Here is a 55892-nt window from a genome sequence, read left to right as displayed (position 1 = left end):
GGCGACCGGGCACGTTGCGCTGGACGAGCCGTTCGCAGGCATGTTCACGCAAGGCATGGTGGTGCACGAGACCTACCAGAAGGCCGACGGGTCCTATGTGCAGCCGGCCGAGGTCAAGATCGAACTCGGCGGCAACGGGCGCCGCGCGACCCTGCTGACGACGGGCGAAGACATCCAGATCGGCGCGATCGAGAAGATGTCGAAGTCGAAAAAGAACACCGTCGACCCCGACGACATCATCGAGACCTACGGCGCCGACGTCGCGCGCTGGTTCATGCTGTCGGACTCCCCGCCCGACCGCGACGTGATCTGGAGCGACGAGCGCGTCCAGGGCGCCTCGCGCTTCGTGCAGCGGCTGTGGCGGCTGGTGAACGATTCCGTCGAACTCGGCAAGGCGGCGCCGGCGGCCCGGCCGGCCTCGTTCGGGGCGGACGCGACCGCCTTGCGCAAGGCCGCCCATGGCGCGCTGGACAAGGTCACCACCGGGATCGAGCGGCTACACTTCAACGTCTGCCTCGCCCATATCCGCGAATTCACCAATGCGTTCTCCGAGGTCCTCCAGCGCCCCGGCCAGCCGGCCGCGGACTTGGCTTGGGCGATCCGGGAGGCCAGCCAGATCCTGGTCCAGCTGTTCTCCCCGATGATGCCGCATCTGGCCGAGGAGTGCTGGCAGGTGCTGGGCCAGAAGGGGCTGGTTTCGGAGGCCAATTGGCCCCAAATCGAACGCGATTTGCTGGTTGAAGACAGCGTGACCCTGGTGGTCCAGGTCAACGGCAAGAAGCGGGGTGAGGTCACAGTTGCAACAGCGGCCCAGAATCCGGAAATCGAGGCTGCCGTTTTGGCCCTCGATGCGGTAAAGCTGGCGCTGGACGGCAAGCCCGTCCGCAAGGTGATCATCGTCCCCAAGAGGATCGTGAATGTTGTCGGCTAGGATCCGCATCGCAGCCCGTTTGCTGGCAGTCGTCGCTCTGGCGGCGCTGACGGCCGGCTGCTTCCGGCCGATGTATGCCGAGCATACTGACGGCACCCCCGGCTTGCGTGAGAAGCTGATGGGCGTCGAGCTGCCCCCGATCCCCAAGCCCAACGCCTCCCGCGAGGCCCGCGTCGGCGTCGAGGTCCGCAATGCTCTCGCCTTCAAGCTGTACGGCACGGCCACGGGCATGCCGCCGACTCACCGCCTGGAGATCCGCTTCACCTCCAGCCGGTCGTCCCTGATCATCAGCCAGGCAACGGGACTGCCGACCAGCGAGAATTACGGCATCGACGCCCAGTACAACCTGATCGAGGTCGCGAGCGGCAAGTCGGTGATGACCGGCACGACGTTCTCGCGCGTGTCCTATGACAATCCCGGCTCCTACCAGCGCTTCTCCCGCAACCGCGCGGTGCGCGATGCGGAGGATCGTGCCGCCAACGAGATCGCCGAGAACATCAATACCCGGCTCGCCTCGTTCTTCACCGCGGGCAGCTAGTTCACATTCCCGTTGTTCCGGGGCGCGCGTGGCGCGAACCCGGAATCTCGATTCCCAACCACTGGATTCCGGGTTCGCGCTACGCGCCCCGGAATGACGATCTAGGCCCGATGGTCGCGCTGCGTGGAAAAGAGATCGACGCCTTCCTCGCCCGCCCCGACGCGGGCCGGCCGATCGTCCTGCTCTACGGTCCCGACGCCGGGCTGGTGCGTGAACGCGCCGACGCGCTGATCGCCTCCGCCGTGGACGACCCCAACGATCCGTTCTCGCTGGTCAGGCTCGATGGCGACGAGCTGTCCGCCGAGCCGTCGCGTCTCGTCGACGAAGCCATGACGGTGCCGCTGTTCGGCGGCCGACGCGCCATCCGCGTGCGCGCAGGCTCGCGCAGCTTCGCCAGCGGCATCGACACGCTGGCCGAGATGGGCGTGAAGGATTGCCGCATCGTGATCGAGGCCGGCGAGCTGCGCCCGGAATCGCCGCTGCGCAAAGCCTGCGAGCGCGCCAAGACGGCCGTGGCGATCGGCTGCTATCCCGACACCGAGCGCGACTTGGCCAAGCTGATGGACGACGAGCTTCGCATCGCAAACTTGCGCATCGCGCAGGATGCCCGCGCGGCGCTGATGTCGTTTCTCGGCGGCGACCGCCAGGCCTCGCGCAACGAGCTGCGCAAGCTGACGCTCTATGCACATGGCAAAGGCGAGATCACGCTGGAAGACGTGATGGCGGTGGTCGCCGATGCTTCCGAACTGAAGCTCGATCCGATCGTCGACGGCGCCTTCGCCGGCCGGCCCGACATCGTCGAGACCGAGTTCGCCAAAGCCATGATCGCCGGCACCTATCCCGGCGTGATCATCTCGGCCGCGCAGCGCCAGGCCGCGTGGCTGCACAAATCCGCGCTTGCGATCGCCGACGGCCAGCCTGCCTCCGCCGTGCTCGACGGCGGCTTTCCGCGGCTGCACTTTTCGCGAAAGCCGGCGGTGGAGACGGCGCTGCGCAATTTCAGCGTGGCGCGGCTCGCCGCCATCATCGAGCAGCTAGCAACCGCCGCGCTCGACACCCGCAAGCAATCCACCCTCGCCGCCGCCATAGCCCAGCGCACGCTGATGGCGATCGCCGCGAATGCCAAGCGGCGGGGCTAAGTCCAGCTCTCTCCGCGCGTGATCGCGAGCCCGGAATAACGGCGAAGACTACAGCGCGCCCTTCGCCAGCCGCTTCATGACTTCGTCGAGCTGGTCGAGGTTGCGGTAGTTGATCTGCACGGAGCCGCCGGGGTCGCGGTGATTGACGGTGACCTTGAGACCGAGCGCGTCGCTGACGCGCTTTTCGAGATCGATCGTGTCGGGGTCCTTTTCCTTCCCCCCGGTGCTGCGCGCCTTCTGCGGCTTGCGCTCCGGCACGCCCTCTTCATGCGCGAGCGCCTCGGCCTGGCGGACGTTGAGACCTTCCTCGACGATGCGCCTGGCGGCAGCGAGCGGATCGGGCACGCCGATCAGCGCGCGGGCGTGACCGGCGGTCAGCTGACCGGTCGCGATGAAGGCCTGCACCTCGGCCGGCAGCTTCGTCAGCCGCATCATGTTGGCGACGTGGCTGCGGCTCTTGCCGACGACTTTCGCGATGTCGTCCTGGCTGCGTTTGAACTCATTGGCGAGCGCGTGATAGCCCTGCGCCTCCTCCATCGGATTGAGGTCTTCGCGCTGCACGTTCTCGATGATCGCGAACTCCAGCGCATCGCTGTCGCTGATGTCGACCGGCACGATCGGCACTTCATGCAGGCCTGCCATTTGCGAAGCGCGCCAGCGCCGTTCGCCGGCGATGATCTCGTAGCGGTCCTGCGCGCCCTTCACCGGACGCACCACGATCGGCTGGATCACGCCGTGCTGCCGGATCGAATCGCTGAGCTCCTTGAGCTCGGTTTCCGAAAAGGTGCGGCGCGGGTTGCGCGGGTTGGGCTTGATGAATTCGATCGGCACCTTGCGCTGCGCGCGCGGACGATCGACGTGCTGAGCCTCGCCGCCGACGTCACCGATCAGACTTGCAAGACCCCGGCCCAGTCGCGAACGCGCTTCGTCGGCCATCGCCAGCTCCCTTGGATTCACGGTGCAGCACTCCAGAACTGAATTATCGTAGGGTGGGCAAAGCGAAGCGTGCCCACCGATTGTGTGCGGAAGACGGTGGGCACGGCGAAGACGCCTTTGCCCACCCTACGGCATCGTCAATGCGTCGTGCGCAGCTCGCGCTCGCGCTGGATCACTTCGGTGGCAAGCCGCAGATAGGCTTCGCTGCCGACGCATTTGAGATCGTAGACCAGCACCGGCTTGCCGTAGGACGGCGCTTCCGAGATGCGCACGTTGCGCGGGATCATGGTCTTGTAGACCTTCTCGCCCATGAACTGGCGGACGTCGGCGACGACCTGGTTCGAGAGGTTGTTGCGCGAGTCGAACATGGTCAGCACGATGCCGTGGATCGACAGGTTCGGGTTGAGCGTCGAGCGGACCTGCTCCACCGTCTGCAGCAATTGCGACAGACCTTCGAGCGCGAAGAACTCGCACTGGAGCGGCACCAGGATCGCATCGGACGCCGCCATCGCGTTCACCGTCAGAAGGTTGAGCGAGGGCGGGCAGTCGATCAGCACATAGGTGTAATCGGCGTCCGGAGAGACGTTGTTGTTGAGCGCGCCGATCGCGTCGCGCAGCTTGAAGGCGCGGCCGGGCGTGGTGCCGAGCTCGAGCTCGAGGCCGGAGAGGTCCATGGTCGAGGGCGCGATGTGCAGCCGCGGCACCGCCGTCGACACCACCGCCTCGCGCAAGGCCGCTTCGCCGACCAGCACGTCGTAGGTCGAACAGGAACGGTTGCGGCGATCGATGCCGAGGCCGGTCGAGGCGTTGCCCTGCGGATCGAGATCGACGATCAGAACGCGCTCGCCAATCGCGGCGAGCGCCGTGCCAAGGTTGATCGCTGTGGTTGTTTTTCCCACGCCGCCTTTTTGATTCGCCAGCGCGAGGATGCGCGGGTGTCCCTGTGGGACCACGTCGGTCTGCTCTTGCTGCGGCTCGTCAATCACGCTCATCGCAAATTCCCCACTCGCCCCTGAACGCCTCAGCCGCGCCGTTCGGCGGCATTGAGCTCCACGATCCAGCCGTCACCGGTGCGGCTTTGGTGGAGCTGCGGCTGAATATTCCAATATTTAGCGGCTTCGGTCAATTCAGCCTCTACATCTTGACCCTTTGGAAACAACGCTTTTGCGCCCTGGCGCATCAGCGGCTCCGCAAAGCCGATGAGTTGATGTAGCGGAGCCAGTGCACGCGCGGTGACGCAATCGACCGGGCCGGTGATTCTATCCACATTATCCCCGATCTCAGCGAGATGTACGACTCCCGGAGATGTGGTGATTCGAATTGCTTCGCGCAGGAACGCCGCCTTCTTGGCGATTCGCTCGACGAGGTGAACGCTCGCACCGGGTGTTTCCGCCATGGCACAGGCTAGGACGATGCCCGGAAATCCGCCGCCGCTACCGAGATCGGCCCAGCGCTTGGCCTTTGGGGCGAGATCGACGAGCTGAAGCGAGTCGGCGATGTGCCGGGTCCAGAGGTGCGGCAGCGTCGAGGGCGCGACGAGATTGGTCTTGGCCTGCCACTCCCGCAGCAGCGCGATGTAGCGATCGAGCCGGGCCTCGGTTTCACGTGAAACGGGCGCAAGCTTCAGCGCTGCGATCTTATCCGCCGCTATGACCGAGTCCAACGATCGATCGTTGGCGCTGGCCTTGTTGATCTTCTGACTGGCCGGTGCAGATCGACCGTCGGGTCCCTCGCCCGCTCCAGATCCTGGTGCTGAAGATTTCGGCGATGAAGGTCTCGGCGATGACGATCGACCGTCGGCCGGTCCGCGCTGTTTCACGTGAAACGCCTATGCAATTGCCTTTGAGGTCTTCCTTGCCTCGCGCCGGAGATAGGCCGCGAGGATGCCGAGCGCCGCTGGCGTCATGCCATCGATCCGGCCGGCCTGGCCGACCGTGAACGGCCGCGCCTTCTCCAGCTTGGCCCTCACCTCATTGGAGAGACCTGGCACCAGCTGATAATCGACCTCTGACAGCACCAGCCCCTCGTCGCGCCGGAAGGCTTCGACGTCGGCGCTCTGGCGCTCCAGATAGACGTCGTACTTGGCGTCGATCTCGAGATGGGTGGCGATCACAGGGTCGATCGCCGACAGCTCCGGCCAGATGGCGCGGACCTGGCTCCAGCCGATGTCCGGATAGGCCATCAGCTCGAAGGCCGAGCGGCGTTGACCATCCCGGTTCAAGGACAGTCCGTGCTTGATCGCCTCATTCGGGGTGATGGTCAGAGACTTCGACAGTGCTCGGGCGGCGTTCAGGGCCTCCATCTTGCTCCGGTGATGGAGGGTCCGGGCGTTCCCAACGCACCCCAGAGCGATGCCCTTCCCGGTCAGACGCTGATCGGCATTGTCGGCCCGCAGCGTCAGCCGGTACTCGGCCCGCGAGGTGAACATCCGATAGGGCTCGCTGATCCCCCGGGTGACAAGGTCGTCGATCATCACGCCGAGATAGCCATCGGCACGGTCGAACACCGTCAGTGCGGCCCCGCTCGCGGCCAAAGCCGCGTTCAGCCCGGCCACGATGCCCTGGCCGGCGGCCTCCTCGTATCCAGTGGTGCCATTGATCTGCCCGGCCAGAAACAGGCCGCGCAGACGCTTGGTCTGGAGGGTCGGATCGAGCTCGCGGGGATCGATGTGGTCGTATTCGATGGCGTAGCCTGGGCGCACCATCTTGACCCGTTCAAGACCGGGAATGCTGGCGAGGATCGCGAGCTGGACCTCCTCCGGCAGCGAGGTCGAGATGCCGTTGGGATAGACGGTGCTGTCGTCGAACCCTTCCGGCTCCAGGAAGATCTGGTGGCCGTCGCGGTCACCGAACCGGACGATCTTGTCCTCGATCGAGGGGCAATAGCGCGGTCCGGAGCTCTTGATCTGGCCAGAGTACATCGGGGAGCGATGGACATTGGCCCGGATCACCTCATGGGTCGCGGCCGTGGTCCGGGTGATCCCGCACTGGATCTGCGGGGTCGTGATCCGGTCGGTCATGACCGAGAACGGCTCCGGCGGCTCGTCTCCCGGCTGCATTTCCACCGCCGACCAGTCGATCGTGGTGCCATCCAGACGCGGTGGAGTGCCGGTCTTCAGCCGTCCAAGGGTGAAGCCGGCGCGCTCGAAGGAGCCTGAAAGGCCCATCGCGGGCGCCTCGCCGACGCGGCCGGCGGGCCAGCTCTTCTCACCGAGATGGATCAGGCCACGCAGAAAGGTGCCGGTGGTAACGACAATGGCCCCCGCGCCGAGCTCCCGGCCGTCGGCCAAGCGAAGTCCGGTCACCCGACCCTCGACCACGATCAGCTCGTCGGCCTCGCCCTCGATGACGGAAAGACCCTCGGTCTCCCGGATCGCGGCCTGCATCGCGGCGGCATAGAGCTTCCGGTCGGCCTGGGCCCGGGGGCCGCGGACCGCGGGACCCTTGCGGCGATTGAGGACACGAAACTGGATGCCGCCGGCATCGCCGACTCGGCCCATCAGACCATCCAGCGCATCGACCTCGCGGACCAGATGGCCCTTGCCGAGACCGCCGATGGCGGGATTGCAGGACATCGCGCCGACAGTGGAGAAACGATGCGTCACCAGAGCGGTCGCGGCGCCCATCCGGGCAGACGCAGCCGCAGCTTCACAGCCGGCGTGGCCGCCGCCAATCACGATGACGTCGAAACTCTCTCGCTTTGGTCGCATGGGCGGACTTCTAGCTCAGAGGCGGAGAAGCCGGAAGTGGAAACTGGGTAGCCGGTTGTTTCACGTGAAACGAGGCGGTCGGGAGGACGAAGTGCGGTTTCGCGAAAACAACCCCATGCACAGTAGGCTGGGGTTTGAAATCACTATGTTTCACGTGAAACGAAATGGACCCGACGATGCAGGAAGGGGCGACGACGGGACAATCATCCGTCGACGCGAAGCAATCCAGACTGTCTCCGCGGAGGCGGTCTGGATTGCTTCGTCGCAAGAGCTCCTGGCAATGACGAGACTGAGGCACGCACCCTGCTCCAAATCGCCACCGTTTCGCAGCGAGGTCAGATCGAGTGCACCAAGGCCGGTTTCACGTGAAACAGGCCCACTCGCCTTCCCCGTGAATGGAACCGCTCCTGTTTCACGTGAAACACCAAGCAATGGAACAAGCGCTAGTTCTACAATGAAGAACTAGCGCTACTTTCCGATACAGAATTTCTGGAAGATGGCCCCAAGGACGTCTTCAACGTCCACCCGGCCCAACAGCCGGCCCAGGGCATAGGCGGCGGAACGAAGCTCCTCGGCCGCCAGCTCTTCGCCCTCTCCTCCAAGCTCCAGACTTCGGCGCAGGCTGTCTGACGCCTGGCGCAACAGATCGCGTTGCCGGGCCCGGGTCACCAATGCGCCCTCGCTGGTTCCAAAGAACTCGGCGGAAAACTTCACGAGGGCTTCGACCAGCTCGCGTATCCCGTCGCCCCGGCTGGCCGAGATCCCGAACTCGCTCCGCGGCCCGTCGTCCCCGACCCCGCCGAGATCGATCTTGTTGCGCACGATCCAGACCGCACCGCCGGACGGATGGCTCCCGTCGCCCGACGTCCACAGCGAACGCATCGCCGCCGGATCGGCGGCCTGCTCCCCCTCCACCAGCCACAGCACGAGGTCGGCGTCCTCGGCTCGCGCACGGGCGCGGCGCACACCCTCCTGCTCCACGGGATCATCGGTCTCGCGAATGCCGGCGGTGTCGATGACAGTGACGGGATAGCCGTCGAGATCGAGCTGCACCTCGATCACGTCCCGCGTGGTGCCGGCATGCGGCGAGACGATCGCGACATCTCGGCGCGCGAGCTGATTCATCAGCGTCGACTTGCCGACATTCGGCTCGCCGGCGATGGCAACCACCATTCCATCGCGCAGGCGTTCAGAATGTCCCTGTGCCGCAAGCACTTCTGTGATTTCGACGTGGAGCGCCTTGATCGCCTTCACCGCCGGCGCCCTCAGCTCCGCCGGCACATCGCCCTCGTCGGAGAAATCGATGCCGGCTTCGATCAGGGCCGAAGCCTCGATGACTCGCTCGCGCCAGTCGCGCGCGCGGTTGCCGAGCAGCCCCTGCAGTTGACGCAACGCCTGGCGGCGCTGGCGGTCGGTGTCGGCATGGATGAGGTCGTCGAGGCCCTCGGCTTCGGTCAGGTCGAGCTTGCCGTTCTCGAAGGCGCGTCGCGTGAACTCGCCGGGCTCGGCCGCCCGCATATTCGGAATTACAGAAATAGCGGCCAGGAGCGCCGCCAGCACGGCGCGGCCGCCATGGACGTGGAATTCGGCGACGTCCTCACCGGTCGCGCTTGCCGCCCCCGGAAACCAGAGCACGACCGCGTCGTCGATCGGCTGGCCTGTCCCGTCACGGAGCAGCCGGCGGCTGGCCTGCCGCGGTGCCGGCAGCTTGCCCGCCAGCGTCGTCAGCACTAGGCCGGCCTGCGCGCCCGAGACCCGCACCACGGCGATCGCGCTCGGCGGACGGCCCGACGACAGAGCAAAGATGGTCTGGTCTCGCGGATGCATGGCCTATTTGTCCAGCCGCCGGGGAAAAGGCAAATATCCGTTTCGGCCGATACGCCCGCACGGTTTTGCTGCACCAATTCCCGCAGCAAAAAGCGTTTTTTGCACCGCAGCATACCGCAGCATTTTGCCGCAAGAGTCTCCCCCGCCTCCGCTAAAAGACTTAGCTAAAGTCAAGTATTATTTAGTTATATCAATATCTTAATAGACAATGAGATCAGATGGCAACCGCTCGCCATGCTGCACCCTCGCCGCAACAAAGCCGCACAAAAGAAAAGGGCGCCCGAAGGCGCCCTCCAATCCTTTGCTGCACCGCACTCAGGTGTTCATGGAGTCGAAGAACTCCGAATTGCTCTTGGTCGAGCGCAGCTTGTCGAGCAGGAAGTCGATCGCATCCATGGTGCCCATCGGATTCAGGATGCGGCGGAGCACGTACATCTTCTTGAGCACCTGCGGATCGGTGATGAGCTCCTCCTTGCGGGTACCGGAGCGCGAGATGTCGATCGCCGGGAAGGTCCGCTTGTCCGAGACCTTGCGGTCGAGGATCAGCTCGGAGTTACCGGTGCCCTTGAACTCTTCGAAGATGACTTCGTCCATGCGGCTGCCGGTATCGACCAGCGCGGTCGCGATGATGGTCAGCGAGCCGCCCTCCTCGATGTTGCGGGCGGCACCGAAGAAGCGCTTCGGGCGCTGCAGCGCGTTGGCGTCAACACCGCCCGTCAGCACCTTGCCGGATGACGGCACCACGGTGTTGTAGGCGCGGCCGAGACGCGTGATCGAATCGAGCAGGATCACGACGTCGCGGCCATGCTCGACCAGGCGCTTGGCCTTCTCGATCACCATCTCGGCGACCTGGACGTGACGCACCGCCGGTTCGTCGAAGGTCGAGGATACGACCTCGCCCTTCACCGAGCGCTGCATGTCCGTGACTTCTTCCGGACGCTCGTCGATCAGAAGCACGATCAGATAGCATTCGGGATGATTGTGCGTGATCGAATGCGCGATGTTCTGCATCAGCACGGTTTTACCCGTGCGCGGCGGCGCCACGATCAAGGCGCGCTGGCCCTTGCCGATCGGCGCGACGATGTCGATCACCCTTGCAGAAAGGTCTTTTCGCGTCGGGTCGTCGATTTCCATGCGGAAGCGCTGGTTCGGAAACAGCGGCGTGAGGTTGTCGAAATTGACCTTGTGCTTGGCCTTTTCCGGGTCCTCGAAATTGAGCGTGTTGACCTTCAGCAGCGCGAAATAGCGCTCGCCCTCTTTCGGGCTGCGGATGTGGCCTTCGATGGTGTCGCCGGTGCGCAGGCCAAAACGGCGGATCTGCGAAGGCGAAACGTAGATGTCGTCCGGGCCCGGCAGATAATTTGCATCGGGCGAGCGGAGAAAGCCGAAGCCGTCGGAGAGCACCTCGACAACGCCTTCACCGACGATGTCGGTCTCAGCGAGCGAAAGCTGCTTGAGGATAGCGAACAGCAGCTCCTGCTTGCGCATGGTGCTGGCATTCTCGACCCCATTCTCTTCCGCGAACGAGACGAGCTCGGCCGGGGTTTTCGACTTGAGGTCCTGGAGTTTAATTTCCCGCATTGGGGTGGTCCTGTGGGGTAACCTTAGGGAGGGGGTGCGAGGAGGCTCTGAAATGCGGACGAGAAGGAAGATAGGGTCCGCAGGTCTGGCAAGGTGAGTGCCGGTGAGGCTTCAAACCTGATGCGGTGTCCGGCCTCTGGAAAGCTCGGACACAACCACATCCGCCTGCGTTGGGTGGGATATCGCCAATATAGAAAATCGCCCCTCACTGCGCAAGCCGAAGCGCTGGGCGATCAATCGAGATCGCTGCCTAGAACGGTTTCACGATCACCATGATGACGATGAAAATCATCAGGACGGTCGGCACCTCATTGATAATCCGATAGAATTTCTGACTTCGGGGACGCCGGTCGGCAGCAAAATCCTTCAACCAGCGGGAAAAAAAGCCGTGGACCGCGGACAACGCCAGGACCAGTGCCAGTTTTACGTGCAGCCAACCGGATGCAAACCAATGGCCGGACCAGGCGAGATAGAGCCCGGCGAGCCAGGTGATGATCATGGCCGGGTTGATGATCGCCTTGAGCAGCCGGCGCTCCATGACCTTGAACGTCTCCGACTGCTTGGAGCCGATTTCGGCCTCGCAATGATAGACGAACAGCCGCGGCAGATAGAGCATGCCCGCCATCCAGGAAATGACGGCGATCACGTGCAGCGCCTTGATCCACTCGTACATGCCGGCGGCCTCCTTTTCTTGTTTCGACGCGTTTTCTCGAGGCGAACCGGAATCCGCTTCGCTCGATAACGCTTCTGCTCACCAAACAGTGGATGGAACGAGCCCGGTAAGAATTCATTCATAGATGGGAGCGCACACTTATCCGAGCGCTCCGCTTATCTAAACCTAAACTTTTAGAATCTTAAGGTTTGAGTCTTAGTGACCGTGGATTGGACTCACACAATTCCGTCCGCCACTTCCCGAGCGCTTGTTCACATCCATCAACATATCCCGCGTGGGCCTCGGCGGATCCGATAAGCCGTCCGGGCTCAAGGGCTTGCGTGCGCCCGTCGACAGCCTATCAAGGGGGTTATCCGCGCAATCCCGCTTCCCTCTCGGCGGGCCGCCGGACTTGTTCTCACGGGCAGTGGTGTGAAGAAAATTGGCACTTGTCCCGCCCCTGGTGTCGCGCAACCCTTTCCGAGGGGTTAAGCTCCACAGAAATCCACACATCACACCGCCCTCATACAAAGAGTTTTTGTGCCGACCTCGAACAATTATTTCCATCTGCACCTCGTATCCGACTCCACCGGCGAGACGCTGATCACCGTCGCGCGCGCTGTCGCCGCGCAGTATGCGAACGTCACGCCGGTCGAGCATGTCTATCCGCTGGTGCGCAGCCAGAAGCAGCTCGACCGCGTGCTCGACGAGATCGAGGAGGCGCCGGGCATCGTGCTGTTCACGTTGCTCGAGAAGGATCTGGTCTTCCGGCTCGAGGACAAGTGCAAAGGGATCAATGTTCCGAGCCTGTCGATCATCGGCCCGGTGATGCAGTTGTTCGAGGCGTATCTTGGGGCCGCGACCACGGGGCGCGTCGGCGCGCAGCACGTGCTCAACGCGGAATATTTCAAGCGCATCGATGCGCTGAACTACACGATGATCCATGACGACGGTCAGCATGTCGAAGGTCTCGACGATGCCGACGTGGTGCTCGTCGGTGTCTCCCGCACCTCGAAGACGCCGACGTCGATCTACCTCGCCAATCGCGGCATCCGCACCGCCAACGTGCCGCTGGTGCCGGGCATTCCGGTGCCGGTGCAACTGGAGACATTGACGCGGCCGCTGGTGGTGAGCCTGCACGCGACGCCGGAACGTTTGATCCAGGTTCGTCAGAACCGCCTGCTCTCCATGGGCGCCGACTCCAGCAGCGACACTTATACCGACAGGCAGTCCGTCGCCGAGGAGGTCGCGTTCGCCCGCAAGCTCAGCGCCAAGCACGACTGGCCGCTGCTCGACGTCACGCGGCGCTCGATCGAGGAAACCGCCGCGGCGATCATGAAGCTCTACAGCGATCGCCAGCGCAACCGGCCCTCGGAATAGTCTTCGCGATGGGTTTGTGGCGCGGCAAATCTCCGTTGATCCTGGCCTCGCAAAGCAGCGCGCGAAAGATGCTGCTGGCGAATGCCGGGCTGGAGTTCATAGCGATCACGGCCGATATCGATGAGCGCGGCGTCCAGGCCGCGTCGAAGCTCTCGAGCCCTCGCGACATCGGTCTTTTGCTGGCACGGGAAAAGGCCAAGGCCGTCTCGGCCAATCATCCGGGAAGCCATGTCATTGGCGCCGACCAGACCCTGGCCCTTGGCGAGCGTCTCTTCAACAAGCCCGCCGGCCGCGCGCAGGCGATGGCGCAATTGCGTGATCTCGCCGGCAACTGCCATGAGCTGAATTCGGCGGTGGCCGTGGCACATGACGGCAAGATTGTCTTCGAGGACGTCTCGGTGGCCCGCATGACCATGCGACAGATGAGCGAGGCGGAGCTTTCGGCCTATCTCGACGCGGCCGGCGACGCCGTGACGACCAGCGTAGGCGCCTATCAGCTCGAGGGCCTCGGCATTCACCTGTTCGAGCGCATCGAGGGCGACCATTTCACCATTTTGGGTTTGCCGCTGCTGCCGCTGCTTGCGTTCCTGCGGAGCGAACAGCTAATTGCAGTTTGAATGACGGACGTGGTTGTGCGCTGATGCGGATCCTGGGACTGACCGGCTCGATCGGGATGGGCAAATCGACCACCGCGAAATTGTTCGCGGAGGCCGGCGTCCCCGTCTACGACGCCGATGCCGCCGTCCATCAGCTTTACGAGGGCGAGGCGGCGCCTGCGATCGAAGCCGCCTTCCCCGGCACCACCGCGAACGGCAAGGTCGATCGGCCAAAACTGTCGGCGCGCGTCGTGCACGATCCCGCCGCGATCAAGCAGCTCGAGCAGATCGTCCATCCGATGCTCGGCGCCTCCCGGCAAAAATTCTTTGCCGACGCCGAAGCCGCCAACGCGCCGGTCGTGGTGCTGGATATCCCGCTGCTGTTCGAGACCGGTGGCGAGAAGCGGGTTGACGCCGTCGTTGTGGTCTCGACCTCGCCAGAACTGCAGCGCGAGCGGGTGCTGGCGCGGGGCACGATGGACGAGGCCAAGCTCAACGCCATCATCGCCAAGCAGACGCCCGACGCGGAAAAGCGCAAGCGGGCCGATTTCGTAGTGGATACGTCACACGGACTTGAACCGGTGCGGGCGCAAATTGCGCACATCCTGGCCGAGGTCGTTAAGATGCCGCAGCGGCGAGCCTGATTCGCCGTCCCACACGGCTCCTGATCATGCGTGAAATCGTCCTCGACACCGAAACAACTGGCCTCGATCCACTCCGCGGCGATCGCCTGGTCGAAATCGGCTGTGTCGAGATGTTCAACCGCATGCCGACGGGGCAGACGTATCACGTCTACATCAATCCCGAACGGGACATGCCGGCGGAAGCCTTTGCGGTGCACGGGCTGTCGGCCGAATTTTTGTCGACCAAGCCGCTGTTCCACGAGGTCGCCGACGCGTTCCTGGAGTTCATCGGCGATGCGCCGCTGGTGATCCACAACGCCTCGTTCGACATCAGCTTCATCAATGCCGAGCTCGACCGGATCAAGCGCGCCGCGATCCCGCGCGAGCAGCTGGTGGACACGCTGCTGCTGGCCCGGCGCAAGCATCCGGGTGTGTCCAACCGGCTCGACGATCTCTGCTCGCGCTATGCGATCGACAATTCCCGCCGCACCAAGCACGGCGCGCTGCTCGACGCCGAGCTTCTGGCCGAGGTCTATGTCGATCTGGTCGGGGCGAGGCAGTCGCAGCTGCTGCTGGCTTCGGAAGCCGAGGAAATTCGCATCAATGCGGCTGGCGATACGCCGCGGCGGCAGCGGCCGACGCCGCTTGCGCCGCGGATTTCCGACGCCGAGCGCGAGGCCCACAGGGCCTTCATCGCAACGCTCGGCGACAAGGCGATCTGGAACGAGTTTTTGCCCGCTCCAGTTACCGTCAATCCGGCTGGTTAGGCCTGATTTTAGGCTTGGCCGGTCTGACCACCGGCGGCCATTTGCCGCTCCATGTTCTGGCGATACAGACCGACGAAATCGACCGGATCCAGCATCAGCGGCGGGAACCCGCCGTCGCGCACGGCCGTGGCGATGATCTCGCGGGCGAACGGGAACAGCAGACGCGGGCATTCGATCATGACCAGCGGGTGCAGGTTCTCCTTCGGCACGTTGACGATCCGGAACACGCCGGCATAGGCGAGCTCGAACGAGAACATCACCTTGCCCGCGGTCTCGGCCTTGCCCTCGACCGACAGAGTCACCTCGAATTCCTGTTCGCTGAGGTTATTGGCGCCGACATTGATCTGGATATTGATCTGGGGCGGCTGGCCCTGCTGCTGGAGCGAGCTCGGCGCGTTCGGATTTTCGAACGAGAGGTCCTTGGTATATTGCGCCAGCACGTTGAGCTGGGGAGCCGGGGCCGCCTCGGGAGGGGTGCCGTTACCGTTGGTCATGAAAGTCTCTCCTTACCCGATTGGGGCTGAATTTCGCGGCGGTTGGCTAACATAGGGCCGCCTCGTTCCACAAGGACGAACGGCCCCGGAGGGGATACCCCGGCCGCGGCCACATCTGTGACGCTCACTCCGGCCTCCCGGCCCAATCGCAGGTTAAACGATTGAAGATGCGCGATTTCCGGGCATGATCGGGTTTCCCCTTAAGCATAAAACGCGCTACACTTCGTGCTGTGCCAAAAGGCGCCATTGGCCGGGCAAGATTTCGTGCCTACATCCCACGGACCTGACGTGCGGACCCGAAATGGTGATGTAGACTTGCCGTTCCCGTATGGAACGGTCTACTGGCCGGATTGATTTTCCCGGCGGCGACCCTTCTAGGCGGCCCCTTCTAGAGAAGACCAGAAAGCGAATACCTCGTGGACATCTACACCATCATCTTCCTGGCGCTGGCGGTCTTTATTTTTCTGCGGCTGCGCAGCGTGCTGGGGCAGCGCACGGGCAACGAGCGGCCTCCGTTCGACCATACTGCCGCCCGCAACGCGCTGGGGGGTGCCCAGGACAAGAACGTCGTGACCATGCCGGGCAAGGTGATCGACCAGGCTCCGCTGGCGCCGACGGTCGAGCCGACCCCGCCCTCCGACCGCTGGAAGGGCCTGACCGAGCCGGGCACCGCGCTCGCGCAGGGTCTCGACGCCATCGTCGACAAGGATTCCACATTCGACCCGCGCCACTTCATCTCGGGCGCCCGCGGCGCCTATGAGATGATCGTGCTGGCCTTTGCCAATGGCGACCGCCGCGCGCTGCGCGACCTGTTGTCGTCGGAGGTCTATGAAAGCTTCGACGCCGCGATCAAGGAGCGCGAGAAGAACGAGCAGAAGACCGAGACGCGCTTCGTCTCGATCGACAAGGCCGAGCTCGTCGGCGCCGAGCTGCGCGACCGCACCGCCCAACTCACCATCCGCTTCGTCTCGCAGATGATCTCGGCCACCCGCGACAAGGCCGGCAATATCGTCGACGGCAGCGCCGATACGGTCGCCGACATCACCGACATCTGGACTTTCGCCCGCGACATCACCTCTCGCGATCCGAACTGGAAGCTGGTTGGCACCGGAAGCGCGAATTAAGGTCTTCCTGAAGACCAGCGCGACGGCGCTTTGCGCGGGTGTCGTCGTGTTGTCGTCGTTTTCGCTCGGCGCCGAGGCGGCGCGGCGCCACTACCGCAGCCACCACCACCATCTCCCGCAATTGCCCGCCACCCCGCCGCGGGCCTTGCCCTATCCGCAGCTCCCCCTGCCGTTCGAGATATCAGGCGCGCAATACCTGCCGCTGGCCTGGGCCGATGTGAAAGGCTGGAGCGATGACGATCATCTCGCAGCCTACAAGACGTTCCGCGCGAGCTGCCGGTCGATCAACGCGCAGACCGTCGCTCCCGAGCCCAAGAGTGAATACAAGGCGCTGGGGGCATCGCTGAGCGAACCGTGCCGGGCCGCCAAATCGCTCGAGCTCAGCGACGACGCCAAGGCGAAAACCTTCTTCGAGGAGAATTTTGCGCCGCTGCGCATTTCGCGCCTCGGCGAGCCCGACGGTTTCGTTACCGGCTATTACGAGCCGGTGCTGGAGGGATCGCGGACGCAGACCGACGTCTACAATGTCCCGGTCTATCGCCGTCCTTCGAACCTCTTCGTGCGCGGCTACAAGCAGGATTCGGTCAGCCTGCCCAACAAGGGCCCGGTCTATCGCAAGATCGGCCGCCGCAAGCTGGTGCCCTATTACGACCGCGGCGAGATCGAGGACGGCAAGATCGCGGGCCGCGGGCTCGAGATCGCCTGGCTGAAGGACCCGACGGATCTCCTGTTCGCGCAGATCCAGGGCTCGGCGCGGATCAAGTTCGACGACGGCACGACGCTCCGGCTCAACTATGATGCCTATAACGGCTACCCCTACACGGCCGTCGGGCGCATCCTGATCGAGCGCGGCATCATTCCGAAGGAAGAGATGTCGATGCAGAAGATCAGGGAGTGGATGGCGCAGAACCCCGATGGCGCCAAGGAGCTGCGCCGCCAGAACCGCGCCTACATTTTCTTCCGCGAGGTCAATCTCGCGGACAAGGACGAGGCGGTGGGCGCGCAGGGCATTCCGCTGACGGCCGGCCGCTCCATCGCGGTCGACAAATCGCTGCATGTCTACGGCACGCCGTTCTTCATCGAGGGCGAGCTGCCGATCGACTCCGAGCGCTCCAAGACGCCGTTCCATCGGCTGATGATCGCGCAGGACACCGGCTCGGCCATCATCGGTCCCGCGCGCGCCGATCTCTATTTCGGCGCCGGCGCGGATGCCGGCCGCGTCTCGGGGCGGCTGCGCCATCCCATGCATTTCGTGATGCTGGTGCCGAAGAGCCTCGATCCGACGCCACGCGCGGCGCGGCTGCCGGTGCCGGATCCGCGGCCCTCTGAGAAGATTGCAAAGCTGTTTCCGCAAACCGAACCTGCTAAGGATCAGGCCAAGCCGGCGGCTCCGGCCGCAGCCGTGGCGCCAGGCAAGGGTGAGACGGTCGCTGTCGCCAGCCCTGTCCCGTTGCCGGTGCCGCGTCCCGTGATCGAGCCTGTTCAAGAGCTGCGGCGGCCGGTGAAAAATCGTTCCCATCGGCAGCAATGAAACGATCGTCCCGTCCGCCCGTGCTGGAGCCTCGCCCCTCGCCGCGCCGCCGCGCGCTGAGCGAGGATGAGCGCGAGCTGTGGGATACGGTCGCAAAACAGGTCAAGCCGCTGAGGAAGCATCGTGCGCCGAAGGCGCATCCCGCGCCGCGACCAGAACCATCACCCGCTGCGCCGGCCACGCGACCTGCGCCGTCGCCACGTCCGATTGCTGCGGCGCCGGCGCCGCGTGCCGCCAAGCCGTCCGTCCCGCCTTTGGCGCCGCTCGGCAAGCGCGAGCGCACAAAGCTGTCGCGCGGCCGCAGCGAGATCGAGGCGCGGCTCGATCTGCACGGCATGACCCAGACGCGCGCGCATCGCGCCTTGACCGGTTTCCTGCACCGCGCCCATCACGACGGCTTGACTTTCGTGCTCGTCATCACCGGCAAGGGCCGGAGCGGCGGTGAAAGCGGCGTGCTCCGCCGCCAGGTACCGGAATGGCTGAGCCTGCCGGAATTCCGCGCCTTCGTCGTCGGCTTCGAGACGGCGCATATCGGCCATGGCGGCGAGGGCGCGCTTTACGTGCGGATCAGGCGGGCGAGATTTTAGCGGTTCTACACCTCTCCCGCTTGCGGGAGAGGTCGACGCGCTCGAAGAGCGTGGCGGGTGAGGGTTCTTTCGTCTTGGGGAGTCCCTCTGCGGTGACACCCTCACCCCAGCCCTCCCCCGCAAGCGGGAGAGGGAGTGCACCGTCTAAAACGGCCGCACGATTCCGACGCGCGGGATCAGCGTGATGACCAGGCCGAAGATGTCAGTGTTGCGATCCCCGGCTGGGATCAGCGGGGTCTCCTGTTTGGCCGGCAGCATCTTCACCGCATGCAGGATCAGGAACATGCAGACCGCCCAGTTCGAGATCCAGCGCGAATAGTCGAACACCATCGCGAACATCACGAGATAGGCGAGGCTGACGCCAATCAGCGCGGCGATGACGAGGCGCCGGTGCATCTCGCTTGCGAGCGCGCCGATCAAATTGGCAAAATAGCGCCACAGCGGCGTGTGCAGCCAGATCAGAAGCGCAAACACCGGCAGGCCGAGGATGTTGTGCGGCAGGCGGCCCCAGGTGTCCAAGATCTCCTTCGCCAGCGGCTGGTACCAGATGTAGCTGAATTGCAAGAGGTCGGTGCGGGAGGGATCGACCATCCTGGTCTTCAGATACGCGACGAAATCCGCCTCCGGGATCGGCATCGTTCCCAGGAATTGGGCCGCGAAGAACAGCGCGGAGACGACCGCGAGGGCGACCACGCCGAACGCGACGTTGCTGCGATTGCAGCCGCAGGCGAGATAGTGCCTGATCACGACGATGGCGATGATGGTCGGCACGTACATCAAGAGATGAATGTGGTGGATCAGCACGAGCACGATCGAGAACAGCGCCGCCGTCGCCACGAACAGCAATGAGCCCGCCGGCATCAGCAGCAGGATGATCGTCAGCGCGCAGCCATAGATGTCGAAATGACCGAGCGTGTGCATGAAGTTCTTCAGGAAGAACGGCGAGCCCGCGATGAACACGAACAGCGGCAGCGTCTTCGCGGCAAAGCCGAAGGTCTTTTGAAACAACCTTGCGAATAGCGCCAGCGTCACCAGCCACGTCATGCCGCCGAGTGCGAACACCAGCCAGACCGGCACCTTCGCCGTGAACAGCGCGACGACCGCCCCGATCAGCGCGCGCTTGATGAAGCCGAAATGGTAGTCGACGAGCAGGTGGATGTAGGGGACGTAGGGCGGCAGCTGGATCTTGTGAACGAACACGCCGACGATGACCACGGCGTTGATCGCGAGCAGCAGGCGCCAGGGGTTTTTCTGGAGGTTAGCGAGCATGTGGCACTCGACGCGCGTCAACCCCCGCCGTCGTCCCGGACAAGCGAGCTCGTGCCAACGCGCAGCGTTGTCCGGAGCGTGCGCAGATCCGGGACCTATAACCACCGCAGGTCGTTTGAGCCGAGATCAAAGCCGCCATCTTGCTTCAACAATATCCGCTGGTGGAATGGGTCCTGGCTTTCGCCAGGACGACGGCGGATAGATAGCGGACAAGCCCGGAATTACAAAATAAACCGGCTCAGATCGGCGTTCTTGGCGAGGTCGCCGACGTGCTTCTGTACGAAATCGGCATCGACCCGGATGGTCTCGCCGTTGCGGTCGGGCGCGGTGAAGGAGATCTCGTCCAGCACCCGCTCCATCACCGTCTGGAGCCGCCGCGCGCCGATGTTCTCGACGGTCGAGTTGACGGCGACCGCGACGTCGGCGAGCGCGTCGATGGCGTTGTCGGTGATGTCGAGCGTGACGCCCTCGGTCTGCATCAGGGCAACATATTGCTTGATCAGCGAGGCCTCGGGCTCGGTCAGGATGCGGCGCATGTCGTCACGGCTCAACGCCTGGAGCTCGACGCGGATCGGCAGGCGGCCCTGCAATTCCGGCAACAGGTCCGACGGCTTGGCGACATGGAAGGCGCCGGAGGCAATGAACAGGATGTGGTCGGTCTTCACCGCGCCGTGCTTGGTCGAGACCGTGGTACCCTCGATCAGCGGCAGCAGGTCGCGCTGCACGCCCTCGCGCGAGACGTCGCCGCCGACGCGGCCGTCGCGGGCGCAGATCTTGTCGATCTCGTCCAGGAACACGATGCCGTTGTTCTCGACCGCGCTGATCGCTTCCAGCGTCAGCTGCTCGGTGTCCAGCAGCTTGTCGGATTCCTCGTTGATAAGGATCTCGTGCGAGCTTTCCACCGTGAGCCGCCGGGTCTTGCTGCGGCCGCCCAGCTTGCCGAAGATGTCGCCGATCGAGATCGCGCCCATCTGCGCGCCCGGCATGCCCGGAATCTCGAACATCGGCATGCCGCCGCCGGAGGACTGCGTCTCGATCTCGATTTCCTTGTCGTTGAGTTCGCCCGCCCGCAGCTTCTTGCGGAAGGATTCCCGCGTCGCCGAACTCGCATTGGCGCCGACCAGGGCGTCGAGCACGCGCTCCTCGGCGGCGAGCTGGGCGCGCGCCTGTACATCCTTGCGCTTGCGCTCGCGCACCTGGGCGATCGCGACCTCGACGAGATCACGCACGATCTGCTCGACGTCGCGGCCGACATAGCCGACTTCGGTGAACTTCGTCGCCTCGACCTTCAGGAACGGCGCATTGGCAAGCTTGGCCAGTCGCCGCGCGATCTCGGTCTTGCCGACGCCGGTGGGGCCGATCATCAGGATGTTCTTCGGCAGCACCTCCTCGCGCAAGGAACCTTCGAGCTGCTGCCGCCGCCAGCGGTTGCGCAGCGCGATCGAGACGGCGCGCTTGGCGTCGGTCTGGCCGACGATGAAACGGTCGAGTTCGGAAACGATTTCGCGGGGAGAGAAGTCTGTCATGGGACCTTAGCTAGGGTCAGATGCGGGCCGGGACAAGTCGCTTTTTCGGCCGTCAGATGATCGGCGGCCCCGATTGCCATTGCTTCACGGCCTCGATCGGATGGATCAGCATCAGGATATTGAGCGTCAGATTGTCGCGAATGTGGAGCGCCAGCATGATCTCGAAGGCGAGCCCGATCATCACGGTGACCCAGACCGGCAGAACGCGTGCGGCGAGGAACCCCAGCACCATGGCCAGATTGTCAGAGACCGAATTGACGATGCTGTCGCCAAAATAGTCCAGCGAGATCGTGCCGGCGCGGTAGCGCTCGATGATGAATGGCGAGTTCTCGACGATCTCCCAGGCGCCTTCGATCAGCATGGCGACGATCAGCCGCGCCGGCCACGACAGAGGCAGCAACGGCAGGCGCGCGAATAGCAGAAAGGTCAATCCGTAGAACAGGAAGCCGTGCAGGACGTGCGAGAAGCTGTACCAGTCGGCGATGTGCTGGGAGTTCTCCGAGCTGTTCACCACGCCGTGCCACAGCTTGACATAGCCGCAGGTGCAGATCGGCACCCGGCCCATCGCGAACAGGATCGAGGCCTGCAGCGCCAGCAGCAACAGCGCGATGCCGACCCAGGCGAATGCTGGCACCGCGGCTTTGCTTTCGTGCGTGGTTGCCAGCGTCATGGCTCGCGCACCATCACCAGCGCCGGCCCGTCCGGCGTCTCGACCATGCGGTCGCGGACGAAGCCCGCCTTCTCATAGGCGCGTACGGCACGCGCGTTGAGCGGGTCTGGATCGGTGACGACGCGCGGCAGGCCTTGCCGCAGCTGCTCGTCGACGAATTGGCGGATGAAGGCCGAACCGTGGCCGCGCGCGATCATGTCGCTTTCGCCGATGAACTGATCGATCCCACGCGTGCCCTCCGGTTGCGGCCCGACGCCCGTATTCCAGGCGGTCAGGCGGTAGCACTGAAGATAGCCGAACGGCTTGTCGCCGGCCAACACGATGAACTGGTCCATCGCCGGCTCATCGAGGTCGCCGCTGACCAGCGCAAACTGCTCGCCCGGATCGCCCCACCATTCCCGCACATGCGCTTCGCCCAGCCACCGCCGGATCAGCGGCAGGTCGGCGGCGGTCATGAGGCGGAAGGTGTAGGCGGGCGTCATGGCCTAGAGCGTGATGGACTGAAGTCGAATTGAGTTTGGCCGACAGCAACGCTCTCTCCGTTCCCTCCCCCCTTGTGGGGGAGGGGCAGGGAGGGGGGTGCCACACGGGGATTCTTTCCGTCGCGCGACCGCATTCGGTGCATCATCAACAACCGGCATCTTTTCCTGGGCTACCCCCCTCCCTAGCCCTCCCCCACAAGGGGGGAGGGAACGCATCTCCATCGGAGCAGCGGTTGAGTCCATCTCCACCAAGCCCTAGCCGGTCGCCAGGCTTTCGATGGTCACATTGCGGTTGGTGTAGACGCAGATGTCGGCGGCGATGTCGAGGGAGCGGCGGACGATGGTCTCGGCGTCCTTGTCGGTGTCGAGCAGGGCCCGCGCGGCCGCCAGTGCATAGTTACCGCCGGAGCCGATCGCCATCACGCCGGCCTCGGGCTCGAGCACGTCGCCGGTGCCTGTCAGCACCAGGGAGACGTCCTTGTCGGCCACGATCATCATGGCCTCCAGCCGCCGCAGGTAACGGTCGGTGCGCCAGTCCTTGGCGAGCTCGACCGCGGCGCGGGTCAATTGCCCCGGATATTGCTCGAGCTTGGCTTCCAACCGCTCAAAGAGTGTGAAGGCGTCGGCGGTGGCGCCGGCAAAGCCGCCGATGACGTCGCCCCTGCCGAGCTTGCGGACCTTCTTGGCGTTGGACTTGATCACGGTCTGGCCGATCGAGACCTGGCCGTCGCCGCCGATCACCACCTTGCCGCCCTTGCGGACCGTCAAGATCGTGGTGCCGTGCCAGCCCGGCGAGCTTTTCTGGGAATCCTGCATGAATGATCCTCGTTGTCCGGGCTGATTTAGGCGGTCGGGGGCGAGGGCACAACGGGCCGCTCCGGCCCCAATTTCGCTCACCATAGGCAGAAGTAGACGCCCGGCCAGCCGTTCCCGCAGTAGCGAAGGCGTCATGGGGCTGTTAAAAGACCCCCGTTTTCGGCCCCCGAGCATGATCCGGAAAAGTGGGCACCGGTTTTCCGACAAAGATCATGCTCAAATAAAGCGAAAGCTAGTTTTGATGCGCACCGCGACGATCAAGCGCAAGACCAAGGAAACCGACATCGAGGTCACCGTGAACCTCGATGGCACCGGCGTGTCCAATATCGCGACCGGCATCGGCTTTTTCGACCATATGCTCGATCTCCTCGCCCGCCATTCCCGCATCGACCTCACGGTCAAGGCGGTCGGCGACCTGCACATTGATCATCACCATACCACCGAAGACACCGGCATCGCGCTCGGCCAGGCGGTCAAGCAGGCGCTCGGCACCATGGCGGGCATCACCCGCTATGCCGGCGTGCACATGCCGATGGACGAGACCCTGTCGCGCGTCGTGATCGACATCTCGGGCCGCCCGGTCCTGGTGTTCAAGGTCGACTTCCCCCGCGACAAGATCGGCGAGTTCGACACCGAGCTCGTGCGCGAGTGGTTCCAGGCCTTCGCCATGAACGCCGGCGTGACTCTCCACGTCGAGACCCTATATGGCGATAACAGCCACCATATCGCCGAGTCCTGCTTCAAGGGTCTGGCGCGGGCGCTGCGGGCGGCGGTTGCGATCGATCCGAAGGCGGCGGGTGAAATCCCGTCCACCAAGGGCTCGCTCGGCGGCTGACATCTCCGTCGGTTGACGAAACGACGCCGGCGGCATCACTGAATTCTTGAGAACGGGGCATCACCATGCCTGTCTACACAGTTCATGCTCCCTCCCCTGCCGGAGCCGATCTGCGCGCGACCGACAAGTTCGTCTTCGTGCGCGACGGCTTCCATTTCTGGGCGATGATCTTCGGCCCGTTCTGGCTGCTGTGGAATCGGCTATGGCTGGCGCTGATCGGCTGGATCGTCTTCCTGGCTGCGTTCGATGCCGGACTGCACCGCCTCGGCGTCGGCCGCAGCTCGATCTTCTTCGCCAATATGATCGTTGCGGTGCTGATGGGGTTCGAGGCTTCCAGCCTGCGGCGCTGGACGCTGTCGCGCGGCAAGTGGCGGCAGCTCGATATCGTCATCTCCGACGACGAGGACACCGCCGAGCGCCGCTTCTTCGAGCGCTGGAGCCAGAAGCAGCACGGCATCGTCAACGATCAATGGGCCGTCGATCGCGGCGGCCCGCCGCCGACCCGCAATACGCCGGGCCAGCAATTCTCGAACCCGCCGCCAATTCCGGCCGGCGGCATCATTGGTTTGTTTCCAGAACCGGGAGGGTCAAGATGAGCATCGCCATCATCGATTACGGTTCCGGTAATCTGCATTCCGCCGCGAAAGCCTTCGAGCGCGCCGCGCGCAGCCTGGAGGACCCGCAAAAGGTCTTCGTCACGAGCGATCCGGATCAGGCTTACGGCGCCGATCGCCTGGTGCTGCCGGGCGTCGGCGCCTTCGCCGATTGCCGGCGCGGCCTCGACGCCGTCAACGGCATGGTCGAGGCGATCACCGAAGCGGTGCGGGTCAAGGCGCGGCCGATGTTCGGCATCTGCGTCGGCATGCAGCTGTTCGCCACCCGCGGCAAGGAGCATGTCATCACGCAGGGCCTGAACTGGATCGGCGGCGACGTCGAGAAGATCACGCCGCGCGACGAAAGCCTGAAGATCCCGCACATGGGCTGGAACACGCTCGACGTGCTGCGCGAGCACCCGGTGCTGAACAAGCTGCCGCTCGGCCCCAAGGGCCAGCACGCCTATTTCGTGCACTCCTACCACCTCAACGCCGCCAATGAGGCGGACGTGCTCGCGCGCGCCGACTATGGCGGGCCTGTCACCGCGATCGTCGCGAAGGACACCGCCATCGGCACGCAATTCCACCCCGAGAAGAGCCAGCGTTTTGGCCTCGCTCTGATCTCGAACTTTTTGCGATGGAAGCCGTGATTCTTTTCCCCGCGATCGACCTCAAGAACGGCCAGTGCGTGCGCCTCGAGCAAGGCGACATGGCGCGCGCGACCGTGTTCAACCTCAATCCCGCGGCGCAGGCGCAGAGCTTTGCCGAGCAGGGGTTTGAGTATCTCCACGTCGTCGATCTCGACGGTGCCTTTGCCGGCAAGCCGGTGAACGCGCAGGCTGTCGAGGCGATGCTGAAGACGATCAAGATCCCGGTGCAGCTCGGCGGCGGCATTCGCGACCTCGCGACCGTCGAAGCCTGGCTCGAAAAGGGCATCACCCGCGTCATCATCGGCACCGCCGCGGTGCGCGATCCTGAACTGGTGAAGGCTGCGGCCAAGAAATTCCCCGGCCGCGTCGCGGTCGGGTTAGACGCCCGCGACGGCAAGGTCGCGGTCGAGGGCTGGGCGGAGACCTCGCAGGTGACTGCTTTGGAGATCGCGCAGCGGTTCGAGGATGCCGGCGTTGCCGCCATCATCTTCACCGACATTGCGCGCGACGGCCTGCTCAAGGGCCTGAACCTGGACGCAACCATCGCGCTGGCCGACAGCATCTCCATCCCGGTGATCGCCTCCGGCGGCCTTGCCTCGATCGACGACGTCAAGGCGATGCTGACGCCGCGCGCATCGAAGCTCGCCGGCGCGATCGCCGGCCGTGCGCTCTATGACGGCCGGCTCGATCCCGCCACCGCCCTCACCCTGATCCGCAACGCGCGCGCCGCCTAGGAGACATCCGATGTTCAAGGTGCGCGTGATCCCCTGCCTCGACGTCAAGGACGGAAGAGTCGTCAAGGGCGTCAATTTCGTCGACCTGCGCGATGCCGGCGACCCCGTCGAAGCCGCGATCGCCTATGACGCCGCCGGCGCCGATGAGCTCACCTTCCTCGACATCACCGCGACCCATGAGAACCGCGGCATCATGCTCGACGTGGTCCGGCGCACGGCGGAGGCCTGCTTCATGCCTGTGACCGTCGGCGGCGGCGTGCGCGAGGTCGACGATATCAAGACGTTGCTGCGCGCCGGCGCGGACAAGGTCTCGATCAACAGCGCCGCGGTGTCGCGGCGCGAGTTCGTCAAGGAAGCGGCCGAAAAGTTCGGCGAGCAGTGCGTGGTGGTCGCGATCGACGCCAAGCGGGTCAAGCGCCCGGGTGGTGACCGCTGGGAGATCTTCACCCATGGCGGCCGCAACGCGACCGGCATCGACGCCATCGAATATGCCCAGGAAGTGGTCTCGCTCGGCGCCGGTGAAATCCTGCTGACCTCGATGGACCGCGACGGCACAAGGCAGGGGTTCGATATCCCGCTGACTCGGGCGATCGCCGACAGTATTCCCGTTCCCGTAATCGCCTCGGGCGGCGTCGGCAATCTCGACCACCTCGTCGACGGTATCCGCGACGGACACGCCACGGCGGTGCTGGCGGCCTCGATCTTCCATTTCGGGGAATTCACCGTCCGCGAGGCCAAGGAGCACATGGCCCGGCGCGGCCTGCCCATGCGCCTGGATGCCTGACGACTCCCGCTCCTGAAAATGCTACATAGGCCGTTGGGCTTGGCCGCCGTGGCCAAGTGCGCTGCCAAGTGTGTTTCCGAGTAGTTCCGATGCCGCGTTTCACGATCCACGATCTGGCCGAGACCATCGACGCCCGCGCCGCGGCCGGCGGCGAGGGCTCCTATACCCGCAAACTCCTGGACAAGGGCGCCGAGCATTGCGCCAAGAAGTTCGGCGAGGAAGCAGTCGAAACCGTAATCGCAGCAGTCGAAAACGATCGCGCGCATCTGATCGCCGAAGGTGCCGATCTGCTCTATCATTTCCTTGTGCTTTTGAAGGCACGCGGCATAAAGCTGGAAGAGGTCGAGGCCGCGCTGGGCAAGCGAACCTCGATGTCAGGGTTGGAAGAAAAAGCTTCGCGTAAAGAGTGAGCAAGTCGCAACGGAAAGGCGGCGTCATGGATATCCGCGCACCCGAGCAGCAGTATAATCCGTACCGGGTCTATACCCGCGAGCAATGGGCGCGGTTGCGCGACGACACGCCGATGACGCTGGAGCCGGGCGAGTTCGACCGGCTGCGCTCGCTGCACGATCGTCTCGACTTGCAGGAGGTCGAGGACATCTACCTGCCGCTGTCGCGGCTGCTGTCGATCTATGTCGACGCGATGCAGCGCCTGTATTACGCGGAGCGCCAGTTCCTCAACATCCGCGACCGCAAGATGCCCTACATCATCGGCGTCGCCGGCTCGGTTGCGGTCGGAAAGTCCACCACGGCCCGCGTGCTCCAGGCGCTGCTGGCGCGCTGGTCGCCGCGCCCGAAAGTGGACCTGATCACGACCGACGGTTTTCTGTACCCGAATGCCGTGCTCGACCGGCAGGGCATCATGCAGAAGAAGGGTTTTCCGGAGAGCTACGACCTGCCGCTGCTGCTTGGCTTCCTCTCCGACATCAAGGCCGGCCGCCGCCACGTCCGCGCCCCGGTCTATTCGCATCTGACCTACGACATCGTGCCGAACCAGTGGGTGGAGATCGACCAGCCCGACATCCTGATCGTCGAGGGCGTCAACGTGCTGCAAACCGGCAAGCTGCCGCGCGACGGCAAGGCGGTGCCCGTGGTCTCCGACTTCTTCGATTTCTCGGTCTATATCGATGCCGACGAAGCGGCGCTGCGGCGCTGGTACATCAAGCGCTTCCTGGCGCTGCGCGACACCGCGTTCACCAATCCCAAATCCTACTTCAACCGCTACGCGCTGTTGTCCGACGAGGAAGCCACCGCCACCGCGATCGCGATCTGGGAACGCACCAACCTCGCCAATCTCGAGGACAACATCCTGCCGACCCGTCCCCGCGCGACGCTCATCCTGAAGAAGGGCCCCGACCACGTGGTCGAGAGCGTGGCGCTGCGGCGGCTGTAAGCGCGCCGGCTGACAAGGCCTGGCTTGTTCGGGCAGAGTGTCTTTTGTCGCAGGCCGACAAAAGGTTTTTGGCTATGACGCATCGAAGGCGCGATGGGCTCCATGGTTGACCGTCACGCCGGGTAGCGGGTCAATTCCGGACCTCTTGTTGCTCTTTCGAGCCGACGAAGATGTGCCACGCCGTCAGAAACATTGCGGCGACGAGCGGACCAATGACAAAGCCGTTCGCGCCGAAAGTCGCAAGGCCGCCCAGGGTGGCGAGCAGCACAACATAGCTTGGCATTCGGATTGACTGGCCGACCAGGACAGGGCGGAGAAAGTTGTCGGCAAGACCGATCACGAAGGTGCCGAAAACGAGCAGGATCATTCCCTTCGTGACTGCGCCTGCCACGAGCAGGTAGAGGCCGACCGGAACCCAGACCAGGGCGGAGCCGAGCACAGGCAGAAGTGAAAGTAGCGCCATGAGGGCGCCGGCCAGCAGCGGCGCAGTCAGGCCGAGCAGCCAGAAGATCAGCCCGCCAAGCGCTCCCTGGATCAGCGCAACCAGTATGATCCCTTTGATCGTCCCGCGAACCGAAAGGGTGAACGCATCCAGAATCGCGGCGGTGTGGCTCCTACGCAGCGGCAGCGCGTCGCGGATGCGTACGTTCAGCTCGTCACCGTCGCGCAGGAAAAAGAACAGCAGGTATAGCATCACGAGCAAGCTTGCGACGAACTCCACGGTCAACTGACCGATGTTGATCGCGTGCCCGGCCAGCTGCTGGCCGGCCGGGACGACAAGGCTCGAGAGGCGTTCCTTCAGGGCCGAAAGATCAATCCCGGCCAGACGGTCCGAGACGGACGCGGCCCAGTCGGGCAGCGCGGATTTCAGTTGCTGCAGGGGATGAGCGAAACTGATCTCCCCGGTCTGAACACGCTGATACAGCTCCCCTCCCTGCTCGACGAGCGAGGCGATCACGACGGCCACAGGGATCAGGACCATGACGACCACGACGAGGACGGTGGAAAGTGCGGCAAGGTTGCGCCATTCCGGGAACGTTTCCAGGCAAAGTCGATAGAGTGGCGCGAAGATGATCGCCAGCAGCGTCGCCCACAACAATGCGCCGGAGAACGGCCATAGCAGCCAGCCGAACGCGACGGAGATTGCCGCAAGCAAGACGAGGAATGAGCGGTCTTCCGATGTTCTCACGTGTCGCCGGCCTTTCAGTCGCTCCTTACGGGACGTTGGTATCACAGGACTGCGGCGGGGCGGCAAGTCACGCCCGTCCCGTCGCGCAGGCGGCCGGGTTCGATGCGGTCTGTCACCTGCCGGCCTTCGCGCTCCAGTCCGCAGGCTTGATGCGCCCCGCAAAGGCGGCCGGGCCGGAGCCGCTGGCCTTGTAGACGAAAGCTTCGCCCTCCTGCACGTCGCCGGCATCCTTGCCAAAGGCATCGGCGATATTCGTCTTGTGGGTGACCAGGAACGTGTTGGTGCCGGCCTTCGGCGGTGCATCGACGAGCTGTCGCACGGACTGGCCGGCCTTGGCATTTGCGCCGGCCGGGTTTGCCATTCCCGATGCGCCGGCGTTGCTGCTGTCTGTCAACGCGTCGACCGGCCTGACCTCGCGGCCGGAGATCAGCTTGCCGGTCTCGATCGCGCGGTTCAGCCGGCTGGTGTAGACATCGCCGATCGGGATCGCGAGCTCCTTGACCGCCGCCCCGATCTGGCGCGCCATGTCCCTGCCCTTTTCACTGAGCTGACGCTGGGCGCTCATGTCGTCGAACCTGAAGGGGTAGACGTCCTTTTGGCTATCGTCGGTCGCAGTGTGCCGAAAGATCAGCACGTAGCCGCCTTGCTTGAGCGATGAGACGAGATCCGGCGTATCGGCTGCGGCGTATCGGGAGAATCCAGCGAGAAGGACAATGACTGCGAGGCGGCAAAGCACGTTCATGTGCGACATCCTCTTTGCAAATGCCCCGGAGGATGGTGACGCGCCGTGCAGCTGACTTCAATTGGCGATTGCCAGCCGAGGTGAGGTTCCCGTAAATCCCGGATCAGCCCGCCAGCTGCCGCGACGCCGCCAGTCCCGCCAGCGCTTCGTCCAGCTTGTCGCGGTCGAGCGGCTTGATCAGGAACCCGTTCATGCCGGCCTCGAAGCAGGCGTAGCGATCCTCCACCAGCGTATTGGCGGTGAGCGCGAGGATCGGCGTGTGCTGGCCGCCGGTGGCGGCCTCATGCGCGCGGATGCGCTTGGTCGCTTCGATGCCGTCGAGCTGCGGCATCTGGATGTCCATCAGCACGAGATCATAGGGCGTGCCGGCCGAGCTGGCAGCGAGCCAGGATTCCAGCGCGGCTTCGCCATGGACGGCGATGACGACGCGGTGGCCGAGCTTGGTCAGCAGCGAGCGCATCAGCAGCGCGTTGATCTCGTTGTCCTCGGCGACGAGGACCGAAAGTCCCTTTGCCGGCGCCGGGCTCGCGGATTCAACCGGAGGCTCCGGCGCGAGCTCGGGCGAGGCAACCTCCGGGGTCAGCGCGAGGCGTGCGGCGAGCGAGGCCGCGCGCAGCGGCTTCACCAGAAAACCGGTGAACGCCGCCGACTGCTTTTCATGGCGCGAGCTCGACGTCAGCAGCACCAGCCGTTGCGGCGCATGGGCGCGGGCCACTTCGCCCAGCCGGTCGGCAATCGCGGGGCCGATCGCGCGATCGACCAGCACCGCGTGCCATGAGCGTTCCGGCAGCAGCGCTTCCGCGACCGTGGCGTCGGTCACCAGACAGGTCTGGCTGCCCCAGCGCTCCAGGCGACGCGCGATCAGCGAGGCCTCGATGCCCTCGGCAATCAGGAGGATCGACTTGCCGGTGAGGTCGGGGCTCGGGAATGCGGTCTGCCCCGCGCGGGCCTCTGACGGCGCGAGCGGCACCGCGACCTCGAAGGTCGAGCCCTTGCCCGGTTCGCTCGCGAGTGTGATCCGGCCGCCCATGCGCTTGACGATGCGTTCGCTGATGGCAAGACCGAGCCCGGTGCCGCCATAGGTGCGGGCGACGCGCTCGTCGGCCTGCTCGAACTCGCGGAAAATGCGTTGCTGCGCTTCGGCTGCGATGCCGATGCCGGTGTCGCGGACGAGGAAGCAGATCTCGTTCGGCCAGATGCCGGGCTCGACGATCAGCGCGACACCGCCGCTTGCGGTGAACTTGATGGCGTTGCCGGCGAGGTTGAGCAGCACCTGGCGCAGCCGCGCGGCGTCGCCGACCACCTCGAGCGGCAGGCGCTCGTCGACATAGGCGGCGATCTCGAGCGTCTTCGCCTGCGCGCGGGGCGCGAGCAGCTCGGTGATCTCCTCGATCAGGGTCGAGAGCGCGAAGGGGCGCTGCTCGAGATCGAGCTTGCCGGCTTCGATCTTGGAATAGTCGAGCAGCTCCTCGATCAGCGCCATCAGCGCTTCGCCGGAGGTCTTCACGGCCTTCGCGTAGGTCGCCTGCTCCAGCGTCAGCGTGGTGTCGAGCAAGAGGCCGCCCATGCCGATGATGCCGTTGAGCGGCGTGCGAATCTCGTGCGAGGCCATCGCGAGGAAACGCGATTTGGCGCGGTTGGCGGCATCGGCCTGGTCGCGGGCGTCGGACAATGCGCGCTCGGTCTCGGTGCGGTCGGTGACGTCGCGCCCCACACTCTGCAATTCGGCCGGCTGACCTGCGTCGAGGCGGACATAGCCCTCGCGCCAGGCGATCCAGCGCGCGCCGAGCGGGGTTGCGATCTTCTGGTCGTGAACGCGTGTGCCGGTGCTTTCGCGGGCACTGTCGCCCTGCTCCAGCACGTCGAAATCAAAGCGCGTGCCGACCAGGGCGCCGCGCGCCTGTCCCGCGAGCGCGCAATAGGCGTCGTTGGCAAAGGTGATGCGGTTCTGGTGATCGCGCAGCACGATCAGATCGCCCTGCTGTTCGAACAGGCTGCGGGCGCGTTCCTCGGCTTCCTTCAGCTCCCAATTGCGATCGATCAGTGTCTCGTTGTGGGCGGCGAGCTTGCGCAGCCGCTTGTTGACGAAACGCAGCCGCATGCTGAGCGTCGCGAGGCCAAGGCAGGCGAGCGCGAACAGGAAGCTCGCGCCGATCGCGAAGGTGTGGGGATCGTAACCGGAATTCTCGGAGCGGCTGCCGGAGACAAAGCCATAGGCGCCGCCGAACGTCGCCGAGAAGATCATGAAGGAGCGGATCGCGAAGGCAATGCGGGGGTGCTGCCGCCTGAAGCGGCGCATGCGCACCTTGATCCGGAACGTCCGACCCATCGCCACCGACCCCGACTCTTAAAACCCCGCGCTCGCCGCTGCGACGATGTCCCGCCGACCTTGCGAACAGCTTGAGGCTTTCGGGTCGCCTCCAAACAAGGTTGACGAGGTGTTAACGCCTCAGAGCATGATCCGGACCCGAAGGGCCGCGTCAGCGCAAAGTGTGCAGCGGTTTTCCGGAAAGATCATGCTCCGACACCAACTCTGAAGCGGGATAATCATCGCGCTTCAGAGCGAGGCGGCCTGGAACGGGCGGTGACCGTCGTGGGCGCCGACGATCAGCGCCGCCGCCTCGCGCTGCGAGAACGTCTTCGAGCGCACATAGATGCGATAGTCGGCCGGTCCGTCGGTGGAGAGGTAGATCACCGGTCCGCCGTCGACCGGCTGCGCGGCAATCGTGATGAGCCGGGTCTGCGGATTGGCCTGGCAGGAGTCCGGCTCGGCGCCGAGGCCGTCGTCCACGACCGCGAAGTCCGCACCGTCCGCATCGTCGGTGATCTGGACCCGCACCGTGGCCCGTGTCGGATCGTCGGTGAAGGCGACATGGATGCCGGCCGTCCAGAACAGCGATGTCAGCTCGACGGAGGTGTCGCCCAGCGCGATGCAGGGATGTGAGACCGATCCGATCTCGCTGCGGGCAAACACCGCAGCCGCCAACAGGGGAACAACCGAGGCCAGGATCTTGAAACGCAACATGACACTCTACTCGCCGGGCCCGTCCGGGAACTTGTGGGCCTTATGGTTTGCAGAGCGTAAAGGAAACTCGTTACCGCCGGGTTGATGCGCGGAATGATCACGCCATCTGGCGTACATCCTCCGCGAGTGCGCGGTAGGACAGCGCTTCGGCGAGATGCAGCCGGCCGATCTTGTCGGCGTTGTCGAGGTCGGCGAGCGTGCGCGCCACGCGCAGCACGCGGTGATAGCCGCGCGCCGACAGCCGCATGGTCTCGGCGGCGTCGCGCAGCAGCTTCTGGCCTTGCGCGTCCGGCTTGGCGATGTCTTCCAGCACCGAGGCCGGCGCCTCGGCATTGGTGCGGACATTCGGCAGGCCGATATCCGCGTAACGCGCAAGTTGGATGTCGCGCGCCGCCGCCACGCGTGCGGCGACCTCGGCCGATCCCTCCGCCGGTGGCGGCAGGATCAGGTCGGTCGCGGTCACCGCCGGGACCTCGATGCGCAAATCGATGCGGTCCATCAAGGGCCCCGAGATGCGCGCCTGGTAGTCGCCGGTGCAGCGATCGATGCGGCCGCGCTTGCAGGCATAGCCGGGCTCGAACGCGTTGCCGCAGCGGCAGGGATTCATCGCAGCGACCAGCATGAAGCGGGCAGGGTAGGTGACGCGATGATTGGCGCGGGACACCGAGACCTCGCCGTTCTCCAGCGGCTGGCGCAGCGAATCCAGCACGCGCGGATCGAACTCCGGCAGCTCGTCGAGGAACAGCACGCCCTGATGCGCGAGCGAGATCTCGCCGGGCTTGGCGCGCATCCCGCCGCCGGTGAGCGCGGCCATGCTGGCGGAATGATGCGGCGAGCGGAACGGGCGCCGCGCGGTCAGCGCGCCGCCCTCGATCTCGCCGGCGACGGAGGCGATCATCGAGACCTCGAGCAGCTCGCCCGGCGACAGCGGCGGCAGGATCGAGGGCAGGCGCGCCGCCAGCATCGACTTGCCGGCGCCGGGTGCGCCGATCATCAGCAGGTGATGTCCGCCGGCGGCGGCGATCTCCAGCGCCCGCTTGGCGCTTTCCTGGCCCTTGATGTCGCGCAGGTCGAGCTTTGAGGCGGCGGCCTCGTGCACTTTCGGCGAGGGCCGCGACAGCACCTGCGTGCCCTTGAAGTGGTTGGCGATCTGGATCAGCGATTGTGCGGCGATGATCTGGATGTCCGGGCTCGCCCAGGCCGCTTCCGAGCCGCAGGCGGCCGGACAGATCAAGCCTTCCTCGCGCACATTGGCGCCGATCGCGGCGGGAAGAACGCCGGCCACAGGCGCGATCGAGCCGTCGAGGCCGAGCTCGCCGAGCACGGTGAAGCCGGTCAGCGCATCCGGCGGAATTGCGCCGATCGCCGCCATCAGCCCGAGCGCGATCGGCAGGTCGTAATGGCTGCCTTCCTTGGGCAGATCGGCCGGGGCCAGATTGACGATGATCCGCCGCGCCGGCAGCGCCAGGCCCGAGGCGATCAGCGCCGAGCGGACCCGCTCGCGCGCCTCGGACACCGCCTTGTCCGGCAGGCCGACGATGGCAAAGGCCGGCAGGCCGGGCGCGACCTGCACCTGCACGTCGACCGCGCGGGCCTCGATCCCTTCAAAGGCGACGGTAGAAACCCGTTGAACCATGCCGAACCAGCCTGCCCTCTTGCACAATCGAGGGTAGCAGAGCCGGCCACCCTCCGCAAGAACAATACGGGAACATGCCCGGCGCCGCGCAAGCCCTAACCAATCGTAAACAGGACGCGGACACTACGCCTCGAATGCAAGCTTCTGTCCTCAGCACATCCCAACGAATGTCCGCTACTCCTAGGGCTGCGGGATGGGCCGTGATCTAACAAGTGAACAATCAAAATGCTTGCAAATCGCCGGAGAAGCGAACGTCGGGTGTGCAGCCGGCTCGCCAAGATTCACTTTGGCGCGGGCTCGCTGCCGCGAGATTGCACGATTACCGATATCTCGGACGGGGGCGTGAAAGTGGTGGCGGAATTCCTGGAAGTGCCGCCGCAATTCACCATCATCTTCGCGCCGGACTATTCCCGCCAGTGCCGCCTGCGCTGGCGCATCGGCTGCGAGTTCGGCGCCGAGTTCACCGATTAGGCTTTGGGGCTCACGTCCTTAACGGGAATTTAGCGTTAATCGGTAAGCATCCCTGATCAGTCGCCGAGTGATCAGAGTATGTCCAAGCGTTTGTCCCTTGCCTCTCGCCCGGCGAGATATCTGCTGTCCGCGCTTGTGCTCCTTGCCCTCGGCGGCTGTCAGACCACTGGCATCGAGGACATCACCGGCGCGCTCGGCGGCAAGTCGGAAGCCGCGAGCAAGGCAGACGGCAAGCCGGACATGGACGCACTGCGCGAGCGTTATCGCGCCAAGCCCAGCGATCCCAACGTCGCGCTCGACTACGGCAAGGCGCTGCGCGAGAGCGGGCAGAGCGCCCAGGCGGTCGCGGTGCTCGAGCAGGCCGTGCTCGGCCATCCCCGCAACAAGGCGCTGCTCGCCGGCTACGGCCGCGCGCTCGCCGACAACGGCAATTTCCAGCAGGCTTTCGACGTTCTGAGCCGCGCGCATACGCCGGAGGATCCGGACTGGCGCATCCTGTCGGCGCAGGGCGCGGCGCTCGACCAGCTCGGCCGCAACGAAGAGGCGCAGCAATATTACGCGACCGCGCTGAAGATCGTGCCGGACGAGCCACAGGTTCTGTCCAATCTCGGCCTGTCCTATGTGCTGCAAAACAATCTGGCGAAGGCCGAACAGGTGCTCGGCCGCGCCCATCAGCGCAATCAGAACGATGCGCGGATCCGTGCCAATCTCGCGCTCGTGCTGGGATTGCAGGGCCGCGAGGCCGAGGCAGAAATTCTCGTGAAGGCAGATTTGCCGCCGGACCAGGCCGCGGCGAAGATCACGGCGCTGCGGCAGCTGCTGGCGAAGAAGCAACAGCAGCGGGCCGAGAAGTAGTCCGCCAACTCGTTGGTTTCTGTTTGACGTGTTGTCTCGACGCTGGCGCCTACGACGCCTTGCGATGCGGCGCGGATGCGCGGCCCGAGCGGCCCTTCAGCTTCTTCAACAGCGGTCCGAGCAGCGAGCGCTTCGGCTTCTTCACCTCGCCGCGCCCGGCAAGGCGGTTCGCCATGTTCTGGAACAGCGCGGTGGTGCGGTGGCTCTTGGAGACCTCCGCGATCATCTGGCCGTTGTTGGCGGCGGTCGAGAACAGCTTCGAATCGAACGGGATCACCGCGATCGGCTGGCTCTCCATGGTCTTGGCGAAGGACTTGACGTCGATCTCCGCGCGCTTGTGCATGCCGACCTGGTTGATGCAGTACAGCGGCGGCCGGTCGTTCGGCCGCGCCGTCTTCAGTACGGTCAGCATGTTCTTGGTGTTGCGCAAATTCGCGAGATCGGGCTCGGCCACGATCACGATGTCGTCGGCGTTGATCAGCGCGCGCCGCGTCCAGCCCGACCATTGATGGGGAACGTCGAGCACGATGCAGGGCGTGGTCATGCGCAGCGTGTCGAACACCGCGTCGAAGGCTTCCGCGCCGAAATCGTAGACCCGGTCAAGGGTGGCGGGCGCGGCCAAAAGGCTGAGGCGCTCGGTGCATTTGGCGAGCAGGCGCTCCATCAGCGCCGTGTCGGGCCGGTCCTGCGACAGCACTGCGTTGGCGATGCCCTGCACCGGGTCCTGGTTGTAGTCGAGGCTCGCGGTGCCGAAGGCGAGGTCGAGGTCGATCACGACGGAATCGAGCGCGAGGTCGCGGGCGATTGTCCAGGCCACATTGTGCGCGACGGTGGACGCGCCGACGCCGCCCTTGGCGCCGACCACCGCGATGACGCGGCCGGTGATGATGGCTTCGGACGCCGAGAACAGGCTGCAGATCGAACGGACCACGTCGATCGTCTCGACCGGTCCCACCACATAGTCGTTGACGCCGCGGCGCACCAGCTCGCGATAGGGCGCGGTGTCGTTGGGATTGCCGATCACGACCACGCGGGTCCCGGGATCGCAGACGCCGGCGAGATCGTCCAGGCCCTCGAGGATGTCGCGCGTGCCGTCGGATTCGATCACGATCACGTTCGGCGTCGGCATCGTCTCATAGACTTCGATCGCCGCGGCGAGGCCGCCTTCCTTGGCGGTCAGGTGCGCCTTGGCCAGCCGGCGATCCTCTCCCGCCGCGGTTACCGCGGCGAGCGTCTGGTCGGTCTCGCAAAAGGCCTGCACCGAGATGCGAGGAACCGGCGCAATGTGCTCCTCGGGGTGCCGCGGATGGTCCGTTTCTTCGTCGTTGACGCTCGTCATTTGCCTGTGTCGCTGAGCTTGGCCTTGTCGGCCTCGGGGCTGGGAGTCGCGATCGCCGCGCCCTTGCGATAGCGATCGAAGGCGATGTCGCGACGTGCGGTATAGACCGGCGTTTCGGCACGCGGCTGCTCGAGGTCGGCGGGGTTGTCGATCATCGCCGCGAGGTTGCGCTGGCTGGCGCAGCCCAGATTGAAGTACGGGTGGTTCTCGTTGTAGCCGGGGTCGAGGATGGACGGACCGACGTCTTCGGGCCACAGCCCGCAGGGACCGGCGACCGCGGCGATGCGGGAATAGCTCAGGCGGATGGTCGGCAGCAGTCCGGGATCCTCGGGCCGATAGGGATGCTGGACGATCGCGCGCGACGGCACGCCGCCGGATGCGAGCACGGAACGGATCTCATGATAGGTCGTCGCGGCGGCACGCGAATTCGCGCTGCCGATCGGCACGTCGACGACGACGGACCCGGTGCCTTCGCGCACCCAGTCTCCGGCGATGCCCGCGACGTCGGACTGCTGTGCGGCCGAGAGGCCGCCTCTCGCCTTGCCGACGAAAATCACGATCGACTTTTTGGCTTCCTGCACCGCGATCGGATGGCGCTGGCGATAATCGGTCGGCACGGTCTGGGTGACGATCTCGCCCGTGGTGTTGCACGCACCCAGCATGACGGAGAGCCCCGTCAGCACCAGCGCGACGCTTAAGCCGCGACGTCGATCGGCCATGGTCTTCGTCATCGCTTGATCCCCTCTTGCCCCGATCCTTGCCCCGTTCCCCAAGCCGTCCGCCGGTCTCAGTCGATGATGAAGCCGAAATCGCCGCGGGCGCCGTCGATCGGATCGACGCGGCGCGCGATGCCATAGAGCCGGTTCATGCGGCCGAGCAGCGCCGTCTGTGCATCCGAGGCCGGCGCGAAGCCGTCGTCGGGCCGCGACAATTCCTTCTGGGCGACCGCGCGCACCACATAGGGCGTCACGATCACCATCAGCTCGGTCTCGTTGTTGACGAAGTCCTGGCTGCGGAACAGCGCGCCGATGATCGGCACCTGGTCGACGCCGGGCAGGCCGTTGATCGCCTGCTTGGTCTGCTGCTGGATCAGGCCGGCCATCGCCATCGAGCCGCCCGAGGGAATCTCGAGCGTGGTCTCGGCGCGGCGGGTCTGGATCGAGGGGATGGTGACTGAGCTGGTCTGGCTCGCGGACACCGCCTGTGTCACGGAGATGGCGTTCTGGTTCGACAGCTCCGAGACCTCGGTCATCACGCGCAGGCTGATACGTCCTTCGCTGAGCACGACCGGCGTGAAGTTCAGGGAGATGCCGAACTTCTTGTAGGTGATCTGGGTGGTACAGACGTGGGTGACCGGATCGCAGGCATATCCTCCCGGGATCGGGAATTCGCCGCCCGCGATGAAGGTTGCGGATTCGCCCGAGATCGCCGTCAGGCTCGGCTCGGCCAGCGTCCGCATCACGCCGGCGGTTTCCATCGCCCGCATCGTGGCGTTGACGGTGGCCACGCCTTTTGCGAGTCCGGTAACACCGAGCCCGTTGCTGCTGACGAGCGGGCCGCCGGAGACCGAGAACGGGTTGGAATTGTTGAAGTTCACGACCGCGGTGCCGGCGTTCAGGCTGGCGCTGAGATCGACGCCCAATTGCTTGACGATGTCGCGGCGCACTTCGCCGACGACGACCTTGAGCATCACCTGGTCGCGGCCGCGCACCACGATGTTGTTGACCACCTTCTCGGAGCCGCCGACCAGCTTTGCGGCGACTTCACCGGCCTGCTGCGCCTCGACCGGGCTCGACACCGAGCCGGTCAGCATCACGCTGTCGCCGATGCCTTCAATTTGCACGCCCGGCAACGACTGGCGCAGCGCGGCACGCATGCCGTTGAGGTCGCGCTTCACCGCGATGTCGTAGGCGGCGACCTGCTGGCCGTCGGCGGTGAAGAACACGACGTTGGTCTGACCGACCTGGCCGCCGATGATATAGGCGCGCTGGGCCGAGCGGATCACCGCGTTGGCGATCTTGGGATCGGCCACCAGCACATCCTTGACCTCGCGGGGCAGGTCGATGACGACCGACTTGCCGACGCCGAGCGACAGGAAGCGCGTCTTCGCCGGCGCGATCGTCCCGACCGATGCCACGCCGAGATCCGGCGCCTGCAGCGGCGCCTGGTCGCCGACCGGCGCTTCGGCGGCGCTGACGAGGCCAGGCGCTGCGAGCAGCCCCAGTGTCAACATCGCCCCCGTCCAGAACGTGCGTGCGCGATTCCCCCGAATGCGCAAGCCCGCCCGATCATCCCCGTAGTTCATGCTATCCCCATCACTTCTGTGACGTCAGTTGTCGCACCTGGACGCCGTAGCGGATCACGTTGACTCCGCCGGAACGCTTGATCGCCAAGTCCTCGGCCGTGAGCTCGGTTGCGTTGGCATCGACGATGCTCCGCAGCGCAAGCTGGAGCGTGCCGCCCTGGCGCGCCGCGGTGAGCGTTGCGACCTGGTCCGGCTTGAGCTCGAGCGTGACGGTCTTGCCGACAACGGCGTTCTGGCCGTCCTTTTCCTTCGGTGCCTGGTCGATCGCGAGCACGCGGATGTTGGTCAGGATGACCTCGGACAGGATGAGGTCGTTGCCGGCGGTCGGGCCGTTGACGTCGGGATTCTTCAGGCGGCGGGTCAGGACGATGTCGACGCGGTCGTTCGGCAGGATGAAGCCGCCGGCGCTGGTCTCGGCTGTAACGTCGGTGGAAACGGCGCGCATGCCCGACGGCAGAATCGCGGCCATGAAGCCGGAGCCCTCGGCCCGCACCAGCTTCTGCTCGCGGATGGGCTCGCCCTGCATCAACGGCACGCGCGCGATCGAGCCGGCGATCTGGGTCTGCGCCTCGGGCCTGCTGTCGCGGCGGATGAAGGCGCCGCTGGCGGTTGCCGCCGGCCAGGACTGCCATTGCAGGTCCTCTGGCTTCACGGCCTGGCCAAGCTGGATATCGTTTTTCGCGACGAGAACCTCAACCGTCGGCAGCTTCTCGGCGACGGGAAGCGCGGGCGCGGGCTTGTTGTCGTAGCCGCTCGCCAGATACGCAGCGACGCCGCCGGCGCCCAGTGCGATGACGAGAACGACAATGCGTGCGGTATTCATACGCCTCTACTCTTACGCGGGGCACTCGAACCGCACGTGGCGGGTTCCCCGTGTCGATGAGTAGGGAGTAAAAGTATAAGGGGTGTTGCGGTTACGAATGCGACGGCCGGCTACGGCCCGAGTTCTGGGCAGATGGTGAACGTTGCGTTATTCGGTCGGCCAGCGGCCTCCGTAGATTCACGCAGGGCGGACGTTCGTTCGAACGATGCGCGCGGCGCCATGGTGAATGGGTGGTTAGTGACGTGGGAGCTGGCGTCGCGCCGTCATGCCAACAAGACGGAAGCAATGCGCCACATCATCGGTGTCGTCCTGGCGAACGCCAGGACCCATTACCACCGCCGTGAATTGTTAAAGAGGTGGTCGCGCCAATCTTCGTCAAACCGGCAGTCGGGGTAATGGGTCCTGGCGTTCGCCAGGACGACGTTGGGGGAGACAGCGTGCGAGCCCTACTTCGCCCGCTTCTGCTCGATCGTGTCCCAGACCTTCGCCGCCACGTCCGGGCCGCCGAGCCGCGCGATGGCGCGGATGCCCGTTGGCGATGTCACGTTGATCTCGGTGAGGTTGCCGTTGATGACGTCGATGCCGACGAACAGCAGGCCGCGTTCGCGCAGCGCCGGGCCGACGGTGGCGCAGATCTCGCGCTCGCGCGGGGTGAGCTCGGTCTCCTGCGCCGCGCCGCCGCGCACCATGTTGGAGCGGAGGTCGTCGGCAGCGGGCACGCGGTTCACCGCGCCGGCGAACCCGCCGTTGACCAGGATGATGCGCTTGTCGCCGTGCTTCACCTCGGGGATGAACTGCTGGATCACCCAGGGCTCCTTGAACGTGACCGTGAACATGTCGAACAGCGAGCCGAAATTCATGTCCTGCGGCATCACGCGGAACACCGCCGCGCCGCCATGGCCGTGCAGCGGCTTCATCACGACGGCGCCGTGCTTGTCTCGGAACGCGTTGATCTCGTCGAGGTCGCGCGAGATCAGGGTCGGCGGCATCAGCTGCGGAAAGTTCATCACGAACAGCTTTTCCGGCGCGTTGCGCACCGAGGCCGGATCGTTGACGACCAGCGTTTTCGGATGAATCCGCTCCAGGAAATGCGTCGAGGTGATGTAGGCGAGGTCGAACGGCGGGTCCTGGCGCAGCAGCACCACGTCGAAGCCGTTGAGCGCCTCGCGCTTGGGCTCCCCGAGCGTGAAATGGTCGCCGGGCTCGTCGCGCACGGTCAGCACCTGCACCGGCGCGACCAGCTCTTCGCCGATCATCGAGAGCTTGTCGGGCGTGTAATAGGACAGGCCGTGGCCGCGCTTCTGCGCCTCCAGAAGCAGCGCGAAGGTGGAATCGCCCTTGATATTGATGCGGGCGATGGGGTCCATCTGGACGGCGACGTTCAGTTTCATGGTCTGCCTTTCAGGTCGAGGCGTCGAATGCTGCCAACACATGGCGTGGAAGTGATCGCGGCGCAATCAGCATGGCGTCGAATCGCAATTCGAATTCGGCATGCTCGGGATGCGCTGCGAGCCAGCCTTGCGCGGCATCGATGATGCGCTGCTGCTGGCGCGGCGTCACCGCATAGGCCGCATCATCGAGGCTGGCGCGTGCCTTGACCTCGACGAAGGCGATCAAATTGCGCCGGCGCGCCACGATGTCGATCTCGCCATGCGGGGTGCGATAGCGCTTGGCGAGGATGCGATAGCCTTTGGCCATGAGATAGGCGGCGGCGCGGCTCTCCGCAGAGATGCCGGTGCGGAACGCGGCGACGCGCTCGGGCGAGGCGACTTTCGGTTCCGCTCCGCCCTCAGGCTTCGCCATCGCCGCCCCGCAAATCTTTTGCGAGCTCGAGTGCGCGGGCATAGACCTCGCGCCGCGGCCGGCCGGACAGCGCGACGGCATGGGCCACGGCGTCCTTGACGCTGTGCGTCGCCAGCTGCGCGCGCAGCAGGTCGTCGAGCGCATGCGATGTCAGCATCTCGGCGTCCGCCGCAGGCGGTGCGATCACCAGCACGAACTCGCCGCGCGTCTCCAGCGCATCTGCCTCGCGTGCCAGCTCGGTCAACGTCGCGCGCGAAATCTCCTCGTGCAGCTTCGTCAGCTCGCGGCAGATCGCGGCCTCGCGCGTCCCCATGATCTCGGCGAGATCGGCGAGCGTGTCCTGCACGCGGTTGCCGGACTCGAACATCACCAGCGTCGCATCGATGCGGGCAAGCTCGGCAAGGCGCGAGCGGCGCGCGGCGGATTTTGCCGGCAGAAAGCCCTCGAAGAAGAAGCGGTCGGTCGGCAGTGCGGCGACCGACAGCGCCGCCAGCACCGAGGAGGGGCCGGGCAGTGCGTAGACGGCATGGCCGGCGGCGCAGACCTCGCGCACCAGCTTGAAGCCGGGATCGGAGATCAGCGGCGTGCCGGCGTCCGACACCAGCGCGATCGAGCCGCCTTGCGAAAGCCGCTCCAGGATCTTCGGGCGCGCCGCCTCGGCATTGTGCTCGTGATAGGGCTTGAGCTGCGCGGAAATGTCGTAGCGCTCGGTCAGGCGCCGCGTGATGCGGGTGTCCTCGCAGGCGATGACGTCGACTCCGGCGAGCGTCTGAAGCGCGCGCAGCGTAATGTCGCCGAGATTGCCGATCGGGGTCGCGACCAGATAGAGGCCCGCGGCCGCTTTCGGCGCCGCAAGACGATGGGCGTCGATGGAGAAGCCGCGCGGGGCGGCGTCTGTGCCTTCAGGCGTATTTATCGGGGCCGGCTTTGCGCGCATAATGAATCGAACTTAGGCATGATCCCCGGGGGTTGGAACCGGTCCTCCGAAAAAGATCGCGGCTAGGCCAAGGGGCGGGGCAAGGACTGAAGAGGAGTGGAATGTGATCCATCCGGCATCACATTCCAGAGGGAATGCAGCGTCAGCGCCATATTCGCGGCGGAAACGCCGCCTTGATGCTAGGTGACCGACGGCGGACAGCTGGCCGGGACTTGAGGGACGGTCGCGTTAAGCGGTCATTATCCTTTTGTTTTGGTTAACTATTTGCCGACAATATGCCTGAATCCGCGGCTTCTGTCGCGACAAGTTTGTTGTGACCGGCCGGCGACGGCAGGTCAGAAGAGAAGCCACCATGCTGGGCCCGCGTCATCCAAAATCTCCCGATCCGGGGCCCCAATCGTCGGGTGCGACCCGGCGGAGCGCGCTCGGCCTGTTGCTCGGCGCGCCCTTGCTGTCGGCCTGCGCCGGCGTGCAGCAGAGCCTGAGCCAGTTCTCTAATCCCTTCAGCAGCTCTTCCGCGCCCCCGGCTCAGCCGGCCGGGCCGCCGCAACAGGCCACCACCGCCGGCACCGGCGGGGTGAAGGTTGCCGTGATCCTGCCGCTCTCGGCCGCCGGCAACGCCGGCCTCGCCGCGCAGTCGATGCGCAACGCCGCCGAGATGGCGCTGGCCGAATTCCAGAATCCGAACATCCAGCTCCTGATCAAGGACGACAATGGCAGCCCGCAAGGCGCGCAGGCCGGTGCGCAGCAGGCGATCGACGAAGGCGCCGAGATCATTTTGGGACCGCTGTTCGCGCAATCGGTGCCGGCGGTGGCGCAGGTCGCGCGCACGCGCGGCATTTCCGTGATCGCGTTCTCGACCGATTCCAGCATCGCCGGCCGCGGCGTCTATCTGCTCTCGTTCCTGCCGGAGTCCGACGTCAATCGCATCGTCGAATATTCCGCCAGCATCGGAAAGCGCTCCGTCGCCGTGCTCGTGCCCGACAATGCCTATGGCAATGTGGTCGAGGCCGCGGTGAAGGCGGCGGTGCCGCGGCGCGGCGGCCGCATCGTCGCGTTCGAGAAATACGGCGCCGACCGCGCCACGCCGGCGCGCGCCGTGGCGCAGCAGCTCGGCAGCGCGGATGCGCTGTTCATCGCCGATGACGGCGATGCGGTGGTGACGGTCGCCGATGCGATGACGGCCGCCGGCGCGAACTTGCGCAACATCCAGCTGCTCGGCACCGGCCTGTGGGACAATCCGCGCGTCTACGCGAATGCGAGCCTGCAAGGCGGCCTCTACGCGGCGCCCGATCCCGCCGGCTTCCGCGCTTTCTCCGGCCGCTACCGCACCAAATACGGTGCCGAGCCGATTCGCACCGCAACGCTCGCCTATGACGCGGTCGCCCTCGTCGCCGCGCTCGCGCGCACGCAGGGCACCACGCGCTTCTCGTCCGACGTGCTCACCAACCCCTCGGGCTTTGCCGGCATCGACGGTCTATTCCGCTTCCGCGCCGACGGCACCAACGAACGCGGCCTTGCGGTGATGAAGGTGACGACCGGCGGCGGCGTCGCGGTCGCGGGTTCGCCGAAGAGTTTTGGGGCTTAGCTGTTCTTTCGCCGTCGTCCTGGCGAAAGCCAGGACCCATACCGCGTGATCTATCGAGTGACTACAGTGCGAGTACCAGCAAAGTAATAATTGGGACTCTTCGCCAAACTCCTCCCTGGGGTAATGGGTCCTGGCTTTCGCCAGGACGACGATGGGGAGAGAGCTCAGGCCGCCAGATCCGCGACCACCGCATCCAGCACCGGGAATCCGCTGCTGGTCACGCGCAGCCGTCCCGTCGCATCGACCGTGATCGCGCCTTCCTCACGCAGCAGCGCGATGCGCTTGGGGTCGAGCGCGCGGCCGGAGAGGGCGGTGTAGCGTTCGGGATCGATGCCTTCGGCGAGACGGAGTCCCATCAGCAAAAATTCATCGGCGCGCTCCTCGCTGTTGAGGAGATCGTCGGTCACGACGCCGTGGCCGTTGGTCTCGACCCGCAACAGCCAGGCTTCGGGACGCTTCTCGGTGGCGGTGGCGTGCCTGATCCCGTCGATGTCGAGCCGGCCGTGCGCGCCGGGGCCGATGCCGGCATATTCGTCGCCGCGCCAGTAGACCAGATTGTGCCGGCATTCGGCGCCGCGCCGCGCGTGATTGGAGATCTCGTAAGCGGGCAGGCCGAGCTTGTCGCAGGTTTCCTGCGTGACGTCGTAGAGCGCGCGCGCGACCGCCTCGTCCGGGGTCTTCAATTTGCCGGCCTGGTGCAGGCCGAAGAACGGCGTGCCTTCCTCGATCGTCAATTGATAGAGCGACAGATGCTCGGCCGCCTCCGCGATCGCAAGACGCAGTTCATCGGCCCACATCGCCGGCGTCTGGTCGGGGCGGGCGTAGATCAGGTCGAACGAATAACGCTCGAACGAGCGGCGCGCGATGGCGACCGCGTCCAGCGCTTCGCGCGCGCTGTGCATGCGGCCTAGCGCCTTCAGCGAAGCATCGTCGAGCGCCTGCACGCCGAGCGAGACGCGGTTGACGCCGGCAGCGCGATAGCCGGCGAAGCGCGTGGCCTCGACGCTGGTCGGGTTTGCTTCCAGCGTGACTTCGACATCACGAGCGACCTGCCAGTGCTTGCCGATCGAATCGAGCACGGCGCCGACGGTCGCGGGCTGCATCAGCGACGGCGTGCCGCCGCCGAGGAAGATCGAGGTGACCTCGCGGCCGGGCGCGCGCTGCGCGGTCGTTTCGATCTCGCGCGCGAAGGCGGAGGCGAAGCGCGCTTCGTCGATCGCGGCATGGCGGACATGGCTGTTGAAGTCGCAATAGGGGCACTTCGACAGGCAGAACGGCCAGTGCACGTAGACGCCGAAGGCTTCGTTAGCGCGGCTCAAGGCAGATCTCCGCCAGTTTCACGAAGGCGCGGGCACGGTGCGACAGGGCAAGGCCGAGCGGCGGCAGGCCGTGCTTCTCGATGCTGGTCATCTCGCCGAAGGTGCGCGTGTGACCGTCGGGCCGAAACATCGGATCATAGCCGAAGCCGGCGGTGCCGCGCGGCGGCCAGACCAGCGTGCCGTCGACGCGCGCCTCGACCTCTTCGAGATGATCGTCGGGCCAGGCGACGCAGAGCGCGGAGACGAAGTGCGCCTTGCGCTTGTCAGGCGCGGTCGCGCCGCGCTCCTGCAACAGGCGCTCGATCCGCGTCATCGCCGCGGTGAAGTCCTTGGTCGGTCCGGCCCAGCGCGCACTGTAGATGCCGGGCGCGCCGTCGAGCGCGTCGACCACGATGCCGGAATCATCGGCGAAGGACGGAAGCTTGGACGCGTGCGCGGCCGCGATCGCCTTGATCGCGGCGTTGCTGCGGAAATCGTTGCCGGTCTCGTCCGGCTCGGAAAGGCCGAGCTCGCCGGCCGACACCGCCTCGATGCCGTAAGGCGCCAAAAGCTCCTTCATCTCGGCGAGCTTGCCGGGATTGTGGGTGGCGATGACGAGCTTTCCGGTGATTCGGCGGTGCATGGGCCTATTGACTACGCGACGGCCAGTTTCTGCAAGTCCACGAGGCGCGCGATACCCTTCTGGGCCAGCGCCATCAGCGCCAGGAGCTCGTCTTGTGTGAACGGTTCGCGTTCCGCGGTGCCCTGCACCTCGATGATGCGGCCATCGCCGGTCATGACGAAATTGGCGTCGGTCTGGGCTTCCGAATCCTCGGCATAGTCGAGGTCGAGCACGGGCGTGCCGTTGTAGATGCCGCAGGAGATCGCGGCGACGTTGTCGCGCAGCACGTTGGCCTTGACCATGTTGCGCGCCTTCATCCAGTTGACGCAATCGGCGAGCGCGACCCAGGCGCCGGTGATCGAGGCCGTGCGCGTGCCGCCGTCGGCCTGGAGCACGTCGCAATCGACCGTGATCTGGCGCTCGCCGAGCGCTTCGAGATTGATGATGGTGCGAAGCGAGCGGCCGATCAGGCGCTGGATCTCGACGGTGCGGCCGCTCTGCTTGCCGGCGGAGGCCTCGCGGCGGGTTCGTTCCGAGGTCGCGCGCGGCAGCATGCCGTATTCCGCGGTGACCCAGCCGCGGCCCTGGCCCTTCAGCCACGGCGGCAGGCGGTCCTCCAGCGTGGCGGTGACCAGCACATGGGTGTCGCCGAATTTCACCAGGCAGGAGCCTTCCGCATATTTGACCACGCCGCGCTCCAGCGTCACGGGGCGCAATTCGTCGGGCGCACGGCGGCTTGGCCGCATGGGAAATCCTCCAAAACTCACGGGAATAGGCTGTTCGCGGTGCTTGTAGGTGGGGTGAGGGTGAGCGGCAAGGCCTTTTCGGTCCCCAAGCAACTGTCGAGCAAGTGCAAAACCACGCTTGTCAGGGACCTCCCGGATGGCCAAATTATAAGCATCTGAGAGGAGTTGCTGTCTGTGGCCCATCACGATCCGATCCATCTGATCGCGCCGCGCGCAGGGCTCGCCCAGCTGAATGAGCGGTCCCGCGACATCTTTCGTCAAATTGTCGAAAGCTATCTCGCGACCGGCGAGCCGGTGGGCTCACGCAATATTTCCCGGCTGATCGCGATGCCACTGTCGCCGGCCTCGGTTCGCAACGTCATGGCCGATCTGGAACAGCTCGGCCTGATCTATGCCCCGCATACGTCCGCCGGCCGGCTGCCGACGGAACTCGGCCTGCGCTTCTTCGTCGACGCCTTGATGCAGGTGGGCGACCTCAATGACGCTGAGCGGCAGTCGATCCAGAGCCAGCTCACCTCCGTCGGTCAGGCGCAGTCGGTCGAGGCGGCGCTGGACCAGGCGCTGACGCGGCTGTCGGGCCTGACCCGCGCCGCCGCCGTGGTGCTGACGCCGAAATCCAACGCGCGGCTGAAACACATCGAATTCGTCCGGCTGGAACCGGAAAAGGCGCTGGTGATCCTGGTCGGCGAGGACGGCCAGGTCGAAAACCGCGTGCTGACGCTGCCACCCGGAGTTCCCTCCTCGGCGATCACCGAGGCCGGCAATTTCCTCAATTCGCGGATTCGCGGCCGGACCCTGGCCGAAGCGCGGCTCGAGCTCGAGACCGCGCTCGGGGAGGCCCGTGCCGAGCTCGATCAGCTGACGCAGAAGGTGATTTCGGCCGGGATCGCCAGCTGGTCCGGCGGCGAGAACGAGGACCGCCAGCTCATCGTCCGTGGCCACGCCAATCTGCTGGAAGATTTGCACGCGCTGGAGGATCTGGAGCGGGTCCGCCTCTTGTTCGACGACCTCGAGACCAAGCGCGGCGTCATCGACCTGCTCGGCCGGGCCGAGACCGCGGAAGGCGTGCGGATTTTCATCGGTTCGGAGAACAAGCTGTTCTCCTTGTCGGGCTCCTCGACCATCATCTCGCCCTATCGGGATGCCGCCGGCCACATCGTCGGCGTTTTGGGCGTGATCGGGCCGACACGGCTGAATTATGCCCGTGTGATCCCGACCGTGGACTACGCCGCCCGGATCGTCAGCCGCCTTCTGGGGGGCTGACCGGCGGCTGAGGCGATCACGGGCGCTTGATTTTCGGCGTCCGAAGCACGATATCCGGGCCAGAAAAATCCCTGAGACAAATTCGAAAAGAGAGCCGATGACCGATCGAGACCGGCAACCCGAAGACACGACCGCGCCGACCGGCGAGCCCGTGGTGTCGAAGCCCTACATCATGCCCGACGATCCCGAGCCGGGCTCGGTCGAGCTGTTGCAGAAGGAAGCCGCCGAGGCGCGCGACCGTATGCTGCGGACGCTGGCGGAGATGGAAAATCTGCGCAAGCGCACCACCAAGGAGGTCGCCGACGCCCGTCTCTACGGCATCACCGGCTTTGCCCGCGACGTGCTCGACATCGCCGACAACCTCCAGCGCGCGCTCGACGCGGTTCCCGCCGAGGCCCGCGCCGCGGCCGATCCCGGCCTGACCTCGCTGATCGAGGGCGTCGAGCTCACCGAGCGCTCGCTGCTCAACGCGCTGGAAAAGCACGGCGTGAAGAAGTTCGATCCGCAGGGTCAGAAGTTCGACCCGAACTTCCAGCAGGCGATGTTCGAAGTGCCTGATGCGTCGGTGCCCGCCGGTACGGTCGTGCAGGTCATGCAGGCCGGCTACACCATCGGCGAGCGCGTGCTGCGTCCGGCCCTCGTTGGGGTCGCCAAGGGCGGCGCGAAGGCTGCGTCCGCCGCCAACACCAACGAGCCGAACAGCGCGGCGAACTGAGTTCTGACGTCATTCCGGGGCGATGCGAAGCATCGAACTATGGTGCGCAGCTGCGCACCTGAGAATCTCGAGATTCCGGGTTCGGCTCTTCGAGCCGCCCCGGAACGACTGATGGCTGGTCTTACGCGCTCGCCGCGATATCCGCAGACTGAATCCGCTTCACGCCGGCCTTGGCCATGTCGGCCCAGGCTTTTGCCAGCGAGCCCTGCGTGTCGATGCCGCGGCAGGCGTCTTCCACGACATAGACTTCGAAGCCCGCCTTGCGCGCGTCGAGCGCGGTCCAGGCGACGCAGAAATCTGTCGCGAGGCCAGCGACGAAGACGCGCTTGATCTTGCGGCCCTTCAAATAGCCGGCGAGGCCGGTCGAGGTCTTGCCGTCGGCTTCGAGGAAGGCCGAGTAGCTGTCGACGTCCTTGTGAAAACCCTTGCGGATGATGAGCTCGGCGTGCGGGATTGCGAGGTCCTTCGACAGCGAAGCGCCGTCAGTGCCCTGCACGCAATGGTCGGGCCACAGCACCTGCTTGCCGTAAGGCAGGTCGATGGTCTCGAACGGCTTCTTGCCGGAGTGGACCGACGCAAACGAAACGTGGCCGGGCGTGTGCCAGTCCTGCGTCATCACCACATTCGAAAACGCTTTCGAGATCTTGTTGATGACGGGCACCACCTGCTCGCCTTCCTTCACCGCGAGGCTGCCGCCCGGCAGGAAGCAGTTCTGCACGTCGATCACGAGCAGCGCGGACGCATCGTCCGGCTTGATCGATGCGGCCGCAAGAAGTGCGGTTGGCGCGAGGGCTACGAGGGCGCTCGTCCCAAGCGCCGCCAAGACTTGCCGCCGATCTAGCATCGTTCGCCTCCCTCCAGGATGAACTCGATTGGGCAGGAGCCTAGTTCCGCTTGTGTACGAACAGAAGCCCGAAAATGCAGCCGGTTTTGGTGAGAGGGTGGGCTCAGCCGCGTACTCGGTGCACCTCTCCCGCTTGCGGGAGAGGTCGGCGCGTAGCGCCGGGTGAGGGTTCTCTCCTCTGGGGGAGTCTTCGTTGTTGAGACACCCTCTCCCCAACCCTCCCCCGCAAGCGGGGGAGGGAGCGCATCTCGCTTGCGGATGCAGCTACCCCTTCGGCTGGATGCCGTCGCGCACGGCGCGGAAGCGGGTGAAGGCGGCTTGCCACTGGTCGCGCGGGGCGCTGGCGATGATGCGCAGCGAGGCGCCGCCGCTCGAGAAGCGGATCCACTGCACCACGGTCACCGGGGTCTTGTCCTTGCCGCTGACGCCGTCGATCCGGGTCTCGAAGCCCTGCTGGCCGTTGATGCGGATCGGCTCGGACATGGTGACGCGCGATTCGCGCACGCCGGGGATCTGGAGCGCCGCCTCCTGGGCGAAGCGGGCGCGGTCGTCGGCGGCTTGCGGGGTGGCGCCGATCAGGCCGAGGATCATGAACGGCTTCGACTCGTAGCCCGTGCTCTCGTTGCCGTCGGCCAGGATGATGCTAGAGCCCGGCGCCAGCGTGCGGATGTCCTTGAAGTCGGCGAGATCGGTGATCTTGAACGGCATCAGCCCGATCTGCTCTTCGGCCGAGACCTGCTTGCGGGTCACGGTGCTCGCAAACATCTGCCGCACCGCCTCGTCGGTGTAGATCTTGGTCGCGTTCTCCGGGATCTGCACCGCGACATAGCCGGAGAAGCCGGCGCCCGGCACGATCATCGAATAGCGTTTCACCGCCGTCTCGCCGGCCTTGCCGCTCTCGGTGGTGAAATAGGCAAGGCCCGCGGGGGTCTCGATCTTGTCCTGCTTGACGCCGTTGACGCCGGCCGGATTGGAATTGAAGGCGCTCACGACCTCGCCATAGGCCGCCGGCGGCAGCTCGGTGATCAGCACCTTGACGGTGCCGTCCTCGCTCTCGAAGCCCGGAAAGGTCTTGGCCGTGCTGAGGCCGACCAGCGGCACCATGCCGAGGCGCAGTCCGGGCGGGAAAACGGCGTCGGCAGCAAAGGCCGGAAGCGCGGAGACGGCGAGGAGGGCGAGCGCGGCGAGGGGACGGATCAGCTTCATGGGCACTCTGATTGGTTCACATTGAGGCCGTTCGATGGTCGGCCACCGGGCCGCTTTGTCGCGCGAAGCAGCCTGGGTGCGGCGCTCCGGCCGGTCCGCCTTTTAGCCGGTTTGGCCCTGCCGCAACAGGGCAGGCCGGATCGCGGTAACGGGGGCTTGCCGAAGCCCGGACCTGTTAATAATTCCTCACCCGCAAGGGCGGCTGGGCCCGGATATGATCTTCCAAAACCCAATGTTTTCACGGCCGAAACTTGCGTTCGGTCCTTGCGGGCCCCTCCCCCCCTCCTATATGAGCCTCAACCATCGCAATATCGCGAATGTTTGATCTTAGGGGGTTTCGGTTCGGGTGCCTTCTGGGCCCAACCAACCTGCCGCAAAAAGAAGGATATCAGGACCATGGGAAAGGTCATTGGGATCGACCTCGGCACCACGAACTCGTGCGTCGCCGTGATGGATGGCAAGAACGCCAAAGTCATCGAGAATTCCGAGGGCATGCGCACGACGCCTTCGATCGTCGCCGTCACCGACGACGGTGAGCGCCTCGTCGGCCAGCCGGCCAAGCGCCAGGCCGTCACCAATCCCGAGCGCACCTTCTTCGCAGTGAAGCGCCTCATCGGCCGCCGCTACGACGACCCGATGGTCGAGAAGGACAAGAAGCTCGTTCCGTACAAGATCGTGAAGGCTTCCAACGGCGACGCCTGGGTCGAGGCCGACGGCCAGACCTACTCGCCCTCGCAGGTCTCGGCGTTCATCCTGCAGAAGATGAAGGAGACCGCGGAGGCCCATCTCGGCCAGAAGGTCGACCAGGCCGTCATCACCGTTCCCGCCTACTTCAACGACGCCCAGCGCCAGGCGACCAAGGACGCCGGCAAGATCGCGGGCCTTGAAGTGCTGCGCATCATCAACGAGCCGACCGCGGCCGCGCTCGCCTATGGTCTGGACAAGACCAAGACCGGCACGATCGCCGTGTACGATCTCGGCGGCGGCACGTTCGATATCTCCATTCTCGAAATCGGCGACGGCGTGTTCGAGGTGAAGTCGACCAACGGCGACACCTTCCTCGGCGGCGAAGACTTCGACATGCGCCTGGTCGGTTATCTCGCCGACGAGTTCCAGAAGGAGCAGGGCATCAACCTGCGCAACGACAAGCTCGCGTTGCAGCGCCTGAAGGAAGCCGCTGAAAAGGCCAAGATCGAGCTGTCGTCGACGACGCAGACCGAGATCAACCTGCCCTTCATCACCGCGGACCAGACCGGCCCGAAGCATCTGACGATGAAGCTCACCCGCGCCAAGTTCGAGGCGCTGGTCGACGACCTCATCCAGAAGACCGTCGAGCCCTGCCGCAAGGCGCTGAAGGACGCCGGCGTCACCGCCGGTGAGATCGGCGAAGTGGTTCTGGTCGGCGGCATGTCGCGCATGCCGAAGGTCCAGGAAGTCGTGAAGCAGCTGTTCGGCAAGGAGCCGCACAAGGGCGTCAACCCGGACGAAGTCGTGGCGATCGGTGCCGCGATCCAGGCCGGCGTGCTCCAGGGCGACGTCAAGGACGTGCTGCTGCTCGACGTGACCCCGCTGTCGCTGGGCATCGAGACGCTGGGCGGCGTGTTCACCCGCATCATCGACCGCAACACCACGATCCCGACCAAGAAGAGCCAGGTGTTCTCGACCGCCGAGGACAACCAGAACGCGGTCACCATCCGCGTCTTCCAGGGCGAGCGTGAAATGGCGGCCGACAACAAGATGCTCGGCCAGTTCGACCTGATGGGCATTCCGCCGGCCCCGCGCGGCATGCCGCAGATCGAGGTGACCTTCGACATCGACGCCAACGGCATCGTCAACGTCTCGGCGAAGGACAAGGCCACCGGCAAGGAGCAGCAGATCCGCATCCAGGCCTCCGGCGGTCTGTCGGAAGCCGACATCGAGAAGATGGTCAAGGACGCCGAGGCCAATGCCGAAGCGGACAAGAAGCGCCGCGAGGCGGTGACCGCCAAGAACGAGGCGGACGGTCTGGTGCATTCGACCGAGAAGGCGCTCGCCGAGCACGGTTCGAAGGTCGCCGAGACCGAGCGCCGCGCCATCGAGGATGCCGTCAGCGACCTCAAGGAAGCGCTGAAGGGCGACGATGCCGAGGCGATCAAGGCCAAGACCCAGACGCTGGCCCAGGCTTCGATGAAGCTCGGCGAGGCCATGTACAAGCAGCAGGCCGAGGCCGACGCCAAGAAGGACGCGGCCAAGGACGACGTCGTCGACGCGGAGTTCACCGAAGTCGACGACGACAAGAACAACAAGAAGTCCGCCTGAACCCCAAGAGGGTGATGATGCGGACGGCTTGGACCCCACACACTCCTTCGGCCTCCCCCTTCGCGGGGGAGGCTCCCGTGTCGAGGTCGACGGGCTACGCTCCCGTTACGATCGATCAATTTCCAGCCGTTATTCTCAACGCTGCCATGCTGCCCTCTGCCGCGAGGCGGAGGGACGCCTATATCGTCGCGTGGCAGCATTGTTTTGCCCCGACTTGAATCGCGATTGGATAGACCGAGTTCAACATGTCCACGTCCACCAAGCGCTGCTACTACGAGACCCTCGAAGTCGAACGTGACGCCGACGAATCCAAGTTGAAGTCGTCGTTCCGCAAGCTGGCGATGAAGTTCCATCCCGACCGCAATCCGGGGGACGACACCAGCGAGGTCAAGTTCAAGGAAATCAACGAGGCCTACGAGGTCCTGAAGGACAAGGACAAGCGCGCGGCCTATGACCGTTTCGGCCATGCGGCCTTCGAGCAGGGCGGTCCTGGCGGCGGCGCCGGTTTCGGCGCGGGCTTCGCCTCCTCCTTCTCCGATATTTTCGAGGACCTGTTCGGCATGGCCGGACAGCGCGGCCGCGGCGGCCGCGAGCGCGGCGCCGACCTGCGCTACAACATGGAAATCACGCTCGAGGAGGCCTTTGGCGGCAAGACCGCGCAGATCGAGATCCCGGTCTCGGTCACCTGCGAGGCCTGCTCGGGCATCGGCGCCAAGGCCGGCACGAAGCCGAAGACCTGCTCGACCTGCGGCGGCGCCGGCCGCGTGCGGCAGTCGCAGGGCTTCTTCACCCTGGAGCGGACCTGTCCGGGTTGCCAGGGCCGCGGCCAGATGATCGAGGACGCCTGCCCGTCCTGCTCTGGCCAGGGCCGTGTGACCCGCGAGCGGACGCTGTCGGTCAACATTCCCCAGGGCGTCGAGGACGGTACGCGGATCAGGCTCGCCGGCGAAGGCGAGGCCGGTGTCCGCGGCGGCCCGCCCGGCGACCTCTACATCTTCCTGTCGCTGGCCCAGCACCAGTTCTTCCAGCGCGACGGCGCCGATCTGCATTGCCGGGTGCCGATCTCGATGGTGACGGCCGCCCTTGGCGGCGAATTCGAGGTGCCGACCATCGAGAAGGGCAAGGCCAAGGTGAAGGTGCCGGCCGGGACCCAGTCCAACCGTCGATTCCGCATTGCATCAAAAGGCATGCCGGTGCTGCGCTCGCGCCAGACCGGCGACATGTACGTTCAGGTCGTGGTCGAGACCCCGCAGAATCTCACCAAGAAGCAGCAGGAATTGCTGGCCGAGTTCGAAAAGCTCTCTTCCGGCAACACCCAGCCGGAATCCGAGGGTTTCTTCACCAAGGTCAAGGATTTCTTCGGCAGTCGGGCGAATTGACTCGTCTTGACCGTATCGCCTTCGGCCTATACGTCTTTATGACCATTTTCTGACACGCCGCGTCCTGCGGTCCCGTCCGGTCCAGACATGCCATTGCCATCGTCCGCGCGTGCGTTGAAGAAGCCTCGTCTTGATGACGAGGTGCGCTTTCTCAGATCGTGGATCGAAAAGCCGCTCCACATGGGCGCAGTGATGCCGTCGGGCAAGCTGCTGGCCCGGACCATGGCGCATTACGTCGACGTCAACTCGGACGCCCCTGTGGTTGAGCTCGGCCCCGGTACCGGCGCCATCACCTCGGCCCTGGTCGAACGTGGCGTCGACCAGAAGCGTCTCGTCCTCGTCGAGTACAATCCCGGCTTCTGCGCGCTGCTGCGCGACCGCTATCCGCAGGCCAAGGTCGTGCAGGGCGATGCCTATCGCCTGCGCGACACGCTCTGGAACGTGCTGAGCGCGCCGGCATCCGCCGTCGTCTCCGGCCTGCCGCTGGTCACCAAACCGATGCTGACGCGGTTGCGGCTCATTCGCGACGCTTTCACGGCGCTCGCGCCCGGCGCGCCCTTCGTCCAGTTCACCTATGCGGTGGTGCCGCCGATCCCGAAATCGCTGCCCGGCGTGTCCACAGAGGCTTCGGAACGGATCTG

55 protein-coding genes (2 of these 55 only partly in view) are annotated in these 55892 nt (G+C 65.3%); 25 read left to right on the top strand and 30 right to left on the bottom strand.

The genetic code is table 11. The features are described from left to right. The 3 genes from leuS to holA form a co-directional block, all read left to right on the top strand. Positions 1-931, top strand: partial view of a leucine--tRNA ligase gene (gene leuS / locus ACVWW6_RS07270; protein ID WP_456680438.1) — the 3' end only. Its footprint begins 1694 nt before the window's first position; the window shows 931 of its 2625 coding nt (coding positions 1695-2625); its start codon lies beyond the left edge, outside the window; it ends in the stop codon at positions 929-931. Continuing rightward, positions 918-1469 carry an LPS assembly lipoprotein LptE gene (gene lptE / locus ACVWW6_RS07265; protein WP_011083455.1) on the top strand — a complete coding sequence of 184 codons (552 nt, stop codon included), beginning with the start codon at positions 918-920 and terminating at the stop codon, positions 1467-1469. Before leuS ends, lptE begins: the two co-directional genes overlap by 14 nt. Positions 1470-1579: 110 nt before the next feature. Continuing rightward, positions 1580-2608, top strand: a complete 1029-nt coding sequence (holA, locus tag ACVWW6_RS07260) for a DNA polymerase III subunit delta (protein WP_028174995.1) — start codon at positions 1580-1582, stop codon at positions 2606-2608. 48 nt (positions 2609-2656) lie between these two features. Here the strand turns inward: holA and ACVWW6_RS07255 are convergent, their stop codons facing one another. From ACVWW6_RS07255 to hemJ, 7 genes are all read right to left on the bottom strand, one after another. Further along, positions 2657-3544, bottom strand: a complete 888-nt coding sequence (locus ACVWW6_RS07255) for a ParB/RepB/Spo0J family partition protein (protein ID WP_038965125.1) — start codon at positions 3542-3544, stop codon at positions 2657-2659. Between the two features lie 137 nt (positions 3545-3681). After that, entirely contained in the window at positions 3682-4536 is an 855-nt protein-coding gene (locus ACVWW6_RS07250; protein WP_011083458.1) for a ParA family protein, read from the bottom strand. A 29-nt stretch (positions 4537-4565) separates the two neighbouring features. Then, the gene (gene rsmG, locus ACVWW6_RS07245) at positions 4566-5207 is read right to left on the bottom strand and encodes a 16S rRNA (guanine(527)-N(7))-methyltransferase RsmG (protein WP_456680437.1); all 642 of its coding nucleotides are present in this window, start codon (positions 5205-5207) and stop codon (positions 4566-4568) included. 165 nt (positions 5208-5372) lie between these two features. Further along, on the bottom strand, positions 5373-7253 hold the full coding sequence (gene mnmG, locus ACVWW6_RS07240; RefSeq protein WP_456680436.1) for a tRNA uridine-5-carboxymethylaminomethyl(34) synthesis enzyme MnmG: 1881 nt from the start codon (positions 7251-7253) through the stop codon (positions 5373-5375). A 468-nt stretch (positions 7254-7721) separates the two neighbouring features. Then, a complete protein-coding gene (gene mnmE, locus ACVWW6_RS07235; RefSeq protein WP_456680435.1) occupies positions 7722-9080 on the bottom strand; it encodes a tRNA uridine-5-carboxymethylaminomethyl(34) synthesis GTPase MnmE in 1359 nt (452 codons plus the stop codon). A gap of 315 nt (positions 9081-9395) precedes the next feature. Next, positions 9396-10661: a transcription termination factor Rho gene (gene rho / locus ACVWW6_RS07230; protein WP_011083462.1), complete on the bottom strand. Its 1266-nt coding sequence runs from the start codon at positions 10659-10661 to the stop codon at positions 9396-9398. 250 nt (positions 10662-10911) lie between these two features. After that, positions 10912-11334, bottom strand: a complete 423-nt coding sequence (gene hemJ / locus ACVWW6_RS07225; protein ID WP_028175000.1) for a protoporphyrinogen oxidase HemJ — start codon at positions 11332-11334, stop codon at positions 10912-10914. Positions 11335-11853: 519 nt separating this feature from the next. Here hemJ and ACVWW6_RS07220 point away from each other — a divergent pair. The 4 genes from ACVWW6_RS07220 to dnaQ are packed head-to-tail and all read left to right on the top strand — an operon-like array spanning position 11854 to position 14679. Next, a complete protein-coding gene (locus ACVWW6_RS07220; RefSeq protein ID WP_028175001.1) occupies positions 11854-12693 on the top strand; it encodes a pyruvate, water dikinase regulatory protein in 840 nt (279 codons plus the stop codon). An 8-nt stretch (positions 12694-12701) separates the two neighbouring features. Further along, positions 12702-13310 carry a Maf family nucleotide pyrophosphatase gene (locus ACVWW6_RS07215; RefSeq protein ID WP_456680434.1) on the top strand — a complete coding sequence of 203 codons (609 nt, stop codon included), beginning with the start codon at positions 12702-12704 and terminating at the stop codon, positions 13308-13310. A 23-nt stretch (positions 13311-13333) separates the two neighbouring features. After that, positions 13334-13933 (top strand): dephospho-CoA kinase, encoded by a 600-nt coding sequence (gene coaE, locus ACVWW6_RS07210; protein ID WP_011083466.1) that lies wholly within the window; start codon positions 13334-13336, stop codon positions 13931-13933. Positions 13934-13959: 26 nt separating this feature from the next. Then, positions 13960-14679 (top strand): DNA polymerase III subunit epsilon, encoded by a 720-nt coding sequence (gene dnaQ / locus ACVWW6_RS07205; RefSeq protein ID WP_028175003.1) that lies wholly within the window; start codon positions 13960-13962, stop codon positions 14677-14679. Between the two features lie 8 nt (positions 14680-14687). On the opposite strand, the gene secB is transcribed toward dnaQ, so the two are convergent. Beyond that, positions 14688-15173 carry a protein-export chaperone SecB gene (gene secB, locus ACVWW6_RS07200; protein WP_060909600.1) on the bottom strand — a complete coding sequence of 162 codons (486 nt, stop codon included), beginning with the start codon at positions 15171-15173 and terminating at the stop codon, positions 14688-14690. A gap of 416 nt (positions 15174-15589) precedes the next feature. On the opposite strand from secB, the gene ACVWW6_RS07195 reads away from it, so the two are divergent. From ACVWW6_RS07195 to ACVWW6_RS07185, 3 genes are read left to right on the top strand one after another with little or no spacing between them, the layout of a single operon-like run. Further along, on the top strand, positions 15590-16297 hold the full coding sequence (locus tag ACVWW6_RS07195) for a Tim44/TimA family putative adaptor protein (protein WP_011083469.1): 708 nt from the start codon (positions 15590-15592) through the stop codon (positions 16295-16297). After that, entirely contained in the window at positions 16275-17828 is a 1554-nt protein-coding gene (gene mltA / locus ACVWW6_RS07190; RefSeq protein ID WP_456680433.1) for a murein transglycosylase A, read from the top strand. The genes ACVWW6_RS07195 and mltA overlap by 23 nt, the downstream gene beginning before the upstream one ends. Then, positions 17825-18415, top strand: coding sequence for a Smr/MutS family protein (locus tag ACVWW6_RS07185; protein ID WP_028175005.1), 591 nt, complete (start codon positions 17825-17827; stop codon positions 18413-18415). The genes mltA and ACVWW6_RS07185 overlap by 4 nt, the downstream gene beginning before the upstream one ends. A gap of 144 nt (positions 18416-18559) precedes the next feature. Here ACVWW6_RS07185 and ACVWW6_RS07180 read toward each other — a convergent pair whose 3' ends face one another. The 5 genes from ACVWW6_RS07180 to hslV form a co-directional block, all read right to left on the bottom strand. After that, the gene (locus ACVWW6_RS07180) at positions 18560-19684 is read right to left on the bottom strand and encodes a hypothetical protein (protein WP_456680432.1); all 1125 of its coding nucleotides are present in this window, start codon (positions 19682-19684) and stop codon (positions 18560-18562) included. 221 nt (positions 19685-19905) lie between these two features. Beyond that, positions 19906-21210, bottom strand: a complete 1305-nt coding sequence (hslU, locus tag ACVWW6_RS07175; protein WP_456680431.1) for an ATP-dependent protease ATPase subunit HslU — start codon at positions 21208-21210, stop codon at positions 19906-19908. Positions 21211-21262: 52 nt separating this feature from the next. Continuing rightward, positions 21263-21880 carry a DUF2585 domain-containing protein gene (locus ACVWW6_RS07170; RefSeq protein WP_028175007.1) on the bottom strand — a complete coding sequence of 206 codons (618 nt, stop codon included), beginning with the start codon at positions 21878-21880 and terminating at the stop codon, positions 21263-21265. Next, entirely contained in the window at positions 21877-22362 is a 486-nt protein-coding gene (locus ACVWW6_RS07165; RefSeq protein ID WP_456680430.1) for a GNAT family N-acetyltransferase, read from the bottom strand. The genes ACVWW6_RS07170 and ACVWW6_RS07165 overlap by 4 nt, the downstream gene beginning before the upstream one ends. Before the next feature lie 255 nt (positions 22363-22617). Then, positions 22618-23178, bottom strand: a complete 561-nt coding sequence (hslV, locus tag ACVWW6_RS07160; RefSeq protein ID WP_011083476.1) for an ATP-dependent protease subunit HslV — start codon at positions 23176-23178, stop codon at positions 22618-22620. Positions 23179-23419: 241 nt separating this feature from the next. Here hslV and hisB point away from each other — a divergent pair, with 241 nt between their 5' ends. The 7 genes from hisB (at position 23420) to coaA (ending at position 28167) form a co-directional block, all read left to right on the top strand. After that, a complete protein-coding gene (gene hisB / locus ACVWW6_RS07155; RefSeq protein WP_027543777.1) occupies positions 23420-24013 on the top strand; it encodes an imidazoleglycerol-phosphate dehydratase HisB in 594 nt (197 codons plus the stop codon). A gap of 65 nt (positions 24014-24078) precedes the next feature. Further along, complete coding sequence (locus tag ACVWW6_RS07150; RefSeq protein WP_011083478.1) at positions 24079-24609, top strand: DUF2628 domain-containing protein; 531 nt, start codon at positions 24079-24081, stop codon at positions 24607-24609. After that, positions 24606-25256, top strand: coding sequence for an imidazole glycerol phosphate synthase subunit HisH (hisH, locus tag ACVWW6_RS07145; RefSeq protein WP_011083479.1), 651 nt, complete (start codon positions 24606-24608; stop codon positions 25254-25256). The genes ACVWW6_RS07150 and hisH overlap by 4 nt, the downstream gene beginning before the upstream one ends. Next, positions 25244-25990, top strand: coding sequence for a 1-(5-phosphoribosyl)-5-[(5-phosphoribosylamino)methylideneamino]imidazole-4-carboxamide isomerase (hisA, locus tag ACVWW6_RS07140; RefSeq protein WP_161532809.1), 747 nt, complete (start codon positions 25244-25246; stop codon positions 25988-25990). Before hisH ends, hisA begins: the two co-directional genes overlap by 13 nt. A gap of 10 nt (positions 25991-26000) precedes the next feature. Next, positions 26001-26774 (top strand): imidazole glycerol phosphate synthase subunit HisF, encoded by a 774-nt coding sequence (hisF, locus tag ACVWW6_RS07135; RefSeq protein ID WP_011083481.1) that lies wholly within the window; start codon positions 26001-26003, stop codon positions 26772-26774. Between the two features lie 89 nt (positions 26775-26863). Continuing rightward, positions 26864-27184 (top strand): phosphoribosyl-ATP diphosphatase, encoded by a 321-nt coding sequence (locus ACVWW6_RS07130; RefSeq protein WP_011083482.1) that lies wholly within the window; start codon positions 26864-26866, stop codon positions 27182-27184. Positions 27185-27210: 26 nt separating this feature from the next. Further along, entirely contained in the window at positions 27211-28167 is a 957-nt protein-coding gene (gene coaA / locus ACVWW6_RS07125) for a type I pantothenate kinase (protein ID WP_027543772.1), read from the top strand. Positions 28168-28297: 130 nt separating this feature from the next. Here the strand turns inward: coaA and ACVWW6_RS07120 are convergent, their stop codons facing one another. The 5 genes from ACVWW6_RS07120 to ACVWW6_RS07100 form a co-directional block, all read right to left on the bottom strand. Beyond that, the gene (locus ACVWW6_RS07120; protein WP_456680429.1) at positions 28298-29356 is read right to left on the bottom strand and encodes an AI-2E family transporter; all 1059 of its coding nucleotides are present in this window, start codon (positions 29354-29356) and stop codon (positions 28298-28300) included. 112 nt (positions 29357-29468) lie between these two features. Then, positions 29469-30098: a histidine phosphatase family protein gene (locus ACVWW6_RS07115; protein ID WP_028175013.1), complete on the bottom strand. Its 630-nt coding sequence runs from the start codon at positions 30096-30098 to the stop codon at positions 29469-29471. Between the two features lie 103 nt (positions 30099-30201). After that, positions 30202-32427, bottom strand: coding sequence for an ATP-binding protein (locus ACVWW6_RS07110; protein ID WP_456680428.1), 2226 nt, complete (start codon positions 32425-32427; stop codon positions 30202-30204). A gap of 228 nt (positions 32428-32655) precedes the next feature. Next, positions 32656-33123 (bottom strand): hypothetical protein, encoded by a 468-nt coding sequence (locus ACVWW6_RS07105; RefSeq protein WP_011083487.1) that lies wholly within the window; start codon positions 33121-33123, stop codon positions 32656-32658. A gap of 97 nt (positions 33124-33220) precedes the next feature. Further along, positions 33221-34759: a YifB family Mg chelatase-like AAA ATPase gene (locus tag ACVWW6_RS07100; RefSeq protein WP_456680427.1), complete on the bottom strand. Its 1539-nt coding sequence runs from the start codon at positions 34757-34759 to the stop codon at positions 33221-33223. Between the two features lie 225 nt (positions 34760-34984). Between ACVWW6_RS07100 and ACVWW6_RS07095 the strand changes: the two genes are divergently transcribed. Next, positions 34985-35230: a PilZ domain-containing protein gene (locus ACVWW6_RS07095; protein WP_011083489.1), complete on the top strand. Its 246-nt coding sequence runs from the start codon at positions 34985-34987 to the stop codon at positions 35228-35230. Between the two features lie 78 nt (positions 35231-35308). Next, positions 35309-36085, top strand: a complete 777-nt coding sequence (locus tag ACVWW6_RS07090; RefSeq protein ID WP_038965130.1) for a tetratricopeptide repeat protein — start codon at positions 35309-35311, stop codon at positions 36083-36085. 49 nt (positions 36086-36134) lie between these two features. Here ACVWW6_RS07090 and ACVWW6_RS07085 read toward each other — a convergent pair whose 3' ends face one another. The 7 genes from ACVWW6_RS07085 to rsmI form a co-directional block, all read right to left on the bottom strand. Further along, positions 36135-37424 carry an AAA family ATPase gene (locus ACVWW6_RS07085; protein ID WP_038965131.1) on the bottom strand — a complete coding sequence of 430 codons (1290 nt, stop codon included), beginning with the start codon at positions 37422-37424 and terminating at the stop codon, positions 36135-36137. Then, positions 37421-38155, bottom strand: a complete 735-nt coding sequence (locus ACVWW6_RS07080) for a CpaD family pilus assembly protein (RefSeq protein WP_161532813.1) — start codon at positions 38153-38155, stop codon at positions 37421-37423. The genes ACVWW6_RS07085 and ACVWW6_RS07080 overlap by 4 nt, the downstream gene beginning before the upstream one ends. A gap of 56 nt (positions 38156-38211) precedes the next feature. Beyond that, positions 38212-39729 (bottom strand): type II and III secretion system protein family protein, encoded by a 1518-nt coding sequence (locus ACVWW6_RS07075; protein ID WP_161532814.1) that lies wholly within the window; start codon positions 39727-39729, stop codon positions 38212-38214. Positions 39730-39739: 10 nt separating this feature from the next. Beyond that, positions 39740-40552 carry a Flp pilus assembly protein CpaB gene (cpaB, locus tag ACVWW6_RS07070; protein ID WP_011083494.1) on the bottom strand — a complete coding sequence of 271 codons (813 nt, stop codon included), beginning with the start codon at positions 40550-40552 and terminating at the stop codon, positions 39740-39742. Positions 40553-40998: 446 nt separating this feature from the next. After that, positions 40999-41943: a glutathione synthase gene (gshB, locus tag ACVWW6_RS07065; RefSeq protein WP_456680426.1), complete on the bottom strand. Its 945-nt coding sequence runs from the start codon at positions 41941-41943 to the stop codon at positions 40999-41001. Positions 41944-41953: 10 nt separating this feature from the next. Beyond that, positions 41954-42355 (bottom strand): YraN family protein, encoded by a 402-nt coding sequence (locus ACVWW6_RS07060; protein ID WP_011083496.1) that lies wholly within the window; start codon positions 42353-42355, stop codon positions 41954-41956. Next, positions 42342-43292, bottom strand: a complete 951-nt coding sequence (rsmI, locus tag ACVWW6_RS07055; protein ID WP_161532815.1) for a 16S rRNA (cytidine(1402)-2'-O)-methyltransferase — start codon at positions 43290-43292, stop codon at positions 42342-42344. The genes ACVWW6_RS07060 and rsmI overlap by 14 nt, the downstream gene beginning before the upstream one ends. Positions 43293-43644: 352 nt before the next feature. On the opposite strand from rsmI, the gene ACVWW6_RS07050 reads away from it, so the two are divergent. Then, positions 43645-44880 carry a penicillin-binding protein activator gene (locus ACVWW6_RS07050; RefSeq protein WP_456680425.1) on the top strand — a complete coding sequence of 412 codons (1236 nt, stop codon included), beginning with the start codon at positions 43645-43647 and terminating at the stop codon, positions 44878-44880. 164 nt (positions 44881-45044) lie between these two features. On the opposite strand, the gene hemW is transcribed toward ACVWW6_RS07050, so the two are convergent. From hemW to rph, 3 genes are read right to left on the bottom strand one after another with little or no spacing between them, the layout of a single operon-like run. Beyond that, positions 45045-46199 carry a radical SAM family heme chaperone HemW gene (gene hemW / locus ACVWW6_RS07045; protein WP_028172453.1) on the bottom strand — a complete coding sequence of 385 codons (1155 nt, stop codon included), beginning with the start codon at positions 46197-46199 and terminating at the stop codon, positions 45045-45047. Continuing rightward, the gene (rdgB, locus tag ACVWW6_RS07040; protein WP_011083500.1) at positions 46186-46821 is read right to left on the bottom strand and encodes an RdgB/HAM1 family non-canonical purine NTP pyrophosphatase; all 636 of its coding nucleotides are present in this window, start codon (positions 46819-46821) and stop codon (positions 46186-46188) included. Before rdgB ends, hemW begins: the two co-directional genes overlap by 14 nt. 11 nt (positions 46822-46832) lie before the next feature. Beyond that, positions 46833-47546 (bottom strand): ribonuclease PH, encoded by a 714-nt coding sequence (gene rph / locus ACVWW6_RS07035; RefSeq protein ID WP_011083501.1) that lies wholly within the window; start codon positions 47544-47546, stop codon positions 46833-46835. A 174-nt stretch (positions 47547-47720) separates the two neighbouring features. Between rph and hrcA the strand changes: the two genes are divergently transcribed. Beyond that, positions 47721-48809 (top strand): heat-inducible transcriptional repressor HrcA, encoded by a 1089-nt coding sequence (gene hrcA, locus ACVWW6_RS07030; protein WP_011083502.1) that lies wholly within the window; start codon positions 47721-47723, stop codon positions 48807-48809. 97 nt (positions 48810-48906) lie between these two features. Then, positions 48907-49524 carry a nucleotide exchange factor GrpE gene (gene grpE / locus ACVWW6_RS07025; protein WP_028172454.1) on the top strand — a complete coding sequence of 206 codons (618 nt, stop codon included), beginning with the start codon at positions 48907-48909 and terminating at the stop codon, positions 49522-49524. 121 nt (positions 49525-49645) lie between these two features. Here grpE and pncA read toward each other — a convergent pair whose 3' ends face one another. Next, positions 49646-50368 (bottom strand): bifunctional nicotinamidase/pyrazinamidase, encoded by a 723-nt coding sequence (gene pncA / locus ACVWW6_RS07020; protein WP_011083504.1) that lies wholly within the window; start codon positions 50366-50368, stop codon positions 49646-49648. A 264-nt stretch (positions 50369-50632) separates the two neighbouring features. After that, on the bottom strand, positions 50633-51574 hold the full coding sequence (locus ACVWW6_RS07015) for a hypothetical protein (protein ID WP_211433338.1): 942 nt from the start codon (positions 51572-51574) through the stop codon (positions 50633-50635). A gap of 396 nt (positions 51575-51970) precedes the next feature. Here ACVWW6_RS07015 and dnaK point away from each other — a divergent pair, with 396 nt between their 5' ends. The 3 genes from dnaK to ACVWW6_RS07000 form a co-directional block, all read left to right on the top strand. Next, a complete protein-coding gene (gene dnaK / locus ACVWW6_RS07010; protein WP_011083506.1) occupies positions 51971-53872 on the top strand; it encodes a molecular chaperone DnaK in 1902 nt (633 codons plus the stop codon). 245 nt (positions 53873-54117) lie between these two features. Next, positions 54118-55251, top strand: coding sequence for a molecular chaperone DnaJ (gene dnaJ / locus ACVWW6_RS07005; protein WP_011083507.1), 1134 nt, complete (start codon positions 54118-54120; stop codon positions 55249-55251). 87 nt (positions 55252-55338) lie between these two features. Continuing rightward, positions 55339-55892 carry the 5' portion of a class I SAM-dependent methyltransferase gene (locus ACVWW6_RS07000; RefSeq protein WP_007598495.1) on the top strand. It continues 46 nt past the right edge of the window, so only the first 554 of its 600 coding nucleotides appear in the window; it begins with the start codon at positions 55339-55341; its stop codon lies off the right edge, out of view.

It is taken from the genome of Bradyrhizobium sp. USDA 3311, assembly GCF_054062495.1.
The sequence above is the reverse complement of the archived record's forward strand: the minus strand, read 5'-3'. Positions and strand labels throughout refer to the sequence as shown.

Coding starts and splice junctions, on each gene's coding strand:
- lptE (WP_011083455.1), top strand. CDS start 918: ATGTTGTCGGCTAGGATCCGCATCGCAGCCCGTTTGCTGGCAGTCGTC.
- holA (WP_028174995.1), top strand. CDS start 1,580: ATGGTCGCGCTGCGTGGAAAAGAGATCGACGCCTTCCTCGCCCGCCCC.
- ACVWW6_RS07255 (WP_038965125.1), bottom strand. CDS start 3,544: ATGGCCGACGAAGCGCGTTCGCGACTGGGCCGGGGTCTTGCAAGTCTG.
- ACVWW6_RS07250 (WP_011083458.1), bottom strand. CDS start 4,536: ATGAGCGTGATTGACGAGCCGCAGCAAGAGCAGACCGACGTGGTCCCA.
- mnmG (WP_456680436.1), bottom strand. CDS start 7,253: ATGCGACCAAAGCGAGAGAGTTTCGACGTCATCGTGATTGGCGGCGGC.
- mnmE (WP_456680435.1), bottom strand. CDS start 9,080: ATGCATCCGCGAGACCAGACCATCTTTGCTCTGTCGTCGGGCCGTCCG.
- rho (WP_011083462.1), bottom strand. CDS start 10,661: ATGCGGGAAATTAAACTCCAGGACCTCAAGTCGAAAACCCCGGCCGAG.
- hemJ (WP_028175000.1), bottom strand. CDS start 11,334: ATGTACGAGTGGATCAAGGCGCTGCACGTGATCGCCGTCATTTCCTGG.
- ACVWW6_RS07215 (WP_456680434.1), top strand. CDS start 12,702: ATGGGTTTGTGGCGCGGCAAATCTCCGTTGATCCTGGCCTCGCAAAGC.
- coaE (WP_011083466.1), top strand. CDS start 13,334: ATGCGGATCCTGGGACTGACCGGCTCGATCGGGATGGGCAAATCGACC.
- dnaQ (WP_028175003.1), top strand. CDS start 13,960: ATGCGTGAAATCGTCCTCGACACCGAAACAACTGGCCTCGATCCACTC.
- secB (WP_060909600.1), bottom strand. CDS start 15,173: ATGACCAACGGTAACGGCACCCCTCCCGAGGCGGCCCCGGCTCCCCAG.
- ACVWW6_RS07185 (WP_028175005.1), top strand. CDS start 17,825: ATGAAACGATCGTCCCGTCCGCCCGTGCTGGAGCCTCGCCCCTCGCCG.
- ACVWW6_RS07180 (WP_456680432.1), bottom strand. CDS start 19,684: ATGCTCGCTAACCTCCAGAAAAACCCCTGGCGCCTGCTGCTCGCGATC.
- hslU (WP_456680431.1), bottom strand. CDS start 21,210: ATGACAGACTTCTCTCCCCGCGAAATCGTTTCCGAACTCGACCGTTTC.
- ACVWW6_RS07170 (WP_028175007.1), bottom strand. CDS start 21,880: ATGACGCTGGCAACCACGCACGAAAGCAAAGCCGCGGTGCCAGCATTC.
- ACVWW6_RS07165 (WP_456680430.1), bottom strand. CDS start 22,362: ATGACGCCCGCCTACACCTTCCGCCTCATGACCGCCGCCGACCTGCCG.
- hslV (WP_011083476.1), bottom strand. CDS start 23,178: ATGCAGGATTCCCAGAAAAGCTCGCCGGGCTGGCACGGCACCACGATC.
- hisB (WP_027543777.1), top strand. CDS start 23,420: ATGCGCACCGCGACGATCAAGCGCAAGACCAAGGAAACCGACATCGAG.
- ACVWW6_RS07150 (WP_011083478.1), top strand. CDS start 24,079: ATGCCTGTCTACACAGTTCATGCTCCCTCCCCTGCCGGAGCCGATCTG.
- hisH (WP_011083479.1), top strand. CDS start 24,606: ATGAGCATCGCCATCATCGATTACGGTTCCGGTAATCTGCATTCCGCC.
- hisA (WP_161532809.1), top strand. CDS start 25,244: ATGGAAGCCGTGATTCTTTTCCCCGCGATCGACCTCAAGAACGGCCAG.
- hisF (WP_011083481.1), top strand. CDS start 26,001: ATGTTCAAGGTGCGCGTGATCCCCTGCCTCGACGTCAAGGACGGAAGA.
- ACVWW6_RS07130 (WP_011083482.1), top strand. CDS start 26,864: ATGCCGCGTTTCACGATCCACGATCTGGCCGAGACCATCGACGCCCGC.
- coaA (WP_027543772.1), top strand. CDS start 27,211: ATGGATATCCGCGCACCCGAGCAGCAGTATAATCCGTACCGGGTCTAT.
- ACVWW6_RS07115 (WP_028175013.1), bottom strand. CDS start 30,098: ATGAACGTGCTTTGCCGCCTCGCAGTCATTGTCCTTCTCGCTGGATTC.
- ACVWW6_RS07110 (WP_456680428.1), bottom strand. CDS start 32,427: ATGGGTCGGACGTTCCGGATCAAGGTGCGCATGCGCCGCTTCAGGCGG.
- ACVWW6_RS07105 (WP_011083487.1), bottom strand. CDS start 33,123: ATGTTGCGTTTCAAGATCCTGGCCTCGGTTGTTCCCCTGTTGGCGGCT.
- ACVWW6_RS07100 (WP_456680427.1), bottom strand. CDS start 34,759: ATGGTTCAACGGGTTTCTACCGTCGCCTTTGAAGGGATCGAGGCCCGC.
- ACVWW6_RS07095 (WP_011083489.1), top strand. CDS start 34,985: ATGCTTGCAAATCGCCGGAGAAGCGAACGTCGGGTGTGCAGCCGGCTC.
- ACVWW6_RS07090 (WP_038965130.1), top strand. CDS start 35,309: ATGTCCAAGCGTTTGTCCCTTGCCTCTCGCCCGGCGAGATATCTGCTG.
- ACVWW6_RS07085 (WP_038965131.1), bottom strand. CDS start 37,424: ATGACGAGCGTCAACGACGAAGAAACGGACCATCCGCGGCACCCCGAG.
- ACVWW6_RS07080 (WP_161532813.1), bottom strand. CDS start 38,155: ATGACGAAGACCATGGCCGATCGACGTCGCGGCTTAAGCGTCGCGCTG.
- ACVWW6_RS07075 (WP_161532814.1), bottom strand. CDS start 39,729: ATGAACTACGGGGATGATCGGGCGGGCTTGCGCATTCGGGGGAATCGC.
- cpaB (WP_011083494.1), bottom strand. CDS start 40,552: ATGAATACCGCACGCATTGTCGTTCTCGTCATCGCACTGGGCGCCGGC.
- gshB (WP_456680426.1), bottom strand. CDS start 41,943: ATGAAACTGAACGTCGCCGTCCAGATGGACCCCATCGCCCGCATCAAT.
- ACVWW6_RS07060 (WP_011083496.1), bottom strand. CDS start 42,355: ATGGCGAAGCCTGAGGGCGGAGCGGAACCGAAAGTCGCCTCGCCCGAG.
- rsmI (WP_161532815.1), bottom strand. CDS start 43,292: ATGCGCGCAAAGCCGGCCCCGATAAATACGCCTGAAGGCACAGACGCC.
- ACVWW6_RS07050 (WP_456680425.1), top strand. CDS start 43,645: ATGCTGGGCCCGCGTCATCCAAAATCTCCCGATCCGGGGCCCCAATCG.
- rdgB (WP_011083500.1), bottom strand. CDS start 46,821: ATGCACCGCCGAATCACCGGAAAGCTCGTCATCGCCACCCACAATCCC.
- rph (WP_011083501.1), bottom strand. CDS start 47,546: ATGCGGCCAAGCCGCCGTGCGCCCGACGAATTGCGCCCCGTGACGCTG.
- grpE (WP_028172454.1), top strand. CDS start 48,907: ATGACCGATCGAGACCGGCAACCCGAAGACACGACCGCGCCGACCGGC.
- pncA (WP_011083504.1), bottom strand. CDS start 50,368: ATGCTAGATCGGCGGCAAGTCTTGGCGGCGCTTGGGACGAGCGCCCTC.
- ACVWW6_RS07015 (WP_211433338.1), bottom strand. CDS start 51,574: ATGAAGCTGATCCGTCCCCTCGCCGCGCTCGCCCTCCTCGCCGTCTCC.
- dnaK (WP_011083506.1), top strand. CDS start 51,971: ATGGGAAAGGTCATTGGGATCGACCTCGGCACCACGAACTCGTGCGTC.
- dnaJ (WP_011083507.1), top strand. CDS start 54,118: ATGTCCACGTCCACCAAGCGCTGCTACTACGAGACCCTCGAAGTCGAA.